The organism is Massilia sp. UYP32 (assembly GCF_050434365.1).
GTDB classification, from domain to species: domain Bacteria; phylum Pseudomonadota; class Gammaproteobacteria; order Burkholderiales; family Burkholderiaceae_D; genus Telluria; species Telluria timonae.
The window spans coordinates 168,524-224,974 of record NZ_JBNDIK010000004.1 but is presented as its reverse complement, the minus strand read 5'-3'; the positions used below and the strand labels follow the sequence as shown (position 1 = coordinate 224,974).

The window sequence follows — 56,451 nt, the reverse complement described above, 5'->3', positions numbered from 1 at the left end:
CGCGGGATCGGCACGGATGTTCTGCAGCATGGTCAGGCCGTCCATATTCGGCATGTTCCAGTCCGACACCACGAAGTCGAACGATTCGCTGCGCAGCTTGGCCAGCGCCATCACGCCGTCTTCTGCCTCGTCGACGTTGGCATAACCCAGTTCTTTCAACAGATTCCGGACGATGCGGCGCATCGTCGAGAAATCGTCAACAACCAGGAAACGCATCTTTGGATCAGCCATGAATAACTCCGTTTGAATCTTATACTGTGGTTTGTTGGGTGAGCTGCCCTGGTGGGCTCGATAACAGGCTCAAGAATAGCATTTTTGTTGCCTTACGGCGATAAAATAGCCCCTAAAGCCTGTCACCAGTTCTAATTCGGATCAAACACGCAACGCCCGGCCGCCCTGCGCCGCCAGATGGTCGAGCACCATGCGCGGCAAGGCCGGCAAGGGGCCGACGTCGTGGGCGGCGCCCAGCGCGATCGCTTCGCGCGGCATGCCGAACACGACGCAGCTGGCTTCGTCCTGGGCGAAGTTGTGGGCCCCGGCCTGGCGCATCTCGAGCATGCCGGCCGCGCCGTCCTTGCCCATGCCGGTCAGGATAACACCAACGGCGTTTTTACCGGCCGCCTGCGCGGCGGAGCGGAACAGCACGTCGACCGAGGGACGGTGGCGGTTGACCGGCGGCGACTGTTCGATGCGGGTCATGTAGTTGGCGCCGGAGCGGGTCAGCAGCAGGTGCGAGTGGCCCGGCGCGATGTAGGCGTGGCCGGGCAGCACCCGCTCGTTGCCGGCGGACTCGACCACACTGATCCTGCACAGCGAGTCGAGGCGCTTGGCGAAGGAACTCGTGAAACCCTCCGGCATGTGCTGGGCGATCAGGATGCCCGGGCAGTCGGACGGCATCTGCATCAGGAATTCGCGGATCGCTTCGGTGCCGCCGGTCGAGGCGCCGATGATGATCAGTTTTTCGGAAGAAATCAGGGGACTCCTCAGGGCCGACAGCGGCGCGCTGGGCACCGAGGGCGTGCGCGAACGCGGCGCGATGCGAGCGCGCGCGGCGGCGCGGATCTTGTCGGCGATCATGTCGGCATACTCGCGCATGCCGGTCTGGATCGAGATCTTGGGCTTGGTCACGAAATCGACCGCGCCCAGCTCGAGCGCGCGCATCGTGATTTCCGAGCCGCGCTCGGTCAGCGACGACACCATCAGCACCGGCATCGGCCGCAGGCGCATCAGCTTTTCCAGGAAGTCGAGGCCGTCCATCTTGGGCATCTCGACGTCCAGGGTGAGCACGTCGGGGTTATGCTTTTTGATCAACTCGCGCGCGACCAGCGGATCGGGCGCGGTGGCGACCACTTCGAGGTCGGGCTGGGAATTGACGATCTCGCTCATCACGCTGCGGATCAGCGCCGAGTCGTCGACGATCAGCACCTTGGTCTTCATGCTTATTCCTTTCAACTAACAGGTCAGAACAGGTCGATGGCGCCGCCGACGGGTTCGACCTTGAGTCGCTTGGCGTAGTCGAGTTCGCGCTTGGCCAGCGTGTCGTTCTGGGTTTGCATCAGTTTCTTGACCAGCACCTTGCCCGTGCGCGGGAAGAAGAACACCTTGCGCGGGTAGATGTCGTTCAGGTCTTCGGCCAGCACCGGGATGCGTTCGGTCTTCAGGAACTGCATCACGAAGGCGGCGTTGCGCTCGCCGACGTTCATCGCCGTGAAGCCGCGCAGCACGGCGCCGCCGCCGAATACCTTCGCTTCAAGGTGTTCGCGGCGGGCGCCGGCCTTGAGCAGGTCATTGATCAGGATCTCCATCGCGAACGAGCCGTAGCGCATCGAGGCCGAGACCGGGTTGCTGCCGGCGTCCGCCCCCCCATCGGGCAGCATGAAGTGGTTCATGCCGCCCAGGCCGGTCAGGCGGTCGCGGATGCAGGCCGAGACGCATGAGCCGAGCACGGTGGCGATCAGCATGTCCTTGCCGGTATAAAAATACTCGCCCGGCAGGATCTTGGCCGCATCGACGTTGAAGGTGCGGTCGTGATAGAGATTGGTGGCGAACTGGCTGTTCATGGTCGTCCCACGCCTTCAGGCACTGCGTCCATCGAGTTCATACACCGTCTTGCCGCGCAGGCGCAGCGCGTCCGACACGTACAGGAAGTTCTCGGAGTGGCCCGCGAACAGCAGCGCATGCGGCTTCATCAGCGGCACGAAGCGGCCCAGGATCTTGCGCTGGGTCGGCTTGTCGAAATAAATCATCACGTTGCGGCAAAAGATGGCGTCGAACTGTCCTTCCAGCGGCCAGCCGTCGGCCAGCAGATTGAGCTGCTTGAAGGTGACCAGGTTGCGCAGCTCGGGGCGCACGCGCGCCATGCCCTCGTGGGCGCCCTTCCCCTTCAGGAAGAAGCGGCGCAGGCGCTCCGGCGACATCTTGTCGAGCCGCTCCATCGGGTACACGCCGTTCGAGGCGGTCGACAGCACATTGGTGTCGATGTCGGTGGCGACGATGTGCACCGGCGGCGTGAGCGTGTTGAAGGCCTCGCAGGCCGTCATCGCGATCGAATACGGCTCTTCGCCGGTGGACGCTGCCGAGCACCAGATCGTGAGCGGCCGCGTGTCCTTCTTGCGCACCGCGACCAGGTGCTCGAGCAGGAGCGGAAAGTGATGCGCCTCGCGGAAGAACGAGGTCAGGTTGGTGGTCAGCGCATTGGTGAACGATTCCCACTCGCGGTCCATGCGGCCCGCTTCCAGGTCGTCCAGATAGGTGGCGAACGACTGGATGCCGGTCGCGCGCAGGCGCCGCGCCAGGCGGCTGTAGACCATTTCCTGCTTGCTGTCGGCCAGCGAAATGCCCGCGCGCTGGTGAATCAGCGCACGCACCCGTTCGAAGTCACGGCGGGTGAAATCGAATTCCTTGACCGTCTCTGTTTTCTGCTGCGGCACGTTTGTTGCCTTATGAATGCTGGTTGGTCCGCGCCGTCATGGCGCGGTCCGGATGGTTGGTGCTGCGTGCCGCCGCGAAATCAGGCGGCCAGCTTGTCGATCAGGCCCATTTCGCCCGAGGACATCAGCTTGTCGATGTCGACCAGGATCAGCATGCGCTCGTCGACCGTGCCCAGGCCGATCATGTAGTCGGAGTTGAAGGCGGTGCCCATCTCCGGCGCCGGCTTGATCTGGTCGGCGGTCAACGTGGTCACGTCGGACACGCTGTCGACCACCATGCCCATGATGCGGCCACCGATGTTCAGGATGATCACGACGGTGAACTGGTCGTATACCGGGGTGCCCAGGTTGAACTTGATGCGCATGTCGACCACCGGGATGATGATGCCGCGCAGGTTGATCACGCCCTTGATGAATTCGGGCGCGTTGGCGATGCGGGTCACCGCTTCGTAGCCGCGGATTTCCTGCACTTTCAGGATGTCGATGCCGTATTCTTCCGAGCCGAGGGTAAAAGCCAGGAATTCGTTGCCGGCGCCGTCGTTCGCGGTCCCGTCAGCCGAGGTGGTGTTTGCCAGGTTGGACATGGGTTTCCTCTTTTGTTAATGATGTAGAAATTTATAGAACGACGGGGTCGTCGGCCAGCTGACGCGACGAGCGCACCAGCGCCGCCACGTCGAGGATCAGGGCGACGCCGCCGTCGCCCATGATGGTTGCGCCGGAGATCCCGGCCACTTTGCGGTAATTCGCTTCCAGGTTCTTGACCACCACCTGCTGCTGGCCCACCAGCTCGTCCACGAACAGCGCCGCCTTCTTGCCCTCGGTCTCGAGGATGACGACGATGCCGTCGCTCGGCTCGCGGTGGCGCGGCTCGATGTCGAACATCTGGTACAGCGGAATCAGGGGCAGGTATTCGCCGCGTACCTTCAATACGCGCCCGCGCCCTGCGATGTCGCGCACGTCTTCGGGCGCCGGCTGCAGCGACTCGACCACGAAGGACAGCGGCAGGATATAGATCTCGTCGCCGCTCCTGATCGACATGCCGTCCAGGATCGCCAGGGTCAGGGGCAGCGAGATCGAGATCGTGGTGCCGAAACCGGCCGCCGAACGGATGTCGACCGTGCCGCCCATGGCGGTGATGTTGCGCTTGACGACGTCCATGCCGACCCCGCGGCCGGAGACGTCGGTGACCACTTCGGCGGTCGAGAAGCCGGGCGCGAAGATCAGCTGCCAGACTTCCGAGTCCGTCATGTTATCGGACACCGCCAGGCCGTTCGAGGCCGCCTTGGCCAGGATCTTCTCGCGATTCAGGCCGCCGCCGTCGTCCGCGACTTCGATCACGATGTGGCCGCCCTGGTGGCCGGCCGACAGGAACAGGCGCCCCGCTTCCGATTTGCCGGCGGCGACGCGCGCGGCCGGCATCTCGACGCCGTGGTCGATCGAGTTGCGCACCAGGTGCGTCAGCGGATCGACGATGCGTTCGATCAGGCCCTTGTCCAGTTCAGTGGCGGCGCCGTGGGTGATGAAGTCGACCTTCTTGCCGAGTTTGCCGGCCAGGTCACGCACCATGCGCGGGAAGCGCGAGAACACGAAGTCCATCGGCATCATGCGGATCGACATCACGGCCTCTTGCAGCTCGCGCGTGTTGCGCCCCAGCTGGCTCACCGACGACAGCAGGCGCTCGTGCAGGATCGGGTCGAGCACATTGCTGCGCTGCTCGAGCATGGCGTTGGTGATCACCAGTTCGCCGATCAGGTTGATCAGCTGGTCGACCTTCTCCACCGAGACCCGGATCGAGGACGACTCGTTCTTATCGTCCTTCTTCGCGGCCTTTTTCTCGGCGCTCAGTTCGGCCAGGTGCTCGACCATGTTTTGCGCCTGGGCCGAGATGCTGGCGGCCACGGGTTCCGGCGGGGCGGCAACGATGCCGGCCGCGGCGCGGATCTGCTCGATCGGCTGGAAGAAGCCATAACCGAGATCGTCTTCCGACAGCTCGCCGCCGGCCGGGCTGATATCGTCGTCGGGACCGAAGAAACCGTAGCCCTGCGCATCCTCGATGCGCTTGCGCTCGGCCGCCTCGATCGCGCGCTGTTCCGGCGTGAGCGCCGGCGCCTCGAAGATCTTCAGGTCGTCCGGGTCGAGCACGAAGGAGCAGATCGCGATGATGTCGTCCAGGCTCTCGTGGGTGGTGATGATCAATGCCGTGCGCCCGCCCTCGAGCGGCGCCACCGAGACGCGGCCCATCAGGCCCAGTTCGTCGACCAGGGCGTTGATGTCGCGCTGGGCCACCTGCGGCAGTTCGATCTTGTAGCGGTGCGCGCCTTCGATCTGGTGCTCGGTGCGCGGCTGGGCCGTCAGGTAGGACGGCGCCACCACCGGCGCGGCCGGCACCAGGCCCTCGGCCAGGTCGTGCAGGGCCATGCGCACGTTGGCGATGGCCTCGTTGTCGACGTGCGCGCCGTGGCGGTGTCCGTCGAGCTGCATCTTGAGCCCGTCCTTGGCCGCCAGGAAGGCGTCCACGTGGTTCGAGGTCAGCGCCATCTCGCCCTTGCGGATGCGGTCCAGCAGCGACTCCAGCACGTGGGTCACGTCGCACATGTCGGTCAGGCCGAAGGTCGATGCGCCGCCCTTGACCGAGTGGGCGGTGCGGAAGATCGCGTTCAGGTCTTCCGCATCGGGCGCGGCGACGTCGACGCCCAGCAGCAGGCGTTCCATTTCGGCGAGCAGTTCTTCTGCCTCGTCGAAAAAGACCTGGTAAAACTGGCTGATGTCGATGGTCATGATGCCGTCCGCTCGAGTGAAAGCATGGTCAGGGCGTCGCGCATGGCGTCAGCCGATCACTTTTTTGACCACCTCGATCAGGCGCTGCGGATCGAAGGGCTTGACCAGCCAGCCGTTGGCGCCGGCGGCGCGGCCCTTGTTCTTCATCTCGTCCGACGATTCGGTGGTCAGCATCAGGATCGGCGTCTTGGCGTAACCCGGCAGGGTGCGCAAGGTTTTAATCAGCTGCAGGCCGTCCATCTTCGGCATGTTCTGGTCGGTCAGCACCAGGTCGACGTTCTGCAGCTTCGCCTTGTCCAGGCCATCCTGGCCGTCCACCGCTTCCACCACGTTGTAGCCAGCCGCCTTCAGGCTGAAGGCCACCATCTGGCGCAGCGAACTGGAATCGTCGACCGCGAGAATCGTTTTTGCCATTTTATGCTCCTGCTATTTTGTATCCGGCTTCACGCCGGTTGAATTATTCGTTAATACGCCGACAGCGCTCAGAACAGCTCGACGTCGCCGCTTTCCAGGTGCTTCTGCTCGACCGAGCGGCGCAGCATGCTGCGCAGTTCGAGCGACTGGATCGCCAGCGCCATGCTGACCTTGCCGAGCCGGTCGACGATCTCGTCGCTGTCGGTCTCGGGCGCGATGTCGGCGCCATGCGCGCTGAGCGTGCCCAAAAAGTCGCGCAGCCCCGCCACGCGCCGCAGTGTACGTTCAATCAGTTGCGCCGTCATGTCCTGGAACTGCATGCTGGTGATCGCCGTGTTCACGTGCGCGCCCACCTCGGACGACATCGACGACAGCAAAATCCGGTCTTCCGGCGTCGGCGCACCGCCCTCCAGCAGCCGCTCGATCGCTTCCTGGCGCGCGCCGACCGCCGTATGCACCGCCATGAAGCTGGCGGTCAGCTTGTCGATCGCTTCTTCCAGCAGCAGCTCGGTCTGCAGCAGGTCGGTCTCGACCTCGGTCAGGTGGCGCCGCCCGTGCATGGACACGCCCGACAGCAGGCGCTTCACATGCGAACCCAATATTTTTTTTCTTGTCATTTCACTCTCTCCAGTGCCGCCCTGGCCTGCTGTTTCACTGTTACTTCTTCACCGCTTCCAGCGTGGCGGTGGCCGCCGCCTCGGCGTCCTCCGCCGGCACGTCCAGCGTCGCCGCGTCGCGCCGCACCGCGTCTTCGGTGCGCTTGTTCATGACGATGATGCTGATGCGGCGATTGACCGGGTTGAACGGGTCCTTCGCATCGAGGTGGGCGGCCGAGGCCAGGCCCACCACGCGCAGCACCTTGTCGTCCTGCAGGCCGCCCAGCACCATCTCGCGGCGCGAGGCGTTGGCGCGGTCGGCCGACAGTTCCCAGTTGCTGTAGCCGGCATCGCTGTAGTACGGCGTCGAATCGGTATGGCCCGAGATCCCGATCTTGTTCGGCACTTCGTTCAGCACCATGCCGATGATGTGCAGGATTTCCTTGGTATATGGCTGCAGCTCGGCCTTGGCCAGCGCGAACATCGGACGGTTCTTCTCGTCCACGATCTGGATGCGCAGGCCTTCGCTGGTGATGTCGAGCAGCAGCTGGTTCTGGTACTTCTTGAGCATCGGGTTGACCTCGATGGCCGACTCGATGCGCGCCTTCAGCATTTGCAGTCGCTGTCCTTCTTCACGCGCCAGCGCGGCCTTGGCCGCCTGCAGGTCGTAGGTCTTCTTCTCGGGCACCGAATCGCCGCGCTTGACCTGGCCCGCGGTACGGGTCAGGTCTTCGCCGCCGCCCTTGATCACCGACGACGAGTCGCCCGAACCGGAGCCGCCCGCCATCGCCACCTTCAGCGGCGTCTTGAAGTATTCGGCGATGCCGACCAGGTCGCCCTTGGCGGTCGAGCCCAACAGCCACATGAGCAGGAAGAACGCCATCATCGCGGTCACGAAGTCGGCGTAGGCGATCTTCCAGGCGCCGCCGTGGTGGCCGCCGGCCACCTTCTTGATGCGCTTGACGACGATGGGCCGCGCGTTGTCGTCAGCCATGCGCGCCTCCCTTCATGCAGCCGGAGATGAAATCGAATGCGGTCATCGCGGCTTACTTCTTCTTCTTGATGTGCTCTTCGAGCTCGGCGAAGGTCGGGCGCTCGGTCGAGTACAGCACCTTGCGGCCGAATTCGACGGCCAGGGCCGGGGCATAGCCGTTCAGGCTCGCCAGCAGCGTGACCTTCACGCACTGGAACATCTTGGTCGATTCCTCGAGCTTCTGTTCCAGCACGCTCGCCAGCGGGGTGACGAAGGCGTAGGCCAGCAGGATGCCCAGGAAGGTGCCGACCAGCGCCTTCGCGATCAGGATGCCCAGCTCGGCCGGCGGCAGGCCAACCGATTCCATGGTGTGGACCACGCCCATCACCGCCGCCACGATGCCGAAGGCCGGCAGGCCGTCGCCGACCTTGGCGATCACGTGGGCCGGCACGGCGCCTTCGTGGTGGTGGGTCTCGATCTCGTTGTCCATCAGGTTTTCGATCTGCATCGCGTCCATGTTCCCCGACACCATCAGGCGCAGGTAATCGGTCATGAATTCGATGATGTGATGGTCGGCCAGCACCGCCGGATACTTGGAGAACAGCGGCGACGATTCAGGCGCCTCGATGTCGCCCTCGATCGACATCAGGCCTTCCTTGCGCACTTTCGACAGCACGTCGAATTGCAGGGCCATCAGCTCCATATACATGTCTTTGGTGAACTTCGAGCCCTTGAAGACACTCGGCAAGGCCTTCATGGTGGCCTTGATCGACTTGCCGTTGTTACCGACAAAGAAGGCGCCAAAGGCGGCGCCGCCGATCATCAACAGCTCGATCGGCTGCCACAGCGAAGCCAGGTGGCCGCCGGCGAGCGCAAACCCGCCGAACACGCAGGCGCAGACGATGATGTAACCAACAATCACTAACAAGGGATTTTGCTCCAGAAAAGCCTGTTCCGACCTCGTCCTGAGGACCCGAAACCGGTAATTTCAGAAAAAGTTTATTCAGGGAACTACTCTAGCTGGAGAATGGTCCACGGGCAAGTAAAACCACCCCGAATACTCACCATTTGTCGCCTAAAAGTCCCACATGTACAGCGCCGGCCCGTCTGTGGCCGGATGGATAACGCGGCTCGGCGGCCGGTCTTCGATGACGAATTCGTAACTGAAAAGCGTCGACCCGGGCCGCATCTCGCGCGCGGCCTTGCGCCACAGCGCGCTCATCGCGGCCGGCGACAGATAGGCGAACACCGCGTCGTAGTCGCCGAGGTCGAGTCGTTCGTAGTCGCCGCGGATGAAGCGCGCGCGGCTACGGGTGGCCAGCGCGCGCAGGTGGCTGGCCAGCCAGGGCAGCGGCGCCAGTTCGATGCCCTCGAAGCGCGACTCCGGCCGGCGCCGCTGCAAGTCGAGCACCAGGCCGCCGATGCCGCTGCCGATGTCGATCACGCGCACCGGCCGGTCTTGCGGCAGCGCGGCCGCGACCGCCGCCCACACCTTGCGTCCGGACGGGTAATACGGCACTTGCGTGCGATAAGTCGACCAGTACAGCAATAACAGGAACAGGAAGACGGCGAGAAAGGCGGCCGGCGGAAGTTCGAGCGCGCTGGCGCCCGGCAACGCCAGCGGAAAGCCGAACTGGATCGCGCGCCACCAGCTGGCCAGGCCGCGCCACCAGGACAGCAGCGCGGCCAGCACGCCCTGCACCAGGACGACGTGCCAATACGACAACATCAAGCCGCTGCTGGCGAGCAGGTAGACGATGGCGAGCGTGAGTGGAAAGGCGGCGACCTGGATCAGGAGCGCCCGGACCGCCGGATAGCGCAACAGACGCGGCGCCAAGTCAGGCGCTGTCCCGGCCGGCGGAATCCTCGTCGTCGGCCGCATCGGCGACGGCGCGCTCGGCCGCCTCGCGGGCATCCTTGGCCTTGCGGGTCTTGCCGGCGCGCGAAGGCATGTGGCACAGGCCGCACAGGTAGTCGGCGTTCAGGTCGAGGGCATTGACGATGAACTTGCCCTGGCAGCGGCTGCACGGGGCCAGCAGCAGCATGCCGCTCTGGAAGAAACGCACCAGGGTCCAGGCGCGCGTGAGCGACAGCAGCGGCTCTTCGCCCGGCGCCGGCGGCATCTGTTCGAGGTAGAGTTGATAGGCCTTCATGACGGCCTGGATGCCGGAGGCGCCGGCATGCCCCACCAGGAACTGGTGGATGTTCATGAACAACGAGGAGTGGATGTTCGGTTGCCAGGTCAGGAACCAGTCGGTGGAGAACGGGAGCATGCCCTTGGGTGGAGAGACACCCTTGAGCTCCTTGTACAGCTTGAGCAAGCGTTCGCGCGACAGCGAGACCTCGGTCTCCAGCAACTGCAGGCGTGCGCCCAGGTTGATCAGTTCGATCGCGAGCTGGATTTCCTGCGCTTCGGATACGACGCTTTTTTTGCTCATGGTTTGTTGCTCATCCGCTGCTCCCAGCCTGTTCGGTGCGGCCCCACCAAGTGGCCGCTGGCAGGGATTATACGATCTCTTCGACCGGCTGGCCCGCCATCAGGATGGCTGCGTGCGATTGCGCCAGGCTGCGTTCCTTGGTGTGGCTGGTCAGCATGCCCAGGATCGCGGTGTCGTCGAAGCGGAAACGGGCCAGCATCATGTTGCCGCCGGCGAGCTTCAGGATCTGGGCATTGCTCATGCCTTCGATCAGGTCGGCGATCTCGGCCGACACGCCCAGGCGGAAGATGGCGGTGACTTTGTCGGCACGAATCATCTGCTGGGCCAGCATCAGGTAGCTCAGGTTTGCGTCGCGAATCTCAGCCATCATGTCGTTCATCGTCATCTTCTCTCTCCGTTGGTTGTTTCGGCGCTGTTTGTGTTGCCGACGAGATAGATTCTGACTGTGGGGAAACTTTTCAGGAATTGGACAAAACCTGTATTTTGGGTAGGCGAACGACGAGATGGAGCCGTAGGAGTTTGTCTGACAAACGCCTCTGGCTCCCTATGAAAACCCATGAAAAAACCGGGCTGAAATGGCGCCGGGAAGCGCCTTGATCTGGGTCTACGTCAGACGTCGTCTGTCGCAGAATCACTACAGGTTTTACTGAATTTACCGCTGGAAACTCAGAATTTTCAGCTTTGTCGTGGCTGCGAGTGTCGCTTTTATGCACTCCACTCATCCATTAACGGCAGCCCGACGACGGACTTTAGGGCTGTTTGAAAATATTTTTTACTATTTTTTCGACGCCTTGCCGCCCTTCTGACTCGTTATCGGACAGCTCATCAGGAACTTTAGGGTTGGCTGCAAAAAAATTTCAAAATTTTTTCGTCAAGACATTTAATGTCGCAACGGCAACATCCAGCTGTCGACGGGCGCGGGAACTTGCTACACTGCCGACCTGCGCGCATTCTTGAAGCGTCAACTATTCATATGGGACCGGCATGACCGCACCAATCCTCACCCGCGCCGATTGCCTGGCGCGCGACGCGCTCGACCCGCTGGCCGGGTTGCGCACCCGCTTCGACCTGCCCGACGGGGTCATCTACCTGGACGGCAACTCGCTCGGCGCCCGCCCCCGCGCCGCCCTGAGCCGCGCCCAGGACGTGGTGGCGCGCGAATGGGGAAGCGACCTGATCAAGAGCTGGAACACGGCCGGCTGGTTCGACATGCCGAAACGCCTGGGCGATCGCCTGGCCCCGCTGATCGGCGCCGGACCCGGCGAAGTGGCCGTCACCGACACCACCTCGCTCAACCTGTTCAAGGCGCTGGCTGCGGCGCTGCGCATCCAGTCCCAAGGCGCCAGCGCGGCCCGCCGCGGTGACGACCGCCGCACCATCGTCACCGAACGCAGCAACTTCCCAACCGATATCTATATGGCCGAGGGCCTGAGCCGCTGGCTGGAACGCGGCTACCGGGTGCGCCTGGTGGACAGCGTGGACGAGATTCCGGCCGCGCTCGACCACGATGCCGCGGTGCTGATGCTCACCCACGTCAACTACCGCACCGGCTACCAGCACGACATGGCCACGCTGACCGGCCTGGCGCACGAGGCCGGGGCGCTGGCGGTCTGGGACCTGGCCCACTCGGCCGGCGCGGTGCCGGTCGACCTGCGCGCCGCCGACGCCGACTTCGCCGTCGGCTGCACCTATAAATACCTGAACGGCGGACCGGGCGCCCCGGCCTTCATCTGGGTGCCGCAAAGACACCAGGCGGGGTTCGACCACCCGCTGTCGGGCTGGTGGGGCCATGCCAGCCCGTTCGCGATGGCGCCCGCCTTCGCCCCGGTGGCCGGCATCGGGCGCGCGCTGTGCGGCACGCAACCCATCGTCTCGCTGGCGCTGGTCGAGTGCGGCCTCGAGATCTTCGAGGCGACCGACATGGCGGCGGTGCGCGCCAAGTCGCTGGCCTTGACCGACCTGTTCATCGGCCTGGTCGAACGCCGCTGCGCCGGCCATCCGCTGGGCCTGGTGACGCCGCGCGAACACGCGCGCCGCGGCAGCCAGGTGAGCTTCACCCACCCGCACGGCTATGCGGTGATGGCGGCCCTGATCGCGCGCGGCGTGATCGGCGACTACCGCGAGCCCGAGATCATGCGCTTCGGCTTCACGCCGCTATATACGAGTTACGCGGACGTCTGGGATGCGGTCGAGATCCTGAAGGACATCCTGGACCGCAACGACTACGACGTGGCCGCCGCGCGCGGCGCCGTCACCTGACAAGGCGCCGACATGAACAAGGAACAGAACGAGGGCCAGCCGGCCGAATGGCATGGCGCCAAGATGGACTTCCGCGAAGCCATGAGCTACGGCGACTACCTGGGCCTGGACCAGATCCTGAACGCCCAGCATCCGCGATCGCCGAATCACAACGAGCTGCTGTTCATCATCCAGCACCAGACCAGCGAACTGTGGATCAAGCTGATGCTGCACGAGCTGCAGGCGGTGCGGCGCCACATCCGCGAAGGCAACCTGCCGCCCGCCTTCAAGATGCTGGCGCGGGTGGCGCGCATCATGGACCAGCTGGTGCACGCATGGGACGTGCTGGCCACCATGACCCCGCCCGAATACACGGCAATCCGCCCCTACCTGGGCGCCTCGTCGGGCTTCCAGTCGTTCCAGTACCGCGAACTGGAATTCATCCTCGGGAACAAGAACCCGGCCCTGCTGGCGGTGCACGAGAAGGCCCCTGACGCGCATGCCATCCTTGCGCGCGAACTGGCCCTGCCCTCGATCTACGACGAGGCGGTGATGCTGCTGGCGCGCAGCGGTTTCGCCATCGACCCGGCGCGGCTCGACGCCGACTGGACCGGGCCGACCCGCGCCGACGACTCGGTCAAGGCGGCCTGGCTGCAGGTGTATGGCGACACCTCCCGTCACTGGGCGCTGTACGAGCTGGCCGAAAAGCTGGTCGACCTGGAGACGGCGTTCCGCTTCTGGCGCTTCCGCCACGTCAGCACGGTCGAGCGCATCATCGGCTTCAAGACCGGGACCGGCGGCACCGCCGGCGTGAGCTACCTGCGCAAGATGCTGGACGTGGTGCTGTTCCCGGAACTGTTCGCGCTGCGCACCGAGCTCTGACTGCCGGCGGCGGACCGGTTGGCGTCGCCATCGGTCCGTTTTGCATTAATATAAACGCCATGCGCGCCGCCCCCTCCCCACTCGACCAGCCGTTCTCGGTCTACCTCGACCTGGTCCGCTTCCTGGCGGCGCTGGCGGTCGTGGCGATGCACGTGCGCCAGTTCGGCCTGGTGGAAGCGCCCGGCGCCGACCACCTGACCCTGTTCGGGCGCGAGGCGGTGATGGCCTTCTTCGTGCTGTCGGGCTTCGTGATCGCCTATACCACCGCGCAGCGCCGCCCGAGCGCGCGCGAATACGCGCTGGCGCGCGCCGCCCGCATCTATTCGGTGGCGCTGCCGGTGCTGCTGCTGGCCTTCGCCTGCGCCAGCCTGGTGCGCGGCCACCTGATGACCGGCATGGACCTGCATTACCAGCTGGCCAAGCCCTGGCTCTACATCCCGTTCCACCTGCTGTTCCTGGGCGACCTGTGGGCCCTGGCCGAAGTGCCGCCCTGGCTCGGCCCCTGGTGGTCGCTCAACTACGAGGTCTGGTACTACGTGCTGTTCGGCGTCGCCTGCTACGTGCGCGGGCCGTGGCGCTTGCCGGCCCTGGGCCTGGTGCTGGCCGTCATGGGCATCAAACTGTGGCTGCTGCTGCCGGTCTGGCTGGCCGGGGTCGCGCTCTACCACTGGCAGGCAAGGCATGCGCTCCCATGCGCCCTGGCGCGCCTCGGCTGGATCGCCAGCCTGGTCCTGCTGGTGCTCTACGAAGCCAGCGGGATCGAGGAAACCCTGCGCGCGGCCGGCCGCGCTTCCTGGCTCGGACAAGCCTTCACGCTCGGGAATGCCGACCGCTTCCTGGCCGACTACGTGTTCGGGCTGATCGTCTGCCTGAACTTCGCCTGCGCGCGCTTCGCCCGCTTCGACGCCCTGCTGCGCTGCGCGGCGCCGATCCGGCGCCTGGCCTCGTACACGCTGACGCTCTACCTGTCGCATGCGCTGGTGCTGATCGCCTGGCCCGCGCTGTATCCGCACGACCCCGGCAGCATGGTGGATCTGCTGGCCCTCGGCCTGGCCGTGGCCGTCGCGACCGCCGTGCTCGGCATGCTGACCGAGCAGCGCAAGGACGTGTTCCGGCGCCTGCTCGCGCGCCTGGCGGCGCTGTGGCGCCCTGCCCGGCTGGCTCCCGCCTGCGCTGCCCCCATCAAGGAGAAGCAAGATGAAGTGTGATGTCCTGATCCTGCCCGGCCTGTGGAATTCCGGCCCGCGCCACTGGCAAACGCTATGGCATGAACGCAATCCGCACTGGCGCCGCGCCGCGCACCGCGACTGGACCAATCCCCATTGCGACGAATGGGTGGCCGAGCTGGACGCCGCCATCGCCGACTGCCAGGGCGCGCCGATCCTGGTGGCGCACAGCCTGGGCTGCATGCTGGTCGCGCACTGGGCGCTGTCCGGCTCCCCGCTCAAGGTGGCGGGCGCCTTCCTGGTCGCGCCGAGCGACGTCGAGGCGGCGACATATCCGGCCGACCTCAATTGCTGGGCGCCGATCCCGCTGCAGCCGTTGCCCTTCCCCAGCGTGGTGGTGGCCAGCGCCAACGATCCCTTCGCCAGCCTTGACCGCACGGGCGCCTTCGCCGGCGCCTGGGGCAGCCGCCTGGTCGAGATCGGCGACGCCGGCCACCTGAATGCCGATTCGGGCCATGGCGACTGGCCCGAAGGCCTGCGCCTGCTGGAGCAGTTCTGCGACGAGGTCTCCAGCACATGACGGTCCTGCACAGCGCAAGGCTGCGCTTCGAGCCGGTGACCGATGCGCACTACGACGGCATGCGCCTGCTGAACGGCGATCCCGAGGTCATGCGCTACATCAGCGGCCAGGCCGAGACGCCCGAGGAAACCCGCGCCGTCATCGCCCGGGTCAAGGCGCGCTGGGAGACGATCGGCTACTCGTGGTGGAATTTCATCGAACATGACACGGGAGAACTGGTCGGCGCCGGCTGCATCCAGCACCTGGCGCAAGACCCCGCCAACCCGCACGAGATCGGCTGGCGCCTGCGGCCCGACCGCTGGGGGCGCGGCTACGCCATCGAAGCCGCCGAGCGCATGGCGCGCTTCGCCTTCGATGAACTCGAGGTCCCGCTGCTGTGCGCGATCTGCGATCCCGGCAACCTGCGCTCGGCACGCATCATGGAAAAACTCGGCATGCGGTTTCGTGGCGAGGAAGTCTGGCATGGCCGTCCGACGCTGGCGTACGAGATCGGCCGCGCCGCGTGGCAGGCGCGCCAGGCATGAAGACCTACCACGGAAGCTGCCACTGCGGCGCGGTGCGTTACGCGGCCGACATCGACCTGGCGCTCGGCACGGTCAAGTGCAACTGCTCGATCTGCAGCAAGATGCGCTTCTGGGCCGTCCAGCTCGCGCCGACGGCCTTCCGCCTGCTGCAGGGCCAAGGCTTCTTGCGCGAATACCGCTTCCATACGCGGCGCGACGGTCACCACTTTTGCGGCGAATGCGGCATCAATGTGTTCTCGACCGGCGCTGCGCCGCGCTCGGGTCCTTTCGTGGCCGTCACGGTCGCCAGCCTGGACGACCTGCCGGTCGCCGATCTGCTGGCCGCGCCGGTGCGCCATATCGATGGACGCAACGACAACTGGATCACGCCACCGGCCGAGATCCGCCACTTATGACGTAAGCATGCGCAGTACGAGCAAGACCACGCGGGCCACACTGATCGGCCTGCTTGCCATCCTGTTGTGGAGTTCCATCGTCGGCCTGATCCGCGGCGTGAGCGCGAGCTTCGGCGCCACCGGCGGCGCCGCGCTGATCTATACGGTCGCCTCGATCCTGCTGCTGCTGACAGTCGGCCCGAGCAAGGTGCGCGCGTTTCCGCGCGTCTATCTGGTATGGGGCAGCCTCCTGTTCGTCGCCTACGAGATGTGCCTGGCGCTGTCGATCGGCTACGCCAATACCAACCGCCAGGCGATCGAAGTCGGCATGGTGAACTACCTGTGGCCGGCCTTCACCATGGTGTCCGCCATCGTGTTCAACGGCCAGCGGACGACCTGGCTGATCGCTCCCGGACTGGCGCTGGCGATCGGCGGCGTGTGCTGGGTGCTGGGCGGCGACGCGGGTCTGGACCCGGCCGCGATGGCGGCGAACGTGCGCGACAACCCGCTCAGCTATGGCCTGGCCTTCATCGGCGCCCTGATCTGGGCCAGCTACTGCACCGTCACCGCGCGCATCGCCAACGGCAGCAATGGGGTCACGCTGTTCTTCATGCTGACCGCCACCGCGCTGTGGATCAAGTACCTTGCGTTCGGCGGCGAGCCGATGCGGGTCGACCTGCGCGCGCTCGTCTACCTGGCGCTGGCCGCCGCGGCCATGGGCTTCGGCTATGCGGCCTGGAACGTGGGCATCCTGCACGGCAACGTCACGGTCCTGGCCGGCGCCTCGTACTTCATACCCGTGCTGTCCGCCGCGCTGGCGGCGCTGGTTCTGCAGACGCCGCTGTCGCTCGCGTTCTGGCAAGGCGCGGCGATGGTGTGCGCCGGTTCCATTCTATGTTGGCTGGCCACACGCAGAAAGGCCTGAGCTTGCATATTGCATAAAGTTCACATATATATCATGCTGCGAATAATTCTCATTTGCATTCTCACTAATCTAAGGGGGCGCGATGCCGTCGCTGCTTGCCACGCTGTTCGGCCTGTCCGCCTCGCCGCGGCGGTGACCGGCTTCCTGGCGCTCGGGCTGGCGATGGAGCGCCACTGGCGCGATGCCCGCGGCGCCCAAGCGCTCGGCGCGTTGGCCCTGCTGGTGTCGCTGCTGTACTGTCGAGCGTTGCGCGCGCAGGGATACGGCTTCGTGCCGTGGATCGGCTGCCTGACGGCGGCGGCATGGATCGCGATCGGCCTGCTGTCGCATGACGTGGCGATAGCGACGCGCGCGGCGCGCCTTGCCGCTGCCGCGGCGGCGCTGGGCGGCATGGCGGCGCTGGCACTGCGCTTGGGATGAAAAAAAGCCGGGACATCGCTGTCCCGGCTTTCTGTTTACCTCGCGCTCAGGCTTATTTGCCGCCCGCCAGCAGCATCTCGTTCAGGCGCTTCACGAACGAGGCCGGATCCGCCAGGCTGCCGCCTTCGGCCAGCGTCGCCTGGTCGAACAGGATGTGCGACCAGTCGGCGAAGCGCGCGCCGCTCGCGTCCTCGTACTTCAGGCGCTGCACCAGCGGGTGGTTCGGGTTGATCTCGAGGATCGGCTTCGACTCCGGCGCTTCTTGCCCGGCGGCCTTCAGCATGCGCAGCAGATTGCCCGACAACTCGTTGTCGTCCGCCACCAGGCAGGCCGGCGAGTCGGTCAGGCGGAAGGTCACGCGCACGTCCTTGGCCTTCTCGCCCAGGGCGCCCTTCATGCTCTCGACCAGCTCCTTGTAGCCGGCTTCGGTTTCGGCGTGCTCCTTCTTTTCGAGCTCGTCTTCCAGCGCGCCCAGGTCCAGGCCGCCCTTGGCGACCGACACCAGTTCCTTGCCTTCGAACTCGGTGAAGAACGACAGCATCCACTCGTCGACGCGGTCGGTCATCAGGATCACCTCGACGCCCTTCTTGCGGAAGATCTCGAGGTGCGGGCTGTTCTTCGCCGCCTGGTAGTTGTCGGCGGTGACGTAATAGATCTTGTCCTGGCCTTCCTTCATGCGGCCGACGTAGTCGGCGAACGACACGGTCTGCTCGGCCGAGTCATTGGCGGTCGAGGCGAAGCGCAGCAGCTTGGCGATGCGGTCCTTGTTGGTGGTGTCCTCGCCGATGCCTTCCTTGAGCACCTGGCCGAATTCCTTCCAGAAGGTCGCGTACTTGTCCTTGCCGGCCTGTTCTTCGGAGTTCGCCATTTCCTCGAGCATGCCCAGCACGCGCTTGGTCGAGCCTTCGCGGATCACGCGCACGTCGCGCGACTCCTGCAGGATCTCGCGCGACACGTTCAGCGGCAGGTCGGCGGAGTCGATCACGCCCTTGATGAAGCGCAGGTAGGTCGGCATCAACTGCTCGGCGTCGTCCATGATGAACACGCGCTTGACGTACAGCTTGATGCCGCCGCGCTTGTTGCGGTCCCACAGGTCGAACGGCGCGTGCGCCGGCACGTACAGCAGCTGGGTGTATTCGCTGCGGCCTTCCACCCGGTTGTGGGTGTAGGTCAGCGGGTCCTGGAAGTCGTGCGAAACGTGCTTGTAGAACTCGTGGTACTGCTCTTCGGTGATGTCGTTCTTCGAGCGTGCCCACAGCGCGCTGGCCTGGTTCACGGTCTCGAGTTCGTCCTTGAGAACCGTTTCTTTCTTCTCTTCGTCCCACTCTTCCTTCTGCATCACGATCGGCAGCGAGATATGGTCGGAATACTTGCGGATGATCGATTTCAGCTTCCACGACGACAGCAGTTCTTCCTCGCCTTCGCGCAGGTGCAGGATCACATCGGTGCCGCGGCCCGTCTTCTCGATCTGCTCGATCGAGTAGTCGCCCTCGCCGCGCGATTCCCAGCGCACGCCCTGCTCGGCGAAGGCGCCGGCGCGGCGGGTATTGACGACGATCTTCTCGGCCACGATGAAGCCCGAGTAGAAGCCCACGCCGAACTGGCCGATCAGGGCCGCGTCCTGCTGCTGGTCGCCCGACAGCTTGCTGAAGAATTCCTTGGTGCCCGACTTGGCGATGGTGCCCAGGTGGGCGATCACCTCGTCGCGGCTCATGCCGATGCCGTTGTCCGAGATCGTGATGGTTTTCGCATCCTTGTCGAACGAAACCTTGATCTTCAGTTCATGGTCGTTGCCGTACAGGGCGTCGTTGTTGATCGCCTCGAAGCGCAGCTTGTCGGCCGCGTCGGACGCGTTCGAGATCAGTTCGCGCAGGAAGATCTCCTTGTTCGAATACAAGGAGTGGATCATCAGTTGCAGCAGCTGCTTTACTTCTGCCTGGAAGCCAAGGGTTTCTTTTTCGGCGTTCGCCATCTTGTTCCTCGTTAAAAACATGGGGTTGGTCAGACTCGGAGGCATATAAGGATGCCAGGGAGGATTTCAAGAGGTCTTTTTGATAAGAAATAGGATGAACTGAAGAAAATCGCACTTTCATGCATCCGCCATGTCGAATCCTGCCCCGCCCATTCGTCGTGGAGATGGCAGCACCCCATCCACACAACCCAGGAGAACACCATGAACCAGGCAGTGCGTCCCATCCCGGAAGGCTACCGTACCGTCACCCCGCACCTGGTGTGCGACAAAGCGGGCGAAGCGATCGACTTCTACAAGAAAGCGTTTGGCGCCGTCGAGCTCGCCCGTATGCCCGGACCGGACGGCAGGATCATGCATGCGGAGCTGCGCATCGGCGACTCGGCCATCATGCTGGCCGACGCGTTTCCCGAATTCGGCAGCCAGGGCCCGCTCGCCCTGAAGGGCTCGCCCGTGACCATCCATTTGTACGTGAACGATGCCGACGCCGTTTGGGCTAGGGCGCTGGAAGCCGGCGCCCGGCCGACCATGGAACTGGCCGACATGTTCTGGGGCGACCGCTACGGCCAGGTCGCCGACCCGTTCGGCCACCTGTGGTCGATCGCCACCCACAAGCGCGACATGACGGACGAGCAGATCATGGAAGCGATGCGAGACATGCAGCCCGGCGATTGTCCCGCCCAGCAGGCCGGCTGACCCGGTCAGCCGGCCCGCGCCTCGAGAAAACGCCATACGGCCGGATCCTGCAGCGCCGCCAGGTTCAGCCGCATCCGGGTCGACGGCTGCTGGCTGGGCGAGAACAGGCTGCCCGGCGCCAGCAGCAAGTCCTGCCGCATGGCGCGCGCGGTGAGCGCATTGGTGTCTGCGCCGACGTCGACCCACAGGAACATCCCGGCCGCCGGGGCCGGGTCGACCCGCATCCCGAGCGCCTCGAGCCGGCGCAGCGCGCCCGGCCGCGCCGCATCCAGGCGGCCGCGCACGCGATCGAGGTGCTTGCGGTGGTGGCCCTCGGCCAGGATTTTATAGACCACGCGCTCGCCGATTTCGCTGGTGCTGAGCGTGGCCAGCATCTTGCGGTCGGCCAGCAGCGCGGCCGTTCGCGCGAGGTGGCGACGAAGCCGACCCGCAGGTTGGCCGCCATCGACTTCGAAAAACCGCCCAGGTAGATCACGCGCCGCAAGCCGTCCAGCGCGGCCAGGCGGGTGGCGCCGCCCGGGTGCAGGCCGCAGTAAATGTCGTCCTCGACCACCAGGAAGTCGTGCTGCTCGGCCACGCGCAGCACCTGGAAAGCCTTGGCCGCCGACACCGAGGTCGAGCTGGGATTGTGCAGCACCGAGTTGATGACGAACAGGCGCGGGCGATGCAGGGCGGCGAGCTCCTCGAGCCGCGCCAGGTCGGGGCCGTCGGCCAGGCGCGGCACGCCGACCACCTTCAGGCCCATCGCCGCGAACGAACCGAACATCAGGAACCAGGCCGGATCGTCGACCAGCACCGTGTCGCCCGGCTGGCAGAACGCGCGCGCCACCAGGTCCAGCGCCTGGGTCACGCCCAGCGTGGTCACCAGCTGCTCGGGCGCGGCCTCGATCTCGAGTTCGGCCAGCGTCCGTTGCAGCTGCTGGCGCAATGGCAAAAAACCGTGCGGCAAACCGTAATTGAGCAAGCCGTCGCAGTTCTGGCGGCTGAGCGCGCGCAGCGCATTGGCCACCGCCGCGCCGTCGAGCCAGTCGGCCGGCAGCACGCCGGAACCCGGCGCCAGCCCGAGCGGGGCCTGGCGGAACATGCTGCGCACCAGCCAGGCGATGTCGAGTTCGGCCGGAACCGGCGCCGGCTGCGATGACGGCGGCTTGTGCGCCGGCGCCTGGCGCTCGCGCACGAAGAAACCGGCGCCGCGGCGCGATTCCAGGTAACCCTGCGCCACCAGCCGGTCATAGCTGGCCACGACGGTGAACGGCGACACCCCGTGGCTGGCGGCGAAGCGCCGGATCGAGGGCATGCGCGCGCCGGGGCGCAGCAGGCGCTCGTCGACGCGCGCCGCCACCGCGCTCACGATCTGGTCGGCCAGTGGCGCGCCGGCGTCGCGCACCAAAACGAAGGGTAAGGCGACGGCGAGTGTATCGGTCATTTCACCACCACAGTCGGCAAATTATCGGTAGAAGTGTACTGGGACTGTATTGGTCCGTGCGGCTAGGATAGACCCACTGCCGCGTTGCCGCAAGCCCGACCAAGGACACCCGATGACCACCCTCGCCCGCCCCATCCCGACCGCCAGCCGCGACGAAGCGCGCGGCATGCTCCTCGGCCTGGCCGGCGTGGCGATGTTCAGCCTGACCCTGCCGTTCACCCGCATGGCGGTGGCCGAACTCGATCCGCTGTTCATCGCCCTCGGGCGCGCGCTCGGCGCGGCGCTGCTGGCCGGCCTGTGGCTCGGATGGCGCCGGGCCCCGCTGCCGCCGCGCGCCGCGCTGGCGCCGCTGGTCCTGGTGGCGCTGGGCGTGGTGATCGGCTTTCCGCTGCTGAGTTCGATGGCCCTGCGTTGGGTGCCGGCCACCCACGGCGCGGTGCTGGCCGGCCTGCTGCCGCTGCTGACGGCCCTGTACAGCGCCATGCGCGGCGACGAGCGGCCATCCGCCGCCTTCTGGCTGGTGGCCGTGTTCGGCGCGGCGCTGGTGATCGCATTCGCCCTGTCCCAGGGCGGCGGCGCCCTGCATCTGGCCGACCTGCTGATGTTCCTGGCCGTGGCGGCCGGCGCCGTCGGCTATGCCGAAGGCGGCAGGCTGGCGCGCACCCTGGGCGGCCCGGAAACGATCTCGTGGGCGCTGCTGCTGGCCCTGCCGCTGGTGGCGCCGCTGCTGGCCTGGCACTACATCCCGCGGCCGGAGGCGTTCGCCGGCGTCGGCGCCGCGGCCTGGGTAGGCCTGGCCTATGTGACGGTGTTCTCGATGTTCGTCGGGTTCTTTTTCTGGTACCGCGGCCTGGCCATGGGCGGGATCGCCCGGGTCGGCCAGGTGCAACTCTTGCAGCCATTCATGAGCCTGGTTGGCGCCGCCCTGCTGCTGGGCGAACCGCTGACCCTGCACGACAGCCTGTTCGCGCTGGCCGTCATCGGCGTCGTGTTCGCCGGACGGCGGCTGCAGGTGCGGCGCCGGCCTGGCTGACCGAGCCATTCGACGTGCATGGCCCGCGCTCGACGTACAATACCGGCTTCATTCACGCAACTTATGGAAAACACCATGTCCGTCTACGACAAACTCAAGGAACTGAACATCACCCTGGAAGCGCCGGCGACCCCGGCCGCGGCCTACGTCATGTACGTCCGGACCGGCAACCTCGTGTTCATCTCGGGCCATATCGCCAAGAACAAAGATGGCAGCATCAATGCCGGCATCCTGGGCCGCGACAAGACCACGGCGGATGGCCAGGCCGCCGCGCGCTCGGTCGCGATCGACCTGATCGGCACCCTGCAGGAAGCCGTGGGCGGCGACCTGAACCGCGTCAAGCGCATCGTCAAGCTGATGAGCCTGGTCGCGTCGACCCCGGACTACAACGAACAGCACCTGGTCACCAATGGCGCCTCGGAACTGATCGGCGAGGTGTTCGGCGACGCCGGCAAGCACGCGCGCTCGGCCTTCGGCGTTGCATCGCTGCCGCGCGGCACCTGCGTCGAGATCGAAATGATCGTGGAAGTGGCATAAAGCCGGCGATAACGTGTCAACAACCGGCATTAATTTGTCGGTAAATCAATTACTGTTGTACCTCGCGCGGCTGACCCGGCTCCATTCGCCGACGTGAAGCCGCCAACGCGGCGTGTTTTATATAATGGCCCGGCACGACCGTGCACCTTCCTGTGAGACCAGTATGAAAATCGAAAACCCCAATCCCATCCAGTGGCAGTTCTCGGAACGCGCCCAGCAGCTGCAGAGCTCGTTCATTCGCGAGATCCTGAAGATCACCCAGCGTCCGGAGATCATCTCGTTCGCCGGTGGCCTGCCCTCGCCAGCCACCTTCCCGGTCGAGCGCATGAAAGCCGCTTACGACAAGGTCCTGAGCGACAACGGCAAAGTGGCGCTGCAATATGGCCCGACCGATGGCTACGCGCCGCTGCGTGAGTGGATTGCCGGTTCGCTGTCGACGGAAGGTTCGACGATCCTGCCGGAACAGATCCTCATGACCTCGGGTTCGCAGCAGGCGCTCGACCTGCTGGGCAAGGTGCTGATCGACGAAGGCAGCCGCGTGCTGGTCGAGACCCCGAGCTACCTGGGCGCGCTGCAGGCGTTCTCGGTCTACCGTCCCGAGTTCAAATCGGTCGACACCGACGAACACGGCCTGGTGCCGTCGTCGCTGGAAGGCATCGCGCAAGGCGCGCGCATGCTGTACGCGCTGCCGAACTTCCAGAACCCGACCGGCCGTTCGCTGTCGGTCGAGCGCCGCCAGGAACTGGTGGAAACCTGCGCCCGCCTCGGCGTGCCGCTGATCGAGGACGATCCCTACGGTTCGCTGAGCTACAAGGGCGCGCCGAGCCCGAAAATGGTCGCGATGAACCCGGACGGCGTGATCTACATGGGCTCGTTCTCGAAGGTGCTGACCCCGGGCATCCGCCTGGGCTACGTCTGCGCCCCGCTGCCGCTGGTGCGCCGCCTCGAGCTGGCCAAGCAGGCGGCCGACCTGCACACCGCCCAGCTGACCCAGATGGTGGTGCACGAGGTCGTCAAGGACGGCTTCCTGGACCAGCACATCCCGACCATCCGCCAGCTGTACGGCGACCAGTGCCAGGTGATGCTGGACGCGATGCAGGAACACTTCCCGGCCGGCGTGAGCTGGACCAAGCCTGAAGGCGGCATGTTCATCTGGGTCACCCTGCCGCAGCAGATCGACGCCATGAAGCTGCTGGAACAGTCGCTGGCCGCGCGCGTGGCCTTCGTGCCGGGCGCGCCGTTCTACGCCAACGACCCTGCCACCAACACGCTGCGCCTGTCCTTCGTGACGGTGCCGCCGGAGCGCATCCGTGAAGGCATCGCGGTCCTCGGCAAGCTGATCGCCGGCATGCTGTAATCCCACGGGGCCGCGAACGCGGCCCTTTTTCTTTGTCGACGGTCAGTCGATACCGGTATCAGCCTGCCTGGGCAAGACCGGGCCAATGGCGGGTCAGTTGCGATAGTGCAACAATTGCATCAGGTAGTGGATTTTAGGCAAGGTGTGTGTCCAAAATCTCCGTGTAAAAGAGTATGATTCATCGACACTGATGAGGTCTGCCCGCCACCGATGATGCATCCTGCCCTAGCGCTCGCCGCACCGGCGCGCCAATCCGCGATTCTGATCGTCGACGACGCTCCCGACAGCCTCGGGCTGCTGCAGGACATGATGCGCCAGCAGGGCTACCAGACCTTCGTCGCCAATACCGGCAAGCGCGCGCTCGACATCGCCACCCGCATCCAGCCCGACCTGATCCTGCTCGACGTCATCCTGCCCGACCTCGACGGCCTGGAAATCTGCCGCCGCCTGAAGCGCCAGCCCGACACCGCCCACATCCCCGTCATTTTCGTCAGCGCCTGCGGCGAGACCGAGGACATCGTCGCCGGCTTCGACACCGGCGCCGCCGACTACATCGCCAAGCCGGTGCGCATGGCCGAGGTGTGCGCCCGCGTGCGCGCCCAGCTGCGCCTGCGCAGCAGCAGCGAAAGCCAGAAGCAGCAGGCCGAGCGCCTGCAGCTGATCGTCGACGGCATGGACGAGGGCCTGATGCTGGTCGACTGCGAGGGCCGCGTGGTGTACGCCAACCCGGCCTGCGAACGCTTCCTGTCGCAGCCCAAGGAAGTGCTGGAAGGCGAGCTGCTGGCCGACCTGGTCGAGCCGCCCGCCGCCTGCGACTACGCCGACTATTTCTCCCGCCCGCTCGACGCCGAGGCGACCGCGCGCTGCCGCGGCACACGCGAAGTGCTGGTGCGCCAGTCGGACGGCACGATGCGCGCGATGGACCTGAGCCTGTCGCCGGTGGCGGGCGGCGAAGCGCTGTTCGTCGCCCTGCTGCACGACATCACCCACCACAAGCAGTCCGAGACGGCGCTGCAGCGCGCCGCCCTGATCGACCCGCTCACGCGCATCGCCAACCGCCGCCACTTCGACGCCTTCCTGGACAAGGAATGGCAGCGCGCCATCCGCAGCGGCCAGCCGCTGTCGCTGATCGTGCTCGACGTCGACCATTTCAAGGGCTACAACGACAGCCTGGGCCACGCCGCCGGCGACGCCTGCCTGCAGGCCATCGCCGAAGCGCTGCAATCGCATGCGATGCGCCCGACCGACCTGGCCGCGCGCTACGGCGGCGAGGAATTCGTGGTGCTGCTGGCAGACACCGCGTCCAGCGCGGCGGCGCGGCTGGGCGAGGCGATCCGCGCCCATGTCGAGCGGCTCGCGATCCCGAATCCGCGCGCGGAAGGGGCCGGCGTGGTGACGGTCAGCATCGGCGTGGCCTGCATCGTGCCGACCCTGTTCGACGATATCCGCACCTTCTTCATCTCGGCCGACCGCGCGATGTACGAGGCCAAGGCGCGCGGGCGCAACCAGGTGGTGGCGGCGCAGGCGGGGGCGGCGTGGGAGCAGGCGCGGGGTGGGATGGCGCATTGACATCCGGCGCCCACATTCGATACCAGGCACATAATCATGCGCGACTCACATTACCCCCAATCCGGCGCCCCGATCGTCTTCTTCGATGTTGAAACCACTGGCCTCTGCGCCAACAAGGATGTGATCATCGGGCCCGGTCAGGCGACAGGCGGAACCCCGTACTGCTTGCCCCACTCGGCCAGGTAGCGCCGCTCCTGCGCTTCCCAGCGCGCATCGTCCCAGCCGAGCTCCGGCTGGCAGATGGCGCGGATGCGCGTCATCTGATCGAGGCCGCCGTTGGGCAGCTGGATGCCGAGCCGGGTGCGGCGCAGCAGCAGGTCGTCCAGCTGGTAGACCTGCTCGGAACGGGCGGCCCAGCGCAGTTCGGCCCACAGGGTCTGCGTGCCCGGGATGCATTCCAGCTCGCCCTTGCGCGCCGCCAGCAGCAGCGGCTTGGCCTGGGCGCCGTAACGGCCGGCCAGCCGGCGCAGCACGCCGGGCGGCAGGTCGTGGCGCGCCGGCACCGACACCCGCGCGAACACCGGCCCGCGCTCGGCGCGCAGCTGCCAGCCGGGCAGCTGCTGCGACACGTGGCGCAGCACGTCGAGGGCGATCGCGCGGAAGGTGGTCAGCTTGCCGCCGGCCACCGAGACCAGGCCCGGCTCCGACCACACGAAATGGTCGCGCTTTTCGGACGACGGCGCGCCATGCTGGCCGCCGTCGATCACCGGCCGCACGCCCGCGAAGGTGGCGACGACGTCCTGCTCGCTCAAGCCCAGCTGGGGGAACTGGGCGTGCAGGGCCGCCATCAGGTAGTCGAATTCGGGACGGGTGATGCGCGGCTCGGTGTTCAAACCCTGCTCGTGGTCGGCGTCGGTGCCGACCAGGGTCACGCCTTCCCATGGGAAGGCGAACACGGGCCGGCTGTCGGCCGGGTGCAGCAGGCTGACCGCCTGCGCCAGCGGCAGGCGCCGGGCCGGCAGCACCAGGTGGCTGCCGCGCAGCGGCCGCAGGCGCGGCGCGCGATCGGGCTTAGTGCTGCCTGCCTTGCCGCCTGCCTTGCCGCCTGCCTCCCCGCCTGCCTCGCCACCAAGCAAATCGGACCAGGCGCCGGTGGCGTTGACCACCACCCGCGCGCGCACCGCCGTCTCGGCCTGGCTGCGTTCGTCGCGCAGCATGGCCCCGTGCACCTTGCCGCCGTCGCGCACCAGCGCCTGCACGGTCACGTAGTTGCAGGCGACCGCGCCGTGGGCGCGCGCCTCGTCGATCACGCGCAGCACCAGGCGCGCGTCGTCGGTCTTGGCGTCGGTGTAGCGAATGCCGCCGGCCAGGCTGGCTTCCGGGCTATTCGGCGACGGCATGCGGGACGATTCCGGGCGTTCCCAGCGCGGCTCGCGGCGGCCGGCCAGCACGTCGTACACGCGCAGCATGGAAAGAAAGCCCAGCCGCCGCTTGACGTCGGTGCCATGGTCGGCGAAGGCGAAGCCCTGCGGCTCGACCAGTCCGGGCGCCGCGCGCAGCAGCGACTCGCGCTCGCGCACGGCGTCGCGCGTCAGGCGCAGGTTGCCGGAAGCCAGGTAGCGCAGGCCGCCGTGCACCAGCTTCGACGAGCGGCTCGAGGTGCCCCAGGCGAAGTCCTTCTGCTCGACCAGCAAGGTCTTGAGGCCGCGCCGCGCGGCTTCGAGCAGGATGCCGGCGCCGGTGATGCCGCCGCCGATCACCAGCAAGTCCCAGTCGCGCCCCGGCGGAAAGACATTGGCACCGCTCATGGCGTCACCAGCTTGCCCGGGTTCATGCGGCATTCGGGGTCGAAGTGACGGAACAGCGCCCCCATGGCGCCCAGCCCCAGCTCGCCCTTCTCGGCTGCCAGCCACGGCGCGTGGTCGACGCCCACGCCGTGCTGGTGGCTGATGGTGCCGCCGCAGCCGACGATCGCGCTCGAGACGCGGTCCTTCAGCTGGCGCCAGCGCGCCAGGTCGGCCTGGTAGTCGCCCGCCAGCCGGTAGACGAAGGTCGAATACACGCTGGCGCCCTGGGGATACAGGTGCGACAGGTGGGTGTAGGCGTGCACGCGCTCGCCGAACGCCTCCAGCGCGGCCGCCGCGGCCTGCTCGATCGCGGTCACCGCCTGCGTCACGTGCGGCCAGTCGAGCGCCGTCTCGACCGTGTCGATCGCATAGCCCTGCTCCCAGGCCGCGTTGCGCAGGTAGACGCTGCGAAAGCGGTTGCGGCGCCAGCGCTCGCCCAGCGCGCGCCCGACGTGCACGCCGTGCAGGCGCCGTGCCAGCGCCGCCGCCGTGCGCAGCGCCTCGCGCGCCTGGCCCCTGGCGCCGCTGGCGCCGACCAGCAGCATGCATTTGGACTGGCCGCAGCCGCGCCAGCCCAGGTAGCGCTCCAGCAATCCCACCCGGCGACCGTGGCCGGCCAGCGCCAGCATGGTGCGCGTCTCGCCGGCGTTCGACAGGCGCAGCATCGACAGTCCCAGGCGCGCCTGGGCCAGCATGCGCGCCGCCTGCACCGCATGTTCCCAGTCGGGGAAGAACAGCGCGTGGAAGGCTTCGTGCTCGGGCAGGCGGTTGATGCGCACCACGGCGTGGGTCAGCACGCCCATGCGGCCCTCAGAGCCGAGCACCATCTCGCGCAGGTCGATGCCGCTGCTCGAAGCCGGAAAGGTCGGGATGTCGAGGGTGCCGGACGGCGTCTCGATGCGCCCGCCCGCGAACATCTGCTCGATGCGCCCGTAGCGCAACGACTGCTGCCCCGACGAGCGGGTGGCGATCCAGCCGCCCAGCGTGGAGTATTCGAACGATTGCGGATAGTGGCCCAGGGTATAGCCGTGGGCGCGCAGCTGGGCTTCGAGATCGGCGCCGGACACGCCGGCCCCGAAACAGGCCAGCTGCGCCTCGCGGTCGAGCGAAATCATGGCGCGCATGCGGCACATGTCGATGGAGAGGCTCGGGCGCAGGCCGCCGTTGGAACTGTGGCCCACGTCGAGGTGGCCGGCCACGCTGGTGCCGCCGCCGTAGGGGATGACGACCGCGTCGTGCAGGGCGGCGAAGGCCAGCAGTTCGCGCACCTGGGCGCCGGATTCGGGAAAGGCCACGCCGTCCGGCACCTTGCCCAGGCGGCCGTGGCGCAGGCGCAGCCAGTCCGGCAGGCTCTGTCCATGGGCGTGGCGCGCGCGCGTGGCGCCGGTGGCGTCGATCAGAGGATGGGGCGGCAGGCGGCCAGGGGGCAAGCCGGCACAGGCTTGTTCGAAGGTCGCGTCCTGCGGGGCCGTCCCCCGGCCCAGCCGTGCGCCGAGGAAGGCTCTGGCCTCTCCTTCGAGCTGCACCGTAATCGACTCGTCACCCCAACCGTTCCAACGCCGCATCAATGACTTTCCGTTATACTTCGAGTTGCTCTTTTTGCCACCTCAAATAGCACATTAAAGTCGCTCCCGCCAACCGTATTGCGCTTTCATGACACAGCCTTGCTCAATCACGCCACTGTCGCCCGATGACGCGCGCGTGACCGGTTCCTATCTGCAGCCCCTGCTGGAAACCGCCCTCGAGCGCGGCCTTGCCCTGCCCGTATTGGCCCAGGCCGCCGGCCTGGCCGCTGGCGCACTCGATCCGCTGCCCGAGAGCCTGCCCGCACGACGCTACATCGGCTTGCTCGAAGCTGGCGCGCGCCTGGCGAACGATCCGTTCTTCGGCCTGCACGTGGGCGAAAAAGCGCGTCCGGCCACCTACAGCGCCTACGGCATGCTGCTCCTGGCCTGCAACAGCTTCGGCCATGCGCTGGAACTGACCCAGCGCTACGAATCGCTGGCCCACGACCTGGGCCGCAGCCGCCTGGCGCAGCATGGCGCCCAAGCGCATTACGAGTGGATCAGCCACTATCCCGACGCCACCCGGCACCTGGTGGAGAGCGTGTACGCGGGCATTCGCGTGTTCGGCAGCTGGCTGGCCGGGCGGCCGCTGATGCCGCTGGCGCTGCGCTTCCGGCATGCCGACCCGGGCCACGGCGACGCCGAATACCGGCGCGTGCTGGGCATCGCGCCGGAGTTCGGCGCGCCGCTGAACTGCGCCGCCGTCGATGCCGCCCTGCTGGCGATGCCGGTGCCGAACGCCGACACCAGCGTGTACCCGCTCCTGCTGCACCACGCCGAACGGCTGCTGCAAGAACGCGCCGCGCGGCAAGAACCCATCGTGGCGCGCGTGCGGGCCGCGCTGCTGCCGCGCCTGGCCAGCGGCGAGGCGCGGCTGGCGCCGGTGGCGGCCGAGCTGGGGCTGTCGGCGCGCACCCTGCAGCGCAAGCTGGCCGATGCCGGATCGAGTTTCCAGCAGGTGCTCGATGCGGTGCGCTACGGCCTGGCCCAGGACTACCTGCGCCGGCGCGAACTGGGCCTGGTCGACGTCGCCTTCCTGCTCGGCTTCCGGGAACAGAGCGCGTTCACGCATGCGTTTCGCGAGTGGAGCGGCATGAATCCAGGCGCATGGCGCGAGCAGGCCGCGTGAACACGGTTCATGCCGCATCTTATTTCCGCATATCGATCATCGTAATCAATCGTTCTACACGCAGCGTGTAGAACTTACCATGCCAACTCATCAACGCGTCGCCGTTACCCACGGCGCGCTGCATCGGCTCGCATGCCCGCCCGGATTCGCTGCACGCAAGCGCCGGGCCCGCGGCCCGCCGGACCTTCGAACCTGCCACATCCGTATGGTGCGACGTCCTGCAACAAGCCCTCGATAACGACAGGAACTCATCATGCAACCTCTTACCCAGCCGCGCCGCAGGCGCCTCGGGCTGATCGTCGCCGGCGCCTTGGCGGGCGCCGCGCAGGCGAATGCGCAAGGTCCGCTCGCCGCTCCCGACGCCGCCAGCCTCGAACCCCTGCAAGTGCAGACCGTGACCGTCAACGGCGAGCGCGCCCGCGACGAGCGCGGCGCCCTCGGCGCCCTCGGCAACCGCTCCGACCTCGATACGCCATTCGCCACCGCCAGCGTCTCCAGCCAGCAGATCGAGGATCGCCAGATCGCCACGCTGGGCCAGGTGTTCGCCGACGACGCCTCGGTCAGCGCGCAGGGCGGCACCTACACCCAGGCCGCCCACGCGGTGAACGTGCGCGGGCTGCGACTCGACTTCACCAACGGCTTCAAGATCGACGGCCAGCCATTCCAGATGTTCGGCGTCGAGCTGCCCCTCGAAACCGTCGAGTCGGTGCAGCTGCTCAAGGGAGCCTCGGGCTTCCTGTACGGCTTCGCCGCGCCTGGCGGGATCATCAACTACATCACCAAGAAGCCGACCAGCGAGACGCTCCTGAGCGCCGACGTCGGCTGGTCGAGCGCGAGCCTGAAGCGCGCGCACGTCGATGCGGGCGGCCGCTTCGGCGCCGAGGGCCGCTTCGGCTACCGCGCCAACCTGGCGCGCGAGGAAGGCGGCACCTATAACGGCGCCGCACTGGAACGCCAGGCCGCCTCGCTGGCCGTGGACGCGCGCCTGACGCGCGACCTGACCTGGAGCGCCAACTTCCTCTACCAGGAGCGCGACATCGACGGCGCCGTGCCGACCGTCTCGCTGCAGAACTACCCGGCCCGGACCGGCCTGCCGGCGCCCGTGGACGGCCGCAAGGACCTCGGCGCCTATGACAGCTCCTACTACAACTCGACCCTGTGGATGGGCGCCACGGCGCTCGACTGGCGCATCGGCCGCGCCTGGCAAGCCAGCCTCAGCTATGGTCACACCGTCAAGCGCATCGACAGCGCCAACGAGACGCTTTATCTCAGCAACCAGCGCGGCGACTACAGCAACCGGCTGGCGCCGTTCTACCGCCCGAACCTGACCTATGACGCGCTGCAGGCCAGCGTGGAAGGCAAGTTCGATACCGGCCCGCTCCGCCATCGCGTGACCTTCGGCGCCGGCTACCAGACGCTCGAACGCACCCTGAATCCCGAATCGAACCTCAGCCTGTTCGGCCCCGCCACCGTCGGCAACCTGTACGCGACGCCACCGGTGCTGGTCGACACCTCCACCTTCGACCGCAGCATCTTCTACAAGATCTCGGAGTGGACCCACAAGTCGGTGTTCGCCAGCGACACCATCGAGTTCGGCGACCACTGGTCGGTGCTGCTCGGCGCGCGCCATGTCGACTACGAAAACCTGAACTGGAACGCGCGCGGCGCGTCCACCTCGCGCTACAACAAGAAGCCGCTGTCGCCGAGCGCCGCCCTGCTCTACCAGCCGACGTCCTACGCGACCGTCTACGCCAGCTACGTCGAGGCGATGGAAGATGGCGGCACGGTCGGCACCACCTATGCCAACGCCAACGAAGTGCTGGCGCCGCTGACCAGCCGCCAGGCCGAACTCGGCGTGAAGGTCGACCAGGCCCGCTGGGGCGCGAACGCGGCCCTGTTCCGGGTCAAGCGCGGCGCCGCCTATGCCGACTACGGCAGCGATCCGCGCGGCGTCTACACGCAGGGCGGGGAACTGAGCTACCGCGGCCTGGAAGTCAACGCGCGCGCCGACCTCGCGCGCTGGCTGAAGGCCAACGGCGGCGTCATCTGGCTCGACGCCGAGTACAAGGCCACCAGCCCCGCGTTGATCGGCAACCGGGTCGAAAGCACGCCGCGCCTGCAGGCGGTGCTGGGCCTCGAAGCGCGGCTGCCGCAGGTCGACGGCTTGTCGCTGCACGCCAACGCCAGCTACCTGGGCGAGCAGGAAGCCAACAGCGCCAACACGATCCAGGTGCCGTCGATCGCCCTGTTGCACGCGGGCGGCGCCTGGCGCACCCGCGTCCAGGGCCGCGACCTGACCTTGCGCCTGCAGGTCAACAACCTGGCCGGCAAGGATTACTGGTATTCGGCGGGCTCGAACTCGCTGCAGATCGGCGCGCCGCGCACGGTCTCGTTCAACGCCCGCATCGACCTGTAGGAGGAACACCATGAAAACATCGACACCCGTGCTGGCCCTGGTCGCGGCAACCCTGCTCGCGGCCTGCCACTCCGCGCCCACGCCGACCCTGCAGGCCAGCGCGCAGGGCGCGCCGGCGGCGCCTGCCGCGCCTGCCAAGCGCCCCAACATCCTGTTCATCATGGCGGACGACCTGGGCTACTCCGACATCGGCGCCTTCGGCGGCGAAATTGACACGCCGAACCTCGATGCGCTCGCGCGCGACGGGCGCGTGCTGTCGAACCACCACACCGGGCCGGTGTGCGCGATCACGCGCGCGATGCTGATCTCGGGCACCGACCACCACCTGGTCGGCATGGGCTCGCAAGGCGCGCCGCGCGACGAGCGCAAGGGCGCGCCCGGCTACGAGGGCTACCTGAACGAGAACGCGCTGTCCTTCGCCGACCTGTTGCAGGACGCCGGCTACCATACCTATATGGCGGGCAAATGGCACCTCGGCTTCGGCGACGGCCGCGGCAAGACGCCGGACCGCTGGGGCTTCGAGCGCAGCTACGCGCTGCTGCCGGGCGCCGCGCGCAACCACTTCGGCAAGGAAGCGCCGGACGCGCGCAACTACGTCGAGGACGGCAAGCACGTGCAGCCGGGCGCCGGCTTCTACTCGACCGACTTCTACACCGACCGCCTGATCTCCTACATCGACGCCAACCGCGCCGACGGCAAGCCGTTCTTCGCCTACGCCGCCTACACCTCGCCGCACTGGCCGCTGCAGGTGCCGGAGCCGTACCTGAGCAAGTACAAGGGTCGCTACGACGCCGGCTACGACGCCATCCGCCTGGCGCGCATCGAACGCATGAAAAAGCTGGGCATCATCCCGGCCGACTTCACGCCGTGGGCCGGCGCACCCGACAGCCCGGTGCGGGCGCCCGCGTCGCCCAACAACGACACGCCGGAAGCGCGCTATGTCAACGCGCTCAAGGGCGCGGCCGAGGGCCACGCCGACCACGGCCAGGGCCGGGTCGACAAGCAGTGGGACAGCTTGACCCCGCTGGAAAAGAAGGCGCAGATCCGCTACATGGAGATCTACGCCGGCATGGTCGACAACCTCGACCACAATATCGGACGCCTGGTCCGGCACCTGAAGGACATCGGCGAATACGACAACACCTTCATCCTGTTCCAGTCGGATAACGGCGCCGAGGGCTGGCCGATCGATTCGGGCGCCGACCCGAAAGCCACCGACGAGGCCAATGCCGCGCCCGAGGTCTACGCCAGGCTCGGCACCGATCAGGTCAAGCGCATCCAGTACGGCCTGCGCTGGGCCGAAGTGAGCGCAGCGCCGCTGCGCAACGTGAAGAGCATGCCGCACGAAGGCGGCGTCTCGACGCCCCTGATCGCCAAGCTGCCCGGCCAGCGCGGCCCCGCCACGCCGGCGCCGGTGCTGCACGGTTTCACCCACGTCACCGACAACGCCGCCACCTTCCTGGCGCTGGCCGGCGTCGCGCCGCCGCACGAGCCCGCGCCGGCGGACATCGACCCGGCGTCGGGGCGCGACCGCAACGCAGGCAAGGTGGTCTACAAGGGCCGCAACGTGTATCCGGTCACCGGCACGTCGCTGCTGCCGCTGCTGCAAGGGTCAAACATCGGCCAGCGCGGCCTGCCGGCGGCCGGCGAAGCCTATGGCCGCGGCTATGTGTTCAGCGCCGACGGCCGCTGGAAGGCGGTCTGGATCGAGCCGCCCCACGGTCCGCGGGATGGACACTGGCAGCTGTTCGATATCCAGGCCGATCGCGCCGAGAACAATGACCTTTCGGCGCGCCACCCGGACATCGTGGCCCGGCTGGTGCAGCGCTGGAAAGACTATATGGCGCAGGTCGGCGGCGTGAATCCGGTGCGTCCGGCCAGCTTTTACTAGGACGGCGACATGCGCATGACCGAATGCCTGCTGGCGCTGGTTGGCGCCCTTGCCGGTGTCGCGCTGGCGGTGACCGATGCCAGCCAGGCGCCGCCCCTGGCGAAGCTCGGCACCGAGACCCTGTGCGCGGCCGGGACCGGCCTGCCGCCGGGCTGGGGCCGGGATGCGCGCGCCGGCATGGTGCGCCTGGCCGGCGGCGAATTCGTGTTCGGCAGCCTCGCGGGCTATCCGGACGAACGCCCGGCCAGCACCGCACGCCACAAGGTGGATGGCTTCTGGATCGACCAGACCGAGGTCACCAACGCCCAGTTCGAACGCTTCGTGCAGGCCACCGGCTATGTCACCGAGGCCGAGCGTGAAGGCGCCGCCGTCGTGTTCGACACGCCCGATGCGGCCGAGCTGCAGCGCCGTCCCTACGCCTGGTGGCGCTATGCACGCGGCGTCAGCTGGAAGGAGCCGCACGGCGCGCGGGCGCCGGCCCCGAATGCGCCGGTGACGCTGGTCACCCAGGCCGACGCCCTCGCCTATGCACGCTGGCTGGGCCGCGACCTGCCGACCGAGGCGGAGTGGGAATACGCGGCCAAGGCCGGCCGCGACGACGCCGGGCTCGATGGCGCGCCGGTCGATGCCCACGGCCGTCCGACCGCCAACTACTGGCAGGGGCCCTTCCCGCTGGCCGACAGCGCCCAGGACGGCCATGCGGGCCTGGCGCCGGTCGGCTGCTACGCCGCCAACGCCTTCGGACTGCACGACATGATCGGCAACGCCTGGGAATGGACCAAGGATGGCTACAGCGGCGCGCGCCAGCCGCACGCGAACGGCGACACCGCCGTGGCGGCGGCGCGCCGGCCGGCCGCGCCGGTCGTGATCAAGGGCGGCTCGTTCCTGTGCGCCCCGACCTACTGCCTGCGCTACCGGGCCTCGGCGCGCGAATCGCAGGAAGCCGACCTGGGCGCCAGCCATATCGGCTTTCGCACCGTGCTGCGCGATGCCTGAGAATGGCGCGGGATGAATCGGAGGACATGATGTCGCCAGGCGCCTGAACGGCCGCGACGACTGGACCGGCAAGGATTTAGCTGCAACAATTCGGGAATGAGTATCATTTACCGATTCCACCTGTGGCTGTGCACGACGCTGGTCGTACTGACCTGCGCTTTCGCGCCGGCCGCCCTCGCCCTCGACCCGGCCATCGCGCTGGACGGCTATCGCCATGAACGCTGGGGCGAGCTGGAAGGCGCGCCGCGCTACGTCGACGCGCTGGCGCGCAGCCAGGATGGCTGGCTGTGGGTCGGCAGCCGTTACGCCGGCCTGCTGCGCTTCGACGGACTGCGCTTCCTGCAGTTCGAGACGGCCGACGGCAGCCGCCTGCAAAACAACAATATCAGCGCGCTGCGGCCCGGCCCCGGCGGCGAACTGTGGATTGGGCACGGCAGCGGCGGGCTGAGCGTGCTGCGCAAGGGACGTTACCGGCACCTGCTCACGCCCGAACAGAGCGGCAGCGTCTTCGCCATCTCCCTTGGCGCCGATGGCGCGCCCTGGATCGCCGGCTGGCGCGGCCTGTTCCGGGTCGAGGGCGATCGCGTCGTGCGCATCGGCCCGGAACTGGGCTACGATGCCACCCGCGCCGAATACGTGCTGGCCGACGGCGCCGGCCGGGTCTGGGCCACCGACGGCGCGGCGCTCTACCTGCGCGAGGCCGGCGCCCAGCGCTTTCACAGGCTGCGCGCGGTGCGCGGCGATGCGATGCTGCTCGAAGCGCGGGACGGCAGCGTATGGCTGGTGCTCGGCAAGCAGTTCGAGCGTGTGGCGCCGCCCTCGCCGCGCCGCGTGCCATTTCAACCCGGCAGCGCCAACACCTACCAGTCGCTGTTCGACCGCGACGGCAACGTCTGGTCCGGCAACTGTCCGGTCGGCATTTGCGTGCTGCGCCCGGCCGACTGGCAGCGCGGCGGGCGTTTCACGCCGGTTGGCGCCGCCGAGCGGCTCGACCAGTCGTGGCAGATGACCAGCCTGTCGGTGCTGGCGCTGATGGAAGACGGCGACGGCAGCATCTGGGTCGGCACGCCCTCGGGCCTGGAGCGGCTGCGCGACCACGTCGTGCACATGGTGCCGCAACTGCTCGACCGCGGCGTGTCCCATCCCGCGCGGCATCCGGACGGCGGGATCGTCGCGGCGCGGGTCCAGCGGCTGGACGATACGGCCGGCCTGGTGCGCATCGAGCACGGCAAGACGCGCGACCTGCCGGACCCCATCGCCACCCATGTGCTCGATCGCGCGCCGGACGGCACGCTGGTGCTCGGCGGCCAGCACGGCATCGAGCGGCATGGCCGCACGGGCGTCGAGCGCATCCCGCTGCCACCCGCAGTCAGCGCGGCCGCCGACAGTATCCGGCTCCAGAAGCTCGCGGCCGGCAACGACGAAGTCTGGCTCTGGACCGGGCGCATGGGCGCCTGGCATTACCGCGACGGCGCCTGCACCCGGCCGCCGGTCAAGGAAGACAGTCCGCAGGAGGTGGTGTTCGACGCGGCCGGCCGCAGCTACCTGGGACTGCGCGGCAACCGCCTGCGCGTCGTCGACGGCGAGACGGTGCGCGAGTACGGCCCCCAGGATGGACTGGACGTCGGCAGTCTCACTTTCATCGTGCCGGGCACGCCCTTGCTGGTGTCGGGCCCGGACGGCGTGCAGGTCCTGGAAGGCGGCCGCTTCCGGCGCCTCGCCGTCGCCGTCCCGGACGGCATCGGCGAGATCAACGGCATCGTCGCCGACGCCGCCGGCGTGCGCTGGATCAACGCCGAGCGCGGCATCTACCGCGTCGCGCCTGAAGACTGGACGCGCTCGATGAACGAGCCGGGCGCGCCGCTGCGCGGCCTGCTGTTCGATGCCGCCGACGGCTACCTGGGCGGCGGCGTGCTGCGCCTGCTGTCGCGCACGGCCGTCATCGCCGGCGACGGCACGCTCTGGTTCGCGGGCGAGCGCGGCCTGGCCTGGCTCGATCCGCGCAAGACGGCCCACAACCCGGCGACGCCCGCAGTGGAGGTGCTGGCCGTCTCGAGCGGCGCGCGCCACTATGGCGTCGGCATGGGCATGGCGCTCGACCAGGGCACCGAGAACGTACAGATCGACTACACGGCGCCCAGCCTGCGCATGCCGCAAAAGGTGAGCTTCCGCTATCGCCTGGCCGGCAGCCGGGACTGGGAGGAAGCCGGCACGCGGCGCAGCGCCTTCTTCCAGCGGCTGCGCCCTGGGACGCACAGCTTCGAGGTGATGGCCATAAACGAGAGCGGCGTGGCGGGCCCGGTCACGACCCTGGCCTTTTACATCCCGCCGCGCTGGTTCCAGACCTGGTGATTCCTGGCGGCCTGCCTGCTGGCCTTCGTGCTCATGGCCGCGTGGGCCTACCGGCTGCGCACCCGGCGGCTGGCCGAGCGCATCGAAGGCGAGCTGATGGCGCGCATGCGCGAGCGCGAATCGATCGCCCGCTCCCTGCACGACACCTTCCTGCAGGGCGTGCAAGGGATGCTGCTGCGGATGCACTCGGTGCTGACCGGGCTGCCGGCCAACAGCCCGGTGCGCACCGAGCTCGAGCGCGTGCTGGAGAACGCCGAACAGGTGCTGGAAGAAGGCCGCGACGAAGTCCAGGGCCTGCGCCAGGGCTTCGCCAACGTCGACGCATTCTGGCAGGGGCTGCTGCGCGACGTGGAACTGATCCTTCCTGGAGGAAGCCAGCGCCTGGCGCTGGCGGCGGCGCCGGGATCGGTCGACCGGTTGCCGGTGCGCCTGCGCCGCGACGTGCATGCGATCGTGCGCGAAGCCCTGGTCAACGCCCTGCGGCATACGCCCGGGCCGGTCCGGCTCAGCGCCGACGCCGGCCAGCGCGACGTGACGCTGACCGTCGGCGACGAAGGAAGCGGCGGCTGCGCCATGGACAAGCCCGGCCACTTCGGCCTGCAAGGCATGCGCGAGCGCGCGCTCCAGATCGGGGCCAGGCTGCGCATCGAGAGCAGCCCCGCCCAGACGCGGATCACGCTGGCGATTCCGGTCGGGCCGGGCCAGGCGGATCAGGCGTCGCGCCCCGTCCCGCCCTGTCCGCCGAGCACGCGCACGGCATCGTCGACCACCGGCACGATCGCCAGCACGCACAGGAAGGCGGCCAGCGGCACCGTGGACAGGTAGCCCAGGTGCTTGAAGCCCAGCGCCCCCACCACGCCGCCCAGGCAGAACGCGCCCAGCAGCGACAGCATCAGCAGCAGGCGCCCGAGGTTGGCCGTGACTTTCGGCTGGCGCAGCGGGCCGTCGGCGTTCCAGTAGGCCATCTTGCCCAGCTCGATGCCGATGTCGGTCACGATGCCGGTCATGTGGGTGGTGCGGATCTCGGCACGCGAGACCTTGGTGATGACCGCGTTCTGCAGCCCCATCATGAAGCACAGCAGCATCACGGTCAGCGGAATGAAGAAGGCATCGATCCCGGCCAGGCGCGCGCCGAGGATGCCGAACACCAGCAGAAGCACAGCCTCGAGCAGCAGGGGCAGCGCGAAGCCGCTGTGCAAGCCGCGGCGCCGGATGTAGTTGACCAGGATCGCGGTGCAGGCCGCGCCGAGCAGGAAGCTGAGCAGCGCGCCGAGCGCGGCCAGCACCAGGTCGGTCTCGCCCAGCACCAGGTGGTCGGCCGCGCTGGAGACGATGCCGGTCATGTGCGAGGTGTATTCGCGCACCGCCAGGAAGCCCCCGGCATTGATGGCGCCGGCAACGAAAGCCAGCGCCACGCCCAGGTGCCGGTTCGCGCCGGGCGTGCGTTCATGTCCTGTCAGGCTGCGCGCGTAACTGATCGGCACGGCGGATGGCTCTCCAGAAAAATCGCTGGTCGGTAGACGATTAATGTTACCGCAAATCACTTGCCGCACGCTCGAACGTTCTTCCATTCATGGAGCTATAATAAAAAATTATCGAAAAGCGCACACCGTTGTGCGCCCAAGACTGCCGTGAATCCCCATCTCGACAAGCTCCATCCCTACCCGTTCGAAAAGCTGCGCCAGCTGTTTGCCGGCGTCGCCCCGAACCCGGCCTATTCCGCGATCAGCCTGGGCATCGGCGAACCGAAGCATCCGACGCCGGCCTTCATCGAAAAAGCGCTGACGCATTCGGTGGCCGGCCTGGCCAACTATCCGAGCACGGTGGGCGGCGAGCCCCTGCGCGCGGCGATCGCCGGCTGGCTGGAACGCCGTTACGGCATCCCGGCGCTGGACCCGGCCACCATGGTGCTGCCGGTGAACGGTTCGCGCGAAGCGCTGTTCGCGATCGCCCAGTGCATGATCGACGCCTCGAAGCCGGATGCGCTGGCGATGTGCCCGAACCCGTTCTACCAGATCTACGAAGGCGCGGCCTACCTGGCCGGCGCCGCGCCGTACTTCGTCAACTCCGAACCCGCGCGCAACTTCGCGCCGGATTACGGCAGCGTGCCGGAAGACGTGTGGCCGCGCGTGCAGCTGCTGTATGTGTGCTCGCCCGGCAATCCGACCGGCGCCACCCTGTCGCTGGACGACTGGCGCCAGTTGTTCGAATTGTCCGACCGCTGGGGCTTCCTGATCGCGGCCGACGAGTGCTATTCCGAGATCTATACCGGCTCGGCGCCGCCGCTGGGCGCGCTGGAAGCGGCGCACCAGCTCGGAAGGAGCGGTGGCGAACAGCCGTACCGCAACCTGATCGTGTTCTCGAGCCTGTCGAAGCGCTCGAACGTGCCGGGCATGCGCTCCGGCTTCGTGGCCGGCGATCCGGTGGCGATGAAGAAATTCCTGCTGTACCGCACCTATTGCGGCGGCGCGATGTCGCCGCCGGTGCAGGCGGCCTCGATCGCGGCCTGGAACGACGAGCAGCACGTGCAGGACAACCGCGCGCTGTACAAGGAGAAGTTCGCCCTCATCACCCCGCTGCTCAAGGGCGTGATGGACGTCGAGCTGCCCGACGCCGGCTTCTACCTGTGGGCCGACGTGCGCCGCACCGGCCTGTCGGACCTTGAGTTCGCACGCCGCCTGTACGCCGACTATAATGTGACGGTCCTCCCGGGCAGCTACCTGGCGCGCGAAGCGCACGGCCAGAATCCGGGGCGCGATCGTATCCGCATGGCCCTGGTGGCCGGCGTCGACGAAGGACTGGAGGCGGCGAACCGCATCGTCCAGTTCTGCCAGGGCCTGAAATAACGGCCCACGAATACCTGTTTTCATTTCAACCAAGACCAGCATCATGACCCAACAACTGCAAACCATCATCGACACCGCCTGGGAACAGCGCGCCGACATCAGCCCGAACAACGCCAGCGCCGAAGTGCGCGACGCCGTCGCCCACGTCCTTGCCGGCCTCGATGACGGCAGCCTGCGCGTGGCGCAAAAGGACACCGGCGCCTGGGTCGTGAACCAGTGGATCAAGAAAGCCGTGCTGCTGTCGTTCCGCCTCGAGAACAACGTGCCGGTCGCAAGTGGCGACATCCAGTTCTACGACAAGGTGCCGACCAAGTTCGCCGACTACACCCCGGAAGACTTCGCGCGCGGCGGTTTCCGCGTGGTGCCGCCGGCCGTCGCCCGCCGCGGCAGCTTCATCGGCAAGAACGTGGTGCTGATGCCGTCCTACGTCAACATCGGCGCCTACGTCGATGAAGGCACGATGGTCGACACCTGGGCCACCGTCGGCTCCTGCGCCCAGATCGGCAAGAACGTCCACCTGTCGGGCGGCGTCGGCATCGGCGGCGTGCTGGAACCGATGCAGGCCAACCCGACCATCATCGAAGACAACTGCTTCATCGGCGCGCGCTCGGAAATCGTCGAAGGCGTGATCGTCGAAGAGAACTCGGTGATCTCGATGGGCGTGTACATCGGCCAGTCGACCAAGATCTACAACCGCGAAACCGGCGAAGTGACCTATGGCCGCGTGCCGTCGGGTTCGGTCGTGGTGTCGGGCAGCCTGCCGTCCGCCGACGGCAAGTACAGCCTGTACTGCGCGGTGATCGTCAAGCGCGTGGATGCGCAGACGCGTTCGAAGACCGGGATCAACGAGCTGCTGCGCGGCGTTTAAGCTGGCTGGACGCGTTGGCGGCTTCGCCGCCGACGCATCCAACCGGCCCCGGAATACCCGAAACAAACGGAGACGATGCGATGGCCATGGACCGCCTGTTCCAGCTGATGAAAGAGAAGAACGCTTCCGACATGTTCTTCGCCGTGAACTCCCCGGTGCACATCAAGATCAACGGCGCGCTCATCCCCATCAACCAGCATCGTCTCGAACCCGAGAACATCCTGTCGCTGCTGTCCGAGGTCGCCACGCCCGAACAGCTGCTCGAACTCGAACGCGACAACGAATTGAACATGGGCGTGTCGGTCCCGAACCTGGGGCGCTTTCGCCTGTCGGCCTTCCGCCAGCGTGGTTCGATCTCGGCCGTATTCCGCTTCGTGCCGGCCGACATCCCGCCGCTGGGCGGGCTCGGCCTGCCGCCCGTGCTGTCCGAACTGATCATGGAAAAGCGCGGCCTGCTGCTGGTCGTCGGCGCCACCGGCTCCGGCAAGTCGACCACCATCGCCGCCATGCTCGACCATCGCAACGAACAGCGCACCGGCCACATCCTCACGCTCGAAGACCCGATCGAATACCTGTTCAAGAACAAGAAATCGATCGTCAACCAGCGCGAGATCGGCAGCGACGCCAGCAGCTTCGGCATCGCCCTGAAGAATTCGATGCGCCAGGCCCCCGACTGCATCCTGATCGGCGAGATCCGCGACCGCGAAACGATGGCTGCGGCGCTGGCCTATGCCCAGTCCGGCCACCTGGTGCTGGCCACCCTGCACGCCAACAACAGCTACAACGCGCTGAACCGCATCATCAGCTTCTACCCGATGGAAAACCGCGCCGCCCTGCTGCAAGACCTGGCCTCGAGCGTCAAGGCCATCGTCTCGCAGCGGCTGGTGAAATCGGCCGCCGGCGGCGCGCGCCAGGCGGCGGTCGAAGTGATGCTGAACACCCGCTACATCGCCGACCTGATCGAGAAAGGCGAGATCGGCCAGATCAAGGAAGCGATGGACAAGAGCCTGTCGCCCGGTTCGCAATCGTTCGAGGGCGCGCTGTTCAAGCTGGTCAAGGATGGCCTGGTGACCCAGGACGAGGCGCTGGCCAATGCCGATTCGGCCACCAACCTGCTGTGGCTGCTCAACAATGGGCCGGAGAGCCAGGTACAGCAGACGCAAGAGCAGGAGCGCGAGAAACCGGCGGCGCCCCAGGGCGCCTCGTTCACCGAGTTCACGCTCAACTCCTGATCCGGCGCCCGATGCAGCAGGCGGCGCGCCCGTCCGCCTCATCTGTGTACAATCGACCGAAGCACCTTGTGCGCCGCCGCGCGCATACACTATCCTCACGCCTTTTCGAACGACCACGCCGCCCCGGCGGCCAAGATTACCCATGACTACGACTCTCTACGGCATCCCCAACTGCGACACCGTCAAGAAGGCCCGCACCTGGCTGGCCGACAATGGCCACGACTTCACCTTCCATGACTTCAAGAAACAAGGCCTGAGCCGCGAACTGGTGCAGGGCTGGCTGAAGGACGTCGACTGGGAAACCCTGGTCAACCGCAAGGGGATGACCTGGCGCAACCTGTCCGACGAGCGCAAGGCGCAAGTCAACGATGCCGACAGCGCGACCGAGCTGATGCTGGAAAACCCGTCCGTCGTCAAGCGCCCGGTCCTTGCCGGCGTCGGCCCGGTCTCGGTCGGCTTCTCCGCCGACCAGTACGCCAGCAAGTTCGAGGGCGCCAAGTGAAGCCTTCCCGCACCCTGCTGCTGACCGAAGAGCTGATCGCGCTCGATTCGATCACGCCGCACGACAAGGGCTGCCAGCAGCGCCTGATCGAGCTACTGGCGCCGCTGGGCTTTCGCTGCGAGACCATCGAGTCGAACGGCGTGACCAATCTGTGGGCGCGCAAGGGCAGCGAAGCGCCGCTGTTCGTGTTCGCCGGCCATACCGACGTGGTCCCGGCCGGCCCGCTGCACCAGTGGGAATCGGAACCCTTCGTGCCGACCCAGCGCGACGGCAAGCTGTATGGACGCGGCGCCTCGGACATGAAGACCTCGATCGCGGCCATGGTGATCGCCTGCGAGGAATTCATCGCGCACCACCCCGACCACAAGGGCTCGATCGCCTTCCTGGTCACCAGCGACGAGGAAGGCCCGGCCGTCGACGGCACCGCGGTCGTGGTCGACCTGCTGGAAGAACGCGGCGAGACGCTCGACTACTGCCTGGTCGGCGAGCCGACGTCAAACCACGTGCTGGGCGACACGATCAAGAACGGCCGCCGCGGTTCGCTGTCGGGCCACCTGGTCATCAAGGGCATCCAGGGACACATCGCCTATCCGCACCTGGCGCGCAACCCGATCCACCAGGCCGCGCCGGCGCTGGCCGAGCTGACCGCCGAGGTCTGGGACGAAGGCAACGAGTACTACGCGCCGACCAGCTGGCAGATCTCGAACATGGCGGCCGGCACCGGCGCCACCAACGTGATCCCGGGCCAGTTGACGATCGACTTCAATTTCCGCTTCTCGACCGCCAGCACCGCCGAGGGCCTGGAAGCGCGCGTGCACGCCATCCTCGACCGCCATGGCCTGGATTACGACCTGGAGTGGACGCTGTCGGGCCAGCCCTTCCTGACCGAAAAGGGCACGCTGTCGGACACGATCTGCGGCGCCATCAAGGAAGAGCTGGGCGTGCAGGCCGAACTGTCGACCACCGGCGGGACCTCGGACGGCCGCTTCATCGCCCGCATCTGCCCCCAGGTGATAGAATTCGGCCCACCGAACGCCAGCATCCACAAGATCGATGAACATATCGAGCTGCGCTACATCGATCCCCTGAAGAACATCTACCGCCGCACGCTCGAACGCCTGCTGGCTGCCTGATCGGGGCGCTGAACCAACACGAGAACAAGACCATGACCAACACCACCTTCAGTACGCCGCGCGACCTGCTGCGCTATGCCGTCACCCGCTTCAACGGCGCCAAGCTGTTCTTCGGCCACGGCAGCGCCGAGGCCTTCGACGAAGCCGCCTACCTGATCCTGCACACCCTGAAACTGCCGCTGGACCGCCTCGAGCCCTTCCTCGACGCCAGGCTGCTGCCCGACGAAGTGCTGCAGGTGCTGGCCGTGATCGAGCGCCGCGTCACCGAGCGCGTGCCGGCCGCCTACATCACCAAGGAAGCGTGGCTGGGCGAATACCGCTTCTACGTCGACGAACGCGTGCTGGTGCCGCGCTCCTTCATCGCCGAGCTGATCCCTCAGCAGTTCAGCCCATGGCTGACCGACCCGGACGGCGTCGAGAACGTGCTCGAACTGTGCACCGGCAGCGGCTGCCTGGCGATCATGGCGGCCGACATCTTCGAGAACGCCGTGGTCGACGCGGTCGACATCTCGAAGGATGCGCTGGCCGTGGCCGAGCACAACATCCGCGAATACAAGCTGGAAGGCCGCGTCAACCCGATCGAGTCCGACCTGTACGAGAACGTGCCGTTCAAGAAGTACGACCTGATCATCAGCAATCCGCCGTACGTGAATTCGGAATCGATGCGCACCCTGCCGCCGGAATACCTGAACGAGCCGCAGATCGCGCTGGCCGGCGGCGAAGACGGCATGGACCTGGTGCGCAAGATCATCGCCGGCGCCGCCGAGCGCCTGACCCCGGACGGCATCCTGGTGGTCGAGATCGGCAACGAGCGCGAGTTCGCCGAAGCCGCCTTTGGCCACCTGGGCCTGACCTGGCTGACCACCAGCATCGGCGACGATGCGGTGTTCCTGCTGACGGCCGAGCAGCTGCAGACCGCGCAGTAAGCGATCCGGTCATCTATCCGTGGGGTGGACGGCTTGCCGTCCACCCCACTTTGTCATCCAATTATTCAGCGCCCCACCATGATCCGTATCCAGAACGTCAGCCTGATGCGCGGCACCAAGCCGCTGCTCGTCGACGCCGACCTGACCCTCAACCCGGGCGACAAGATCGGCCTGATCGGCGCCAACGGCGCCGGCAAATCGAGCCTGTTCGGCCTGCTGCGCAACGAACTGCATCCGGACCAGGGGCAGATCGACTTCCCCGCCAAGTGGCGCATGGCCTATGTGGCGCAAGAGACCCCGCCGCTCGAGCGCGCCGCGCTCGACTACGCGATCGATGGCGACGTCGGCCTGCGCAAGTTGCAGGCCGAGCTGGAAGAGCTGGAATCCCACCCCGACGCCGACGCCCACGGCATGCGCCTGGGCGAGCTGCATGCGGCGCTGGCTGACGCCGACGCCTATACCGTGCAGTCGCGCGGCGAGCAGTTGCTGTTGGGCCTGGGCTTCTCGCTGGCGCAGATGAACCAGCCGGTGGCCAGCTTCTCGGGCGGCTGGCGCATGCGCCTGAACCTGGCGCAGGCGCTGATGTGCCCTTCCGACCTGCTGCTGCTCGACGAACCGACCAACCACCTGGACCTGGACGCCATCATCTGGCTCGAGGACTGGCTCAAGCGCTACCCCGGCACCCTGATCATCATCTCGCACGACCGCGACTTCCTGGACGAGATCGTGAACGTGGTGGTGCACATCGACGACCGCAAGCTGAAGCGCTACAGCGGCAACTACTCGGCCTTCGAGCGCCAGCGCGCCGCCCAGATGGTGCTGCAGGCCTCGGCCATCGAGAAGCAGCAGCGCCAGCGCGCCCACCTCGAATCCTTCATCAACCGCTTCAAGGCGCAGGCCACCAAGGCGCGCCAGGCGCAGAGCCGGATCAAGGCGCTCTCGAAGATGGAAGAACTGGCGCCGCTGCGCGCCGCCGCCGAATTCTCGTTCGAGTTCCGCGAGCCGCTGGCGGCCCCGAATCCGCTGCTGGTGCTGGAAGGCGTCGACGCCGGCTACCCGCTGCTCGACGCGCACGGCGACAAGGTCGGGGCGAAGACCATCGTCAACCACATCGACTTTTCGCTGCAGATCGGCCAGCGCATCGGCCTGCTGGGCGTGAACGGCGCCGGCAAGTCGACCCTGATCAAGACCGTCGCCGGCGAACTGGCGCCGCTCACCGGTCATGCCACACTCGGCAAGGGCCTGTCGATCGGCTACTTCGCCCAGCACCAGGTGGAGATGCTGCGCCATGACGAATCGCCGCTGTGGCACCTGGCGAAGATCGCGCCGACAGTGCGCGAACAGGAGCTGCGCAACTTCCTCGGCAGCTTCAACTTCCCGGGCGATATGGTGACCAGCCCGATCAAGCCGTTCTCGGGCGGCGAAAAGGCGCGCCTGGCGCTGGCGCTGATCGTGTGGCAGCGCCCGAACCTGCTGCTGCTGGACGAACCGACCAACCACCTGGACCTGGAAACGCGCGAGGCGCTGACGATGGCCCTGGCCCAGTTCGAGGGCACGCTGGTGGTGGTGTCGCACGACCGCCACCTGCTGCGCGCCACCACCGACCAGTTCATCATCGTGGCCGACGGCCGCCTGCAGCCCTTCGACGGCGACCTGGACGACTACAAGGACTGGCTGTTCAAGACCAAGCTGGGCAAGGGAGGCGACGCCCTGCCCGGCCAGGCGGCGCCGGCGAAGGCGGCCCAGCCATCCGCCAGGGCCAGCGCGCCCGCGCCGAGCCCGGCGGCGTCGCCGGCCGAACGCAAGGAACAGAAACGCCTCGAAGCCGAAGAGCGCCAGCGCCTGGCGGCCCAGCGCAAGCCCCTGGAAAACCGGGTCAAGCGCCTGGACGAGCAGATGGCCAAGCTGAGCGCGAAGAAAGCGGCGATCGACGCCGAGTTGCTCGATCCGGCGATCTACGAAGCGGCGAACAAGGACCGCCTCAAGACGCTGGTGGCCGACCAGGCCTTCGCGGCGCGCGACCTGGAAGCGCTCGAGGTGGAGTGGCTGGAAATCCAGGAGCAGCTGGAAGCGTTGACGGCGTAAGGTCAGGCGGCCCTCAGCGGTCGCCGCGGCGACAGCGACATCAAGCGATCGATGTCGATCAGCACCACGCGCCGCCCATCGATGCGGGCCATGCCGATCAGGTAGCCCGCGCTCGGCGCGCCCGGCAGGGGCTGCACCGCCTCCGGGCGCACATGCACGATGCCGGTCACGCTCTCGACCACCATGCCGACGATCCCGCTCGACAGGCGCAGGATGATCACGTCGGTATCCGGCGCCGACCGGCCTGGCCCCGTGCCCGCAGCCTGGGCGCCGCCCGCGCGCATGTCGACCACCGGCATGATCACGCCATGCGACAGCGCCACGCCGCCGATGATTTCGCCGTCGGCGGCGAAGCGTTCGAGGGATCCCAGCAGCTTGAGCTCCTGCACGCGCGCGCAATCGAGCCCGTATTCCTGCCCGTCGAGCATGAAGCTGAGGAATTCCCGTGAGGCGCTGCTGCGCGGCGCCGGGTAACGGGGGACAGAAGCGCAAGGGGCTGAAGCGTGAAGCATGCTGGACGAGGTGACCATGGCGGATCCTTTATGGGTGCGATCACCATCGTATGCCTCGTCCCCGGCGCTGATGTTGACTGTAGTCAACTTCAGCCTTGGACGCGTCCCGCGCCGCGGGACAAATTCAGGACGCGGCCTGCGCCTCTGCCGTGGCCATGGACGTGTCCCACGACCAGGCGCCCTCGCAGCCCGCGTGCAGCACTTCCGCGCCCTTGGTGTCGCGCAGGCGCAGCTTGATGTCGCGCGCCGTCATGTCCCACACGCAGCCCAGGTCCGGTTCGTAGGGCAGCGCCAGCACCTGCACTTCGCCCGCCAGCATGCCGAGCGCCACCCCGGCCGCGCCGACCCGCTCGAAGCGCTGGGCCCCGAGCCGTTTCAACAGCGCCATGCCGGCCGCGCGCTCGCCGTCGAGCGACTTCGCTTCTTGCGACAGCCGGCCCAGCTCCTTGAGCGCCGGCGCCACGCTGGCCGCCAGGCGCCGGAACTGCGGTTCCTGTTCCGGCGTCAGCACCAGCTCGCCCTTGCGCAGGCGCGGCGCGATCAACAGGTATTTGCGCATCTCGGGCTGGCCGGTGAGGGTTTCCATCGCGCTGCGCCGCTGCGCCGCCAGTTGACCGAACTGGTCCACCCGTTGGCGCACCTGCGCCAGCGCCGCGTCGACGCGCGCGCAGTCCGGGCGCAGCAGCCAGGCCAGCATCTCGCCCTGCTTCCACGGCCCCGCGCGGCCGATCGCCACGCGCCGCCCGGCGATGGCGCTGCCCTCGGCATGCGCCACCTCGACCTCGTCGCCGATGATCTCGCAGTTGATGGCGGTCTCGATCCGGATGCGCGCGCCCGAGATCACGCAGTTCTCGGCGCGCTCGAGCCGCACCTCGCCCTTGGTCGCCTGGATCGTCGCCTGGGACGCGACGCCCAGCACCCGCACGCCGCCATCCAGGTTGCGCGCGCTGCCGCCGACCAGGTTGCGGCGCAGGAGGATCGCGCCGCGGCGCGCGACCAGGTGGCCATATACGTCGCCGTGCACGGTGATGCTCTCGGCCTCGATGATGCGCTGCTCCTGGACTTCGCCGAATTCCTCGTAGTCGCCCGCCAGGTGCAGGTTGCCGGTGGTCCTGGCGCTGACGCCGTCGCGGCTGACGATCTTGTCGGTGATGGCGATGCGGCTGCTCTTGGGGTCGACGCTCAGGAAGCCGTCCTGGCGCGCGACCAGGAACTCGCCTTCCGGCGCCAGCTCGACCGTCGTGCCGTCGGCCGCATAGGTGGCCAGGTCGAGGTCCTTCGCCACCTCGGGCGCGATCGGGATGCCGTTCAGGTCGAAGCCGGGACTGCCGCTGGTCCGCGGCACCTTGCGCAGCAGGCGCGTGCCGGCCGCCACCTGCGGGAAGCGGTTCTGGAAGCTCATCAGGTCGAGCTTGCCGTTGGCGAGCTGGCGCGGGGCGTCGCTGCGATGCAGGTCGCTGGTGACCTCTTCCACGCGGGCATCCATGCCGGGCAACGGCTCGAGCCGGCGCGCCACCACGTAGCGACCGGCCGCGCCGCTTTCGATATGGCTGCGGATGGCTCCGACCTCGGCGCCGAAGCGGATGCCCTTCGCCCACATGTCGGCGACGAACTCGTCGACATCGAGCCGGGTCTGGCGCTCGCCGCCTTCCTCGTCGCGCTCGAACACGGGTTCGAAATAGTATTCGGCCTGGCCGTCGGCGATCTTGACCGAGCGGTACAGGGCCTGGCGCTGCGGCGTAAACGGCACGATGTCGGCGGCGATGCGCACCACGACCCGGCCGGCCGCATCGCGCGGCAGCTCCGGCCCGTGGCCGTACAGGGCCTTGATCAGGACCGGATAATCGAGGCCGGCCAGGTAATGGCTGGAGTGCAGGATGCCGTCGACCGCCGCCACCAGCGTGGTGCCGAGCACTTCGGGATCGGCATACACGCCGTCGTCGCGCCTGGCGATGCAATGTTCGGGCCCCTTCGAGTCGAAGCGGACGGCGGGCGCCGCCGTGGCGGGCGCTGCATCGGGTAGTACGGCAAGGTCGGACACGTTCACGCTCCACTTGGCGATAAATGTTGGCGACGCAGACCCTGCCAACAGTAAGGTGGACGTAAAGATAGCATGTTGCGCAATCTAAATAAACATATGGCAACTAGATTTCTAAAAAGAAAATTTGTGACGCGACCGACACCATTACTCAGCTGGGCATTCGTGCCCGGATCCGGAAAAAACGCACGAGGTACGCCAGCATGACGCCTTGAGGAATGTCAAATTCCAGAAACGACAACGGCGCCATCGGCGCCGTCGTTTTACATTGCAAGCCGCATTTTCAGCGGCGGCGGGCGTTCGGATAGAGTTCCGAACCTTCCTTGATCTGGCGCCGCAGGTCGCGCCGCTCGTCCGGCGACAGCCGGCCGCGACGGCGCTCTTCACGGGCCGCGTCGGCCTGCGCCTCCATGACGCGACGGTCCTGGTCGCGCATCTCGTAGACGCGCGGGTCTTGCTGGGCCTGCATTTGATAACGGTCGCGCAGCGCCGCTTCGTCGCGGCGCGGATCGCGCTCCTGGTTCTGCGCCAATGCGCTGGCCCCGGTACCTGCCAGCACGCAGGCGATCACACCAAGGCGCGCAAGCCGGGCGAGCCGGCCGCCATTGGCGCCGAATCCTGCTGGTTTGTCATTGTGCGCGTGGTTCATGGTGTTCCTCTTCCGCGATGCCTGATAAACGGATAAGCTGTGTTGATCACTTGTCGCCAGTGTAGGTGCATACCGAAAGCGGAGTAAGACTTATTGGGTAAAGTTTGTAACACATTGTAATGGCTGGGCTGAGTCGTGCTTCCGCCCTAGCCATAAGAAGTTACCATAGCGACATTCATCTGACAATTCTGGACAGTTTTATGACTTCAACGACTTCGAACAATCACGCGGGTGCGGGCGCTGCATCGGGCCACTCCGCCAAGATCATGGTCGTGGACGACGACGTGCGCCTGCGCGACCTGCTGCGCCGTTACCTGACCGAACAGGGCTTCCAGGTCGTCACCGCCGAAAGCGCGCCGGCGATGAACAAACTGTGGCTGCGCGAGCGCTACGACCTGCTGGTGCTCGACCTGATGCTGCCCGGCGAGGACGGGCTGTCGATCTGCCGCCGCCTGCGCGGCGCCGGCGACCAGACCCCGATCATCATGCTGACCGCCAAGGGCGAGGACGTCGACCGCATCGTCGGCCTCGAAATGGGCGCCGACGACTACCTGCCCAAGCCGTTCAACCCGCGCGAGCTGGTGGCCCGCATCGGCGCCGTCCTGCGCCGCAAGGGCCCGGACGAGATCCCCGGCGCGCCGTCCGAAACGCCGCAGACCTTCGAGTTCGGCGACTTCGTGCTCGACCTGGGCACGCGCACGCTCAAGAAGAATGGCGAGACGGTGCCGCTGACCACCGGCGAATTCTCGGTGCTGAAGGTGTTCGCGCGCCATGCGCGCCAGCCGCTGTCGCGCGAGAAGCTGATGGAACTGGCGCGCGGCCGCGAATACGAGGTGTTCGACCGCTCGCTCGACGTCCAGATCTCGCGCCTGCGCAAGCTGATCGAGCCCGATCCATCGAGCCCGCTGTACATCCAGACCGTGTGGGGCCTGGGCTACGTGTTCATCCCTGAAGGCCAGCCGCGCTAGTGTTTACCCCGATCGCCCAGGCGCGGCGCGCCCTGCGCTTCGCCTGGTTCAAGAGCGGCCTGTTCTGGCGCACCTTCTTCCTGATGTCGGTGCTTACCGCGGCCTCGATGCTGGCCTGGATCGGCATGATCAGCGTGTTCCAGCGCGACAAGCAGGTGCAGCAGACGGCGGAGCTGGTGGTGTCGGTGGTGACCATCACCAAGGCCGCGCTCACCCACTCGGCGCCCGACCTGCGGCGCGAGCTGCTGCTCGAACTGGTGTCGAACGAAGGCATCCGCATCTTCACGCTGGAAGACACGGACGTGGTCGACCCGCCACCGCACAATCCCCTGATGCCCGAGATCGCCGCCATCGTGCGCGAACGGCTGGGGGCCGACACGCGCTTCTCGAGCGGCGTGAACGGCGTGCCGGGCTTCTACATCAGCTTCAACATCGAGGACGACAAGTACTGGCTGATGCTCGAACGCGAGCGCCTGACGGGCCTGACGCGCGAACAGTGGCTGGGCTGGGCCGTGGTGGTGGGCCTGCTGTCGGTGCTCGGCGCGGCGCTGATCTCGAGCCTGGTGAACCGCCCGCTGGCGCGCCTGACGGCCGCCGCGCGCGCCATCGCCAAGGGCGAGCGCCCTGTGCGCCTGCCCGAGAAGGGTTCGCAGGAGATCATCGAGGCCAATCGCAGCTTCAACCAGATGGTGGAAGACCTGGCGCAGGTGGAAAAGGACCGCGCCGTGATCCTGGCCGGCATCTCGCACGACCTGCGCACGCCGCTGGCGCGCATGGGGCTGGAGGTCGAGATGGCGAATCTCTCGACGGAGGCGCGCGAAGGCATGCAGTCGGACATCGCGCAGATGGACGCCATCATCGGCCAGTTCCTGGACTACGCCAAGCCGACCGAGGCGGCGACCTTCGTGCCGGTGAACCTGTCCGAGATGCTGTCCGACGTCGGCCGCGAGGCGGCCCGCATCCCCGACCTGCACGTGAAGACCGACCTGATGCCGGGCGTGCACGTGATGGGCAACGCGACCGACCTGCGGCGCGTGATCAACAACATCATCGAAAACGCGCGCCGCTACGGCAAGACGCCGGGCACCTCATGCACCGACATCGACATCGTGCTGCGGGTGAAGGCCACGGGGCACGGGCGACGCGCCGTGATCGAGATCGGCGACCATGGTGTCGGCGTGCCGGCGGACCAGATCGCACAGCTGATGAAGCCCTTCACTCGGCTGGATAGCGCGCGCGGCCAGGCGAATGGCGCCGGGCTAGGCCTGGCGATCGTGGAGCGCGTGCTGACCCGGCATAACGCGGGGCTGGAAGTGCGCAATCGCGAAGGCGGCGGGTTCTTGCTGCAGGTGGCGTTGCCGCTGGCGGCGTGATCTGCTCTATTTCCTTGCCATCTCCGAAAACCGCGCTATACTCCTACATGTACAACTTATCGTACATGTATATCCTTTCGATAACACGCTTACAACTATTGCTAACGCCTGCGAATACTGCTGACGCCTGCGACCACTGCTCACGCCTGCGATTATTGCTACCAACGACCTTTGCTAACGCCTGCGACAACTGCTAACGCCCGCGATCATTGCTTACGCCTGCGACTATTGCTAATGACTACGACTATTGAGCGATTGGAGTAATACATGAGAATCATTAACTTTTCCGATGCTCGCAACAGTCTTCGGACCGTCATCGACCAAGTGGTTGAAGATGCTGACGTCACCGTCATCTCGCGCCGCGATGCGCCGGACGCGGTCGTCATGTCATTCGATCACTACAGCAGTCTTATGGAGACTGTGCATTTGTTGAGCTCACCGGCGAATGCGGCTCACCTCGCCAAGTCAATTGCACAGGCCCGCTCTGGTCGAGCGCAGCATCGGGAATTACTCGATATATCCGACGCTGAGGAATCGCAACATGCGCCACTTGAAGTTCACGGATGAAGGCTGGGATAGCTATATTTACTGGCAGACGCAGGACAAGAAGACGCTCAAGCGTATCAATGATTTAATCAAGGATGTTCAAAGAGACCCCTTTGCGGGAATAGGCAAGCCCGAAGCCTTGAAACACAGCCTCAGTGGTTGCTGGTCACGGCGAATAGATGAGACGAACCGCCTCGTCTACGAAGTGCAGGATGAAGAGTTGATCATCCTGTCCTGCCGCTACCACTACTGATCACCAAGGGAGCAGATATGCTCCCTTTTTTCTTGCCGGTCTGACCTCCAGTAGAACTCACGACCGTTTCGCAGAAGTCAATCAATCGCCGATCAGGCTCGCAAACCGCCCGAGATCGATATTCCCGCCACTAATCAGGATCCCGACCTTCTTCCCTTTCAGCTGTTCCTTCATCCTGCGCGCCGCCGCGAAACCGAGGCAACCGGTCGGCTCCACCACGATCTTCATGCGTTCGGCGAAGAAGCGCATGCAGGCCACCAGCTCCTCGTCGCTCACGGTGAGGATGTCGTTGACGTCGCGCTGGATGATCGGGAAGGTCAGCTGGCCCAGGTGCTGGGTCTGGGCGCCGTCGGCGATGGTGCGCGGCGTGTCGATGTGGACGATCTCGCCCTTGCGCAGCGATTGCTGGCCGTCGTTGCCGGCTTCCGGCTCGACGCCGTACAGCAGGCAGCCAGGGGACAGCGCGCGCGTGGCCAGCGCGGAGCCGGACAGCAGGCCGCCGCCGCCCAGGCACACGAAGAAGGCGTCCAGCGGACCGACTTCCTCGAACAACTCCTTGGCCGCCGTGCCCTGCCCCGCGATCACGTCGGCGTGGTCGTAGGGCGGAATCAGGGTCAGGCCGTGCTTCTCGGCCAGCTCGCGACCGATCTGCTCGCGGTCTTCGGTGTAGCGGTCATAGGTCACCACGGTGGCGCCATAGCCGCGCGTGGCGGCGACCTTCGCGGCCGGCGCATCCTGCGGCATCACGATCGTCGCCGGCATGCCCAGGATCTTGGCCGACAGCGCGATCGCCTGCGCGTGGTTGCCTGATGAGAAGGCGACGACGCCGGCGCGGCGCTGTTCGGGGCTGAACTTCGCCAGCGCGTTATAGCCGCCACGGAACTTGAAGGCCCCCATGCGCTGCATGTTCTCGCACTTGAAGAATATCTCGGCGCCGAATTCCTCGTTGACGGTGCGCGAAGTCAGCACCGGGGTGCGGTGGGCTACGCCCAGGATACGCTCGGCGGCCTGGGCGACGTCTTCGTAAGTGGGGAGCTGGAGCGAATGCATGGCGATGTCCTCGGTGACGATGAATTGGAAATATTATCCAATTCTGGAATAGTCGTCAAACCATCAGCGTCCCTCAGAACAGCGAAGCGAGCCCTTTGACGACGCGCGTGCGCCATGACACCGTATGGTCGAGGCGCATGCCGGGCGGCGCCTGTGGGGGCACGTCGAGCAAGGCCTGCTCGATCCTGCGATTGCGCCGAATGACGTGACGCAGGTAGGCCACCCCGCCCCACACAGTCAGCCCCAGCACCGCCAGCGCCGCCCAGCCGCCAAAGGCGACAAATGTAACCCCGAGCACGGCTGGCATCCCGAAATAAGCGAGCCACGCATACTGCCCCACGACCTGCCATGCGGTTTCCCGAATGTACACATGCGGCGTGGACAGATCACGCCAGGCCATGACAGCCTGCCAATTGCCCTTCTCTGCGAGAATGACGGCGTAGTGCGCACCTTCACGCGGCACGTCGCCTTCCGGCAGCATGACACCAAACTGGCGCTTGCCTGCCGCCTCGAAACTGAAATGGCCGGTGCGACCAAGGGCATCGAAGATGCGTTCGAAGCAGACCCGCTCGAGATGGAACTCGGTGATGTATCTGCTGTTTGTCGTGTCGATGCTTTTCATGATTTGCACCCTAGCGCAACGAGCCGGCGCTTGTCCACCATTGCGGCGAAGTCATGCACGCCGCATCAATCCGGAATCCGGTTGACCAGTTCCTCGCCCCGCGCGAAAGCGCCGATGCTGTCGATGGTGGTGCGCATGATCTGCCCGATCGCCTCGACAGTGAAGAAGGCCTGGTGGCCGGTCACGATCACGTTCGGAAACGACACCAGGCGCTGGATCACGTCGTCGGTGATGATGGTCGACGACAGGTCCTGGAAGAACAGGCTCGCTTCCTGCTCGTAGACGTCGATCGCCAGGCCGCCCAGCTGGCCGGTCTTGAGCGCCTGCACCGCGGCCTCGGTGTCGACCAGGCCGCCGCGGCTGGTGTTGACCAGCACGCAGCCGCGCTTGACCCGCGCCAGCGCCGCCGCATTCACGATGTGATGAGTTTCTTCCAGCAGCGGGCAATGCAGCGACACCACGTCGCTGCAGGCCAGCAGCTCGTCGACGCCGATATAGCGCCCGCCCAGCGCCTCGAAGGCCGGCGTGGGGTAACGGTCGTAGCCGACCAGGGTGCAGCCGAAACCGGCCATGATGCGGGCGAAGATGGTGCCGATCTTGCCGGTGCCGATCACGCCGACCGTCTTGCCGTGCAAATCGAAACCCATCAGGCCGTCGAGATCGAAATTGCCTTCGCGCGTGCGCACGCTGGCGCGCGCGATCTTGCGGTTCACGGCCAGCAGCAGGCCGACCGCGAACTCGGCCACCGAGTTGGGAGAATAATCGGTGACCCGCACCACCGCGATGCCCAGTTCGCGCGCGGCGTGCGCATCGACGTGGTTGTAGCCGGTCGAGCGCGTCGCCACCAGGCGCGTGCCCTGGTTCGCCAGGATGCCCAGCACCTCGGC

The 56,451-nt window shown here is 66.8% G+C and carries 53 protein-coding genes and 1 pseudogene (2 of these 54 only partly in view); 30 read left to right on the top strand and 24 right to left on the bottom strand.

Translation table 11 applies throughout. The features are described 5' to 3' along the window. From cheY to flhD, 13 genes are all read right to left on the bottom strand, one after another. Positions 1-231, bottom strand: the 5' portion of a protein-coding gene (gene cheY / locus ABIB42_RS05020) for a chemotaxis response regulator CheY (protein WP_005666673.1). Its footprint begins 168 nt before the window's first position; 231 of the gene's 399 nt are visible here — the first part of the coding sequence; its start codon is at positions 229-231; the stop codon falls past the left edge of the window. A gap of 141 nt (positions 232-372) precedes the next feature. After that, positions 373-1,437 (bottom strand): protein-glutamate methylesterase/protein-glutamine glutaminase, encoded by a 1,065-nt coding sequence (locus tag ABIB42_RS05015; RefSeq protein WP_005666672.1) that lies wholly within the window; start codon positions 1,435-1,437, stop codon positions 373-375. Positions 1,438-1,460: 23 nt separating this feature from the next. Next, positions 1,461-2,060, bottom strand: a complete 600-nt coding sequence (gene cheD / locus ABIB42_RS05010; RefSeq protein ID WP_005666670.1) for a chemoreceptor glutamine deamidase CheD — start codon at positions 2,058-2,060, stop codon at positions 1,461-1,463. Positions 2,061-2,075: 15 nt separating this feature from the next. Next, positions 2,076-2,930, bottom strand: coding sequence for a CheR family methyltransferase (locus ABIB42_RS05005; protein WP_005666669.1), 855 nt, complete (start codon positions 2,928-2,930; stop codon positions 2,076-2,078). An 80-nt stretch (positions 2,931-3,010) separates the two neighbouring features. Next, the gene (locus tag ABIB42_RS05000; protein ID WP_005666668.1) at positions 3,011-3,514 is read right to left on the bottom strand and encodes a chemotaxis protein CheW; all 504 of its coding nucleotides are present in this window, start codon (positions 3,512-3,514) and stop codon (positions 3,011-3,013) included. Between the two features lie 31 nt (positions 3,515-3,545). After that, positions 3,546-5,708 carry a chemotaxis protein CheA gene (gene cheA / locus ABIB42_RS04995; protein ID WP_005666665.1) on the bottom strand — a complete coding sequence of 721 codons (2,163 nt, stop codon included), beginning with the start codon at positions 5,706-5,708 and terminating at the stop codon, positions 3,546-3,548. Positions 5,709-5,756: 48 nt separating this feature from the next. After that, positions 5,757-6,122 carry a response regulator gene (locus ABIB42_RS04990; protein WP_005666664.1) on the bottom strand — a complete coding sequence of 122 codons (366 nt, stop codon included), beginning with the start codon at positions 6,120-6,122 and terminating at the stop codon, positions 5,757-5,759. 68 nt (positions 6,123-6,190) lie between these two features. Next, positions 6,191-6,739 (bottom strand): chemotaxis protein, encoded by a 549-nt coding sequence (locus ABIB42_RS04985; RefSeq protein ID WP_429247985.1) that lies wholly within the window; start codon positions 6,737-6,739, stop codon positions 6,191-6,193. 40 nt (positions 6,740-6,779) lie between these two features. After that, complete coding sequence (gene motB, locus ABIB42_RS04980) at positions 6,780-7,712, bottom strand: flagellar motor protein MotB (protein ID WP_005666661.1); 933 nt, start codon at positions 7,710-7,712, stop codon at positions 6,780-6,782. Between the two features lie 52 nt (positions 7,713-7,764). Continuing rightward, complete coding sequence (gene motA, locus ABIB42_RS04975; protein ID WP_005666659.1) at positions 7,765-8,619, bottom strand: flagellar motor stator protein MotA; 855 nt, start codon at positions 8,617-8,619, stop codon at positions 7,765-7,767. Positions 8,620-8,766: 147 nt separating this feature from the next. After that, positions 8,767-9,573, bottom strand: a complete 807-nt coding sequence (locus ABIB42_RS04970; protein ID WP_429247984.1) for a class I SAM-dependent methyltransferase — start codon at positions 9,571-9,573, stop codon at positions 8,767-8,769. After that, positions 9,530-10,129: a flagellar transcriptional regulator FlhC gene (gene flhC / locus ABIB42_RS04965; protein WP_429247983.1), complete on the bottom strand. Its 600-nt coding sequence runs from the start codon at positions 10,127-10,129 to the stop codon at positions 9,530-9,532. The genes ABIB42_RS04970 and flhC overlap by 44 nt, the downstream gene beginning before the upstream one ends. A 67-nt stretch (positions 10,130-10,196) precedes the next feature. Then, a complete protein-coding gene (gene flhD, locus ABIB42_RS04960) occupies positions 10,197-10,514 on the bottom strand; it encodes a flagellar transcriptional regulator FlhD (protein ID WP_005666655.1) in 318 nt (105 codons plus the stop codon). Positions 10,515-11,113: 599 nt separating this feature from the next. Here flhD and kynU point away from each other — a divergent pair. The 8 genes from kynU to ABIB42_RS04920 all read left to right on the top strand — a co-directional run bounded on the left by kynU (position 11,114) and on the right by ABIB42_RS04920 (position 17,238). Further along, a complete protein-coding gene (kynU, locus tag ABIB42_RS04955; RefSeq protein ID WP_273028085.1) occupies positions 11,114-12,388 on the top strand; it encodes a kynureninase in 1,275 nt (424 codons plus the stop codon). A gap of 12 nt (positions 12,389-12,400) precedes the next feature. Continuing rightward, positions 12,401-13,249: a tryptophan 2,3-dioxygenase gene (gene kynA / locus ABIB42_RS04950; RefSeq protein WP_184238258.1), complete on the top strand. Its 849-nt coding sequence runs from the start codon at positions 12,401-12,403 to the stop codon at positions 13,247-13,249. 59 nt (positions 13,250-13,308) lie between these two features. Continuing rightward, a complete protein-coding gene (locus ABIB42_RS04945) occupies positions 13,309-14,457 on the top strand; it encodes an acyltransferase family protein (RefSeq protein WP_273028083.1) in 1,149 nt (382 codons plus the stop codon). Then, entirely contained in the window at positions 14,447-14,995 is a 549-nt protein-coding gene (locus tag ABIB42_RS04940) for an RBBP9/YdeN family alpha/beta hydrolase (RefSeq protein ID WP_005666648.1), read from the top strand. Before ABIB42_RS04945 ends, ABIB42_RS04940 begins: the two co-directional genes overlap by 11 nt. Then, positions 14,992-15,519, top strand: a complete 528-nt coding sequence (locus ABIB42_RS04935) for a GNAT family N-acetyltransferase (protein WP_005666646.1) — start codon at positions 14,992-14,994, stop codon at positions 15,517-15,519. Before ABIB42_RS04940 ends, ABIB42_RS04935 begins: the two co-directional genes overlap by 4 nt. Next, entirely contained in the window at positions 15,516-15,914 is a 399-nt protein-coding gene (locus tag ABIB42_RS04930; RefSeq protein ID WP_005666645.1) for a GFA family protein, read from the top strand. Before ABIB42_RS04935 ends, ABIB42_RS04930 begins: the two co-directional genes overlap by 4 nt. A gap of 7 nt (positions 15,915-15,921) precedes the next feature. Further along, positions 15,922-16,818 (top strand): aromatic amino acid DMT transporter YddG, encoded by an 897-nt coding sequence (yddG, locus tag ABIB42_RS04925; RefSeq protein WP_429247982.1) that lies wholly within the window; start codon positions 15,922-15,924, stop codon positions 16,816-16,818. Positions 16,819-16,950: 132 nt separating this feature from the next. Continuing rightward, the gene (locus tag ABIB42_RS04920) at positions 16,951-17,238 is read left to right on the top strand and encodes a DUF3325 family protein (RefSeq protein ID WP_040776157.1); all 288 of its coding nucleotides are present in this window, start codon (positions 16,951-16,953) and stop codon (positions 17,236-17,238) included. 52 nt (positions 17,239-17,290) lie between these two features. Here ABIB42_RS04920 and htpG read toward each other — a convergent pair whose 3' ends face one another. After that, positions 17,291-19,210 (bottom strand): molecular chaperone HtpG, encoded by a 1,920-nt coding sequence (gene htpG / locus ABIB42_RS04915; RefSeq protein ID WP_429247981.1) that lies wholly within the window; start codon positions 19,208-19,210, stop codon positions 17,291-17,293. A gap of 201 nt (positions 19,211-19,411) precedes the next feature. On the opposite strand from htpG, the gene ABIB42_RS04910 reads away from it, so the two are divergent. Further along, positions 19,412-19,903 carry a VOC family protein gene (locus tag ABIB42_RS04910; protein ID WP_005666638.1) on the top strand — a complete coding sequence of 164 codons (492 nt, stop codon included), beginning with the start codon at positions 19,412-19,414 and terminating at the stop codon, positions 19,901-19,903. Positions 19,904-19,908: 5 nt separating this feature from the next. Here the strand turns inward: ABIB42_RS04910 and ABIB42_RS04905 are convergent. Further along, a pseudogene (locus tag ABIB42_RS04905) lies at positions 19,909-21,329 on the bottom strand (PLP-dependent aminotransferase family protein). 112 nt (positions 21,330-21,441) lie between these two features. Between ABIB42_RS04905 and ABIB42_RS04900 the strand changes: the two are divergent. From ABIB42_RS04900 to ABIB42_RS04885, 4 genes are all read left to right on the top strand, one after another. Further along, positions 21,442-22,362: a DMT family transporter gene (locus ABIB42_RS04900; protein WP_429247980.1), complete on the top strand. Its 921-nt coding sequence runs from the start codon at positions 21,442-21,444 to the stop codon at positions 22,360-22,362. Positions 22,363-22,437: 75 nt separating this feature from the next. Continuing rightward, a complete protein-coding gene (locus ABIB42_RS04895; protein WP_219864562.1) occupies positions 22,438-22,899 on the top strand; it encodes a RidA family protein in 462 nt (153 codons plus the stop codon). 163 nt (positions 22,900-23,062) lie between these two features. Next, positions 23,063-24,256, top strand: coding sequence for a PLP-dependent aminotransferase family protein (locus ABIB42_RS04890; RefSeq protein WP_005666631.1), 1,194 nt, complete (start codon positions 23,063-23,065; stop codon positions 24,254-24,256). Between the two features lie 210 nt (positions 24,257-24,466). After that, positions 24,467-25,825, top strand: coding sequence for a diguanylate cyclase (locus tag ABIB42_RS04885; protein ID WP_313632686.1), 1,359 nt, complete (start codon positions 24,467-24,469; stop codon positions 25,823-25,825). 137 nt (positions 25,826-25,962) lie between these two features. Here ABIB42_RS04885 and ABIB42_RS04880 read toward each other — a convergent pair whose 3' ends face one another. Further along, the gene (locus tag ABIB42_RS04880) at positions 25,963-27,573 is read right to left on the bottom strand and encodes a glycerol-3-phosphate dehydrogenase/oxidase (protein WP_429247979.1); all 1,611 of its coding nucleotides are present in this window, start codon (positions 27,571-27,573) and stop codon (positions 25,963-25,965) included. Next, positions 27,570-29,177 carry an FAD-binding oxidoreductase gene (locus ABIB42_RS04875; protein WP_273028074.1) on the bottom strand — a complete coding sequence of 536 codons (1,608 nt, stop codon included), beginning with the start codon at positions 29,175-29,177 and terminating at the stop codon, positions 27,570-27,572. The genes ABIB42_RS04880 and ABIB42_RS04875 overlap by 4 nt, the downstream gene beginning before the upstream one ends. Before the next feature lie 88 nt (positions 29,178-29,265). On the opposite strand from ABIB42_RS04875, the gene ABIB42_RS04870 reads away from it, so the two are divergent. From ABIB42_RS04870 to ABIB42_RS04845, 6 genes are all read left to right on the top strand, one after another. Further along, complete coding sequence (locus tag ABIB42_RS04870; protein WP_429247978.1) at positions 29,266-30,306, top strand: AraC family transcriptional regulator ligand-binding domain-containing protein; 1,041 nt, start codon at positions 29,266-29,268, stop codon at positions 30,304-30,306. Between the two features lie 253 nt (positions 30,307-30,559). Next, complete coding sequence (locus tag ABIB42_RS04865; RefSeq protein ID WP_429247977.1) at positions 30,560-32,722, top strand: TonB-dependent siderophore receptor; 2,163 nt, start codon at positions 30,560-30,562, stop codon at positions 32,720-32,722. A 10-nt stretch (positions 32,723-32,732) separates the two neighbouring features. After that, complete coding sequence (locus ABIB42_RS04860) at positions 32,733-34,613, top strand: arylsulfatase (protein ID WP_429247976.1); 1,881 nt, start codon at positions 32,733-32,735, stop codon at positions 34,611-34,613. Between the two features lie 9 nt (positions 34,614-34,622). Beyond that, the gene (locus tag ABIB42_RS04855; protein ID WP_429247975.1) at positions 34,623-35,609 is read left to right on the top strand and encodes a formylglycine-generating enzyme family protein; all 987 of its coding nucleotides are present in this window, start codon (positions 34,623-34,625) and stop codon (positions 35,607-35,609) included. A gap of 96 nt (positions 35,610-35,705) precedes the next feature. Beyond that, the gene (locus tag ABIB42_RS04850; RefSeq protein ID WP_429247974.1) at positions 35,706-37,961 is read left to right on the top strand and encodes a two-component regulator propeller domain-containing protein; all 2,256 of its coding nucleotides are present in this window, start codon (positions 35,706-35,708) and stop codon (positions 37,959-37,961) included. A gap of 33 nt (positions 37,962-37,994) precedes the next feature. Next, positions 37,995-38,786 carry a sensor histidine kinase gene (locus ABIB42_RS04845; protein ID WP_429247973.1) on the top strand — a complete coding sequence of 264 codons (792 nt, stop codon included), beginning with the start codon at positions 37,995-37,997 and terminating at the stop codon, positions 38,784-38,786. Here the strand turns inward: ABIB42_RS04845 and ABIB42_RS04840 are convergent. Next, positions 38,672-39,445: a YoaK family protein gene (locus ABIB42_RS04840; RefSeq protein WP_219864571.1), complete on the bottom strand. Its 774-nt coding sequence runs from the start codon at positions 39,443-39,445 to the stop codon at positions 38,672-38,674. The genes ABIB42_RS04845 and ABIB42_RS04840 overlap by 115 nt on opposite strands. Positions 39,446-39,592: 147 nt before the next feature. Between ABIB42_RS04840 and dapC the strand changes: the two genes are divergently transcribed. The 7 genes from dapC to ABIB42_RS04805 all read left to right on the top strand — a co-directional run bounded on the left by dapC (position 39,593) and on the right by ABIB42_RS04805 (position 47,553). Continuing rightward, the gene (gene dapC, locus ABIB42_RS04835) at positions 39,593-40,807 is read left to right on the top strand and encodes a succinyldiaminopimelate transaminase (RefSeq protein ID WP_429247972.1); all 1,215 of its coding nucleotides are present in this window, start codon (positions 39,593-39,595) and stop codon (positions 40,805-40,807) included. A 43-nt stretch (positions 40,808-40,850) separates the two neighbouring features. Then, complete coding sequence (gene dapD / locus ABIB42_RS04830; protein ID WP_071362096.1) at positions 40,851-41,675, top strand: 2,3,4,5-tetrahydropyridine-2,6-dicarboxylate N-succinyltransferase; 825 nt, start codon at positions 40,851-40,853, stop codon at positions 41,673-41,675. An 80-nt stretch (positions 41,676-41,755) separates the two neighbouring features. Then, positions 41,756-42,907, top strand: coding sequence for a PilT/PilU family type 4a pilus ATPase (locus ABIB42_RS04825; protein ID WP_208277835.1), 1,152 nt, complete (start codon positions 41,756-41,758; stop codon positions 42,905-42,907). Positions 42,908-43,049: 142 nt separating this feature from the next. After that, positions 43,050-43,409: an ArsC family reductase gene (locus ABIB42_RS04820; protein WP_429247971.1), complete on the top strand. Its 360-nt coding sequence runs from the start codon at positions 43,050-43,052 to the stop codon at positions 43,407-43,409. Next, positions 43,406-44,542, top strand: a complete 1,137-nt coding sequence (gene dapE, locus ABIB42_RS04815) for a succinyl-diaminopimelate desuccinylase (RefSeq protein ID WP_071362093.1) — start codon at positions 43,406-43,408, stop codon at positions 44,540-44,542. Before ABIB42_RS04820 ends, dapE begins: the two co-directional genes overlap by 4 nt. Positions 44,543-44,574: 32 nt before the next feature. Further along, positions 44,575-45,468: a 50S ribosomal protein L3 N(5)-glutamine methyltransferase gene (gene prmB, locus ABIB42_RS04810; protein WP_071362092.1), complete on the top strand. Its 894-nt coding sequence runs from the start codon at positions 44,575-44,577 to the stop codon at positions 45,466-45,468. 78 nt (positions 45,469-45,546) lie between these two features. Further along, on the top strand, positions 45,547-47,553 hold the full coding sequence (locus tag ABIB42_RS04805) for an ATP-binding cassette domain-containing protein (protein WP_005666600.1): 2,007 nt from the start codon (positions 45,547-45,549) through the stop codon (positions 47,551-47,553). A gap of 2 nt (positions 47,554-47,555) precedes the next feature. Here ABIB42_RS04805 and ABIB42_RS04800 read toward each other — a convergent pair whose 3' ends face one another. From ABIB42_RS04800 to ABIB42_RS04790, 3 genes are all read right to left on the bottom strand, one after another. Beyond that, the gene (locus tag ABIB42_RS04800; protein ID WP_312184307.1) at positions 47,556-48,065 is read right to left on the bottom strand and encodes a chemotaxis protein CheW; all 510 of its coding nucleotides are present in this window, start codon (positions 48,063-48,065) and stop codon (positions 47,556-47,558) included. A gap of 124 nt (positions 48,066-48,189) precedes the next feature. Then, the gene (locus tag ABIB42_RS04795; RefSeq protein ID WP_429247970.1) at positions 48,190-50,106 is read right to left on the bottom strand and encodes a flagellar assembly protein A; all 1,917 of its coding nucleotides are present in this window, start codon (positions 50,104-50,106) and stop codon (positions 48,190-48,192) included. A gap of 280 nt (positions 50,107-50,386) precedes the next feature. Further along, positions 50,387-50,752 carry a hypothetical protein gene (locus ABIB42_RS04790; protein ID WP_005666595.1) on the bottom strand — a complete coding sequence of 122 codons (366 nt, stop codon included), beginning with the start codon at positions 50,750-50,752 and terminating at the stop codon, positions 50,387-50,389. Positions 50,753-50,952: 200 nt separating this feature from the next. On the opposite strand from ABIB42_RS04790, the gene ompR reads away from it, so the two are divergent. From ompR to ABIB42_RS04770, 4 genes are all read left to right on the top strand, one after another. Further along, a complete protein-coding gene (gene ompR, locus ABIB42_RS04785) occupies positions 50,953-51,720 on the top strand; it encodes a two-component system response regulator OmpR (RefSeq protein ID WP_005666593.1) in 768 nt (255 codons plus the stop codon). Beyond that, positions 51,720-53,093 carry a sensor histidine kinase gene (locus tag ABIB42_RS04780; RefSeq protein WP_005666591.1) on the top strand — a complete coding sequence of 458 codons (1,374 nt, stop codon included), beginning with the start codon at positions 51,720-51,722 and terminating at the stop codon, positions 53,091-53,093. Before ompR ends, ABIB42_RS04780 begins: the two co-directional genes overlap by 1 nt. A gap of 267 nt (positions 53,094-53,360) precedes the next feature. Further along, positions 53,361-53,660, top strand: coding sequence for a type II toxin-antitoxin system Phd/YefM family antitoxin (locus ABIB42_RS04775; protein ID WP_081589899.1), 300 nt, complete (start codon positions 53,361-53,363; stop codon positions 53,658-53,660). Beyond that, positions 53,635-53,892: a Txe/YoeB family addiction module toxin gene (locus tag ABIB42_RS04770; protein ID WP_005666589.1), complete on the top strand. Its 258-nt coding sequence runs from the start codon at positions 53,635-53,637 to the stop codon at positions 53,890-53,892. Before ABIB42_RS04775 ends, ABIB42_RS04770 begins: the two co-directional genes overlap by 26 nt. Before the next feature lie 81 nt (positions 53,893-53,973). Here the strand turns inward: ABIB42_RS04770 and ABIB42_RS04765 are convergent, their stop codons facing one another. The 3 genes from ABIB42_RS04765 to ABIB42_RS04755 form a co-directional block, all read right to left on the bottom strand. Continuing rightward, entirely contained in the window at positions 53,974-54,942 is a 969-nt protein-coding gene (locus ABIB42_RS04765) for a threo-3-hydroxy-L-aspartate ammonia-lyase (RefSeq protein ID WP_005666587.1), read from the bottom strand. 73 nt (positions 54,943-55,015) lie between these two features. Beyond that, positions 55,016-55,564: a hypothetical protein gene (locus tag ABIB42_RS04760; protein WP_429247969.1), complete on the bottom strand. Its 549-nt coding sequence runs from the start codon at positions 55,562-55,564 to the stop codon at positions 55,016-55,018. 65 nt (positions 55,565-55,629) lie between these two features. Then, positions 55,630-56,451: the 3' portion of a 2-hydroxyacid dehydrogenase gene (locus ABIB42_RS04755; RefSeq protein ID WP_005666583.1), read on the bottom strand. 171 nt of this gene lie beyond the right edge of the window; 822 of the gene's 993 nt are visible here — the last part of the coding sequence; the start codon falls outside the window, past its right edge — the gene reads right to left on this strand; it ends in the stop codon at positions 55,630-55,632.

Coding starts and splice junctions, on each gene's coding strand:
- ABIB42_RS04935 (WP_005666646.1), top strand. CDS start 14,992: ATGACGGTCCTGCACAGCGCAAGGCTGCGCTTCGAGCCGGTGACCGAT.
- ABIB42_RS04910 (WP_005666638.1), top strand. CDS start 19,412: ATGAACCAGGCAGTGCGTCCCATCCCGGAAGGCTACCGTACCGTCACC.
- ABIB42_RS04800 (WP_312184307.1), bottom strand. CDS start 48,065: ATGCTTCACGCTTCAGCCCCTTGCGCTTCTGTCCCCCGTTACCCGGCG.
- ABIB42_RS04890 (WP_005666631.1), top strand. CDS start 23,063: ATGAAAATCGAAAACCCCAATCCCATCCAGTGGCAGTTCTCGGAACGC.
- ABIB42_RS04775 (WP_081589899.1), top strand. CDS start 53,361: ATGAGAATCATTAACTTTTCCGATGCTCGCAACAGTCTTCGGACCGTC.
- dapD (WP_071362096.1), top strand. CDS start 40,851: ATGACCCAACAACTGCAAACCATCATCGACACCGCCTGGGAACAGCGC.
- cheD (WP_005666670.1), bottom strand. CDS start 2,060: ATGAACAGCCAGTTCGCCACCAATCTCTATCACGACCGCACCTTCAAC.
- ABIB42_RS04970 (WP_429247984.1), bottom strand. CDS start 9,573: ATGCGGCCGACGACGAGGATTCCGCCGGCCGGGACAGCGCCTGACTTG.
- ABIB42_RS04985 (WP_429247985.1), bottom strand. CDS start 6,739: ATGACAAGAAAAAAAATATTGGGTTCGCATGTGAAGCGCCTGCTGTCG.
- ABIB42_RS04760 (WP_429247969.1), bottom strand. CDS start 55,564: ATGAAAAGCATCGACACGACAAACAGCAGATACATCACCGAGTTCCAT.
- ABIB42_RS04825 (WP_208277835.1), top strand. CDS start 41,756: ATGGCCATGGACCGCCTGTTCCAGCTGATGAAAGAGAAGAACGCTTCC.
- cheA (WP_005666665.1), bottom strand. CDS start 5,708: ATGACCATCGACATCAGCCAGTTTTACCAGGTCTTTTTCGACGAGGCA.
- ABIB42_RS04930 (WP_005666645.1), top strand. CDS start 15,516: ATGAAGACCTACCACGGAAGCTGCCACTGCGGCGCGGTGCGTTACGCG.
- ompR (WP_005666593.1), top strand. CDS start 50,953: ATGACTTCAACGACTTCGAACAATCACGCGGGTGCGGGCGCTGCATCG.
- ABIB42_RS04820 (WP_429247971.1), top strand. CDS start 43,050: ATGACTACGACTCTCTACGGCATCCCCAACTGCGACACCGTCAAGAAG.
- yddG (WP_429247982.1), top strand. CDS start 15,922: ATGCGCAGTACGAGCAAGACCACGCGGGCCACACTGATCGGCCTGCTT.
- ABIB42_RS04855 (WP_429247975.1), top strand. CDS start 34,623: ATGCGCATGACCGAATGCCTGCTGGCGCTGGTTGGCGCCCTTGCCGGT.
- kynA (WP_184238258.1), top strand. CDS start 12,401: ATGAACAAGGAACAGAACGAGGGCCAGCCGGCCGAATGGCATGGCGCC.
- kynU (WP_273028085.1), top strand. CDS start 11,114: ATGACCGCACCAATCCTCACCCGCGCCGATTGCCTGGCGCGCGACGCG.
- ABIB42_RS04880 (WP_429247979.1), bottom strand. CDS start 27,573: ATGAGCGGTGCCAATGTCTTTCCGCCGGGGCGCGACTGGGACTTGCTG.
- ABIB42_RS04865 (WP_429247977.1), top strand. CDS start 30,560: ATGCAACCTCTTACCCAGCCGCGCCGCAGGCGCCTCGGGCTGATCGTC.
- flhD (WP_005666655.1), bottom strand. CDS start 10,514: ATGACGATGAACGACATGATGGCTGAGATTCGCGACGCAAACCTGAGC.
- ABIB42_RS04875 (WP_273028074.1), bottom strand. CDS start 29,177: ATGCGGCGTTGGAACGGTTGGGGTGACGAGTCGATTACGGTGCAGCTC.
- htpG (WP_429247981.1), bottom strand. CDS start 19,210: ATGGCGAACGCCGAAAAAGAAACCCTTGGCTTCCAGGCAGAAGTAAAG.
- prmB (WP_071362092.1), top strand. CDS start 44,575: ATGACCAACACCACCTTCAGTACGCCGCGCGACCTGCTGCGCTATGCC.
- ABIB42_RS04765 (WP_005666587.1), bottom strand. CDS start 54,942: ATGCATTCGCTCCAGCTCCCCACTTACGAAGACGTCGCCCAGGCCGCC.
- ABIB42_RS04895 (WP_219864562.1), top strand. CDS start 22,438: ATGTCCGTCTACGACAAACTCAAGGAACTGAACATCACCCTGGAAGCG.
- ABIB42_RS04990 (WP_005666664.1), bottom strand. CDS start 6,122: ATGGCAAAAACGATTCTCGCGGTCGACGATTCCAGTTCGCTGCGCCAG.
- ABIB42_RS04790 (WP_005666595.1), bottom strand. CDS start 50,752: ATGAACCACGCGCACAATGACAAACCAGCAGGATTCGGCGCCAATGGC.
- ABIB42_RS05000 (WP_005666668.1), bottom strand. CDS start 3,514: ATGTCCAACCTGGCAAACACCACCTCGGCTGACGGGACCGCGAACGAC.
- ABIB42_RS04845 (WP_429247973.1), top strand. CDS start 37,995: ATGGCCGCGTGGGCCTACCGGCTGCGCACCCGGCGGCTGGCCGAGCGC.
- motB (WP_005666661.1), bottom strand. CDS start 7,712: ATGGCTGACGACAACGCGCGGCCCATCGTCGTCAAGCGCATCAAGAAG.
- ABIB42_RS04770 (WP_005666589.1), top strand. CDS start 53,635: ATGCGCCACTTGAAGTTCACGGATGAAGGCTGGGATAGCTATATTTAC.
- ABIB42_RS04860 (WP_429247976.1), top strand. CDS start 32,733: ATGAAAACATCGACACCCGTGCTGGCCCTGGTCGCGGCAACCCTGCTC.
- ABIB42_RS04940 (WP_005666648.1), top strand. CDS start 14,447: ATGAAGTGTGATGTCCTGATCCTGCCCGGCCTGTGGAATTCCGGCCCG.
- ABIB42_RS05015 (WP_005666672.1), bottom strand. CDS start 1,437: ATGAAGACCAAGGTGCTGATCGTCGACGACTCGGCGCTGATCCGCAGC.
- ABIB42_RS04870 (WP_429247978.1), top strand. CDS start 29,266: ATGACACAGCCTTGCTCAATCACGCCACTGTCGCCCGATGACGCGCGC.
- ABIB42_RS04805 (WP_005666600.1), top strand. CDS start 45,547: ATGATCCGTATCCAGAACGTCAGCCTGATGCGCGGCACCAAGCCGCTG.
- flhC (WP_429247983.1), bottom strand. CDS start 10,129: ATGAGCAAAAAAAGCGTCGTATCCGAAGCGCAGGAAATCCAGCTCGCG.
- ABIB42_RS04850 (WP_429247974.1), top strand. CDS start 35,706: ATGAGTATCATTTACCGATTCCACCTGTGGCTGTGCACGACGCTGGTC.
- ABIB42_RS04900 (WP_429247980.1), top strand. CDS start 21,442: ATGACCACCCTCGCCCGCCCCATCCCGACCGCCAGCCGCGACGAAGCG.
- ABIB42_RS04945 (WP_273028083.1), top strand. CDS start 13,309: ATGCGCGCCGCCCCCTCCCCACTCGACCAGCCGTTCTCGGTCTACCTC.
- ABIB42_RS04885 (WP_313632686.1), top strand. CDS start 24,467: ATGATGCATCCTGCCCTAGCGCTCGCCGCACCGGCGCGCCAATCCGCG.